Source organism: Haloparvum alkalitolerans, from assembly GCF_055381565.1.
In genome coordinates this window covers 772,978-827,963 of record NZ_AP043938.1, presented here as the reverse complement: position 1 = coordinate 827,963, position 54,986 = coordinate 772,978, and the positions used below count along the sequence as shown (strand labels likewise).

The 54,986-nt window shown below is 71.1% G+C and carries 55 protein-coding genes and 1 tRNA gene (1 of these 56 running past the window's edge); 30 read left to right on the top strand and 26 right to left on the bottom strand.

What is annotated here, in order from left to right; translation table 11 throughout:
* Positions 1 to 98, top strand: partial view of an NUDIX hydrolase gene (locus tag ACZ432_RS06590; protein ID WP_426963774.1) — the 3' end only. 511 nt of this gene lie to the left of the window's left edge; only the last 98 of its 609 coding nucleotides appear in the window; its start codon lies beyond the left edge, outside the window; its stop codon occupies positions 96 to 98.
* Between the two features lie 101 nt (positions 99 to 199).
* Complete coding sequence (locus ACZ432_RS06585; RefSeq protein ID WP_426963775.1) at positions 200 to 1,042, top strand: NAD+ synthase; 843 nt, start codon at positions 200 to 202, stop codon at positions 1,040 to 1,042.
* Positions 1,043 to 1,073: 31 nt separating this feature from the next.
* Here ACZ432_RS06585 and uppS read toward each other — a convergent pair whose 3' ends face one another.
* Entirely contained in the window at positions 1,074 to 2,012 is a 939-nt protein-coding gene (uppS, locus tag ACZ432_RS06580; RefSeq protein ID WP_426963776.1) for a polyprenyl diphosphate synthase, read from the bottom strand.
* Between the two features lie 112 nt (positions 2,013 to 2,124).
* Between uppS and ACZ432_RS06575 the strand changes: the two genes are divergently transcribed.
* The 3 genes from ACZ432_RS06575 to lwrS all read left to right on the top strand — a co-directional run bounded on the left by ACZ432_RS06575 (position 2,125) and on the right by lwrS (position 4,340).
* Positions 2,125 to 3,531, top strand: coding sequence for an APC family permease (locus ACZ432_RS06575; RefSeq protein WP_426963777.1), 1,407 nt, complete (start codon positions 2,125 to 2,127; stop codon positions 3,529 to 3,531).
* A 74-nt stretch (positions 3,532 to 3,605) separates the two neighbouring features.
* Complete coding sequence (locus ACZ432_RS06570) at positions 3,606 to 3,881, top strand: 4a-hydroxytetrahydrobiopterin dehydratase (RefSeq protein ID WP_426963778.1); 276 nt, start codon at positions 3,606 to 3,608, stop codon at positions 3,879 to 3,881.
* 24 nt (positions 3,882 to 3,905) lie between these two features.
* On the top strand, positions 3,906 to 4,340 hold the full coding sequence (gene lwrS / locus ACZ432_RS06565) for an LWR-salt protein (RefSeq protein WP_426963779.1): 435 nt from the start codon (positions 3,906 to 3,908) through the stop codon (positions 4,338 to 4,340).
* 23 nt (positions 4,341 to 4,363) lie between these two features.
* Here the strand turns inward: lwrS and ACZ432_RS06560 are convergent, their stop codons facing one another.
* Positions 4,364 to 5,629: an ornithine cyclodeaminase, nickel-pincer nucleotide-dependent gene (locus ACZ432_RS06560; protein ID WP_426963780.1), complete on the bottom strand. Its 1,266-nt coding sequence runs from the start codon at positions 5,627 to 5,629 to the stop codon at positions 4,364 to 4,366.
* A 157-nt stretch (positions 5,630 to 5,786) separates the two neighbouring features.
* Between ACZ432_RS06560 and ACZ432_RS06555 the strand changes: the two genes are divergently transcribed.
* Positions 5,787 to 6,875 carry a phosphoribosylaminoimidazolesuccinocarboxamide synthase gene (locus ACZ432_RS06555; protein WP_426963781.1) on the top strand — a complete coding sequence of 363 codons (1,089 nt, stop codon included), beginning with the start codon at positions 5,787 to 5,789 and terminating at the stop codon, positions 6,873 to 6,875.
* A gap of 33 nt (positions 6,876 to 6,908) precedes the next feature.
* On the opposite strand, the gene ACZ432_RS06550 is transcribed toward ACZ432_RS06555, so the two are convergent.
* Positions 6,909 to 7,304: a universal stress protein gene (locus tag ACZ432_RS06550; RefSeq protein ID WP_426963782.1), complete on the bottom strand. Its 396-nt coding sequence runs from the start codon at positions 7,302 to 7,304 to the stop codon at positions 6,909 to 6,911.
* A gap of 105 nt (positions 7,305 to 7,409) precedes the next feature.
* On the opposite strand from ACZ432_RS06550, the gene ACZ432_RS06545 reads away from it, so the two are divergent.
* From ACZ432_RS06545 to ACZ432_RS06535, 3 genes are all read left to right on the top strand, one after another.
* On the top strand, positions 7,410 to 8,438 hold the full coding sequence (locus ACZ432_RS06545; protein WP_426963783.1) for a DUF7490 domain-containing protein: 1,029 nt from the start codon (positions 7,410 to 7,412) through the stop codon (positions 8,436 to 8,438).
* A complete protein-coding gene (locus ACZ432_RS06540) occupies positions 8,435 to 8,806 on the top strand; it encodes a hypothetical protein (RefSeq protein ID WP_426963784.1) in 372 nt (123 codons plus the stop codon). The genes ACZ432_RS06545 and ACZ432_RS06540 overlap by 4 nt, the downstream gene beginning before the upstream one ends.
* A gap of 153 nt (positions 8,807 to 8,959) precedes the next feature.
* Complete coding sequence (locus tag ACZ432_RS06535) at positions 8,960 to 9,565, top strand: DUF7504 family protein (protein WP_426963785.1); 606 nt, start codon at positions 8,960 to 8,962, stop codon at positions 9,563 to 9,565.
* A 24-nt stretch (positions 9,566 to 9,589) separates the two neighbouring features.
* On the opposite strand, the gene ACZ432_RS06530 is transcribed toward ACZ432_RS06535, so the two are convergent.
* Together ACZ432_RS06530 and ACZ432_RS06525 are read right to left on the bottom strand one after the other, a co-directional pair.
* Entirely contained in the window at positions 9,590 to 9,910 is a 321-nt protein-coding gene (locus ACZ432_RS06530) for a hypothetical protein (protein WP_426963786.1), read from the bottom strand.
* A 126-nt stretch (positions 9,911 to 10,036) separates the two neighbouring features.
* Positions 10,037 to 10,873: a ubiquinol-cytochrome c reductase iron-sulfur subunit gene (locus ACZ432_RS06525; RefSeq protein ID WP_426963787.1), complete on the bottom strand. Its 837-nt coding sequence runs from the start codon at positions 10,871 to 10,873 to the stop codon at positions 10,037 to 10,039.
* A 195-nt stretch (positions 10,874 to 11,068) separates the two neighbouring features.
* On the opposite strand from ACZ432_RS06525, the gene ACZ432_RS06520 reads away from it, so the two are divergent.
* From ACZ432_RS06520 to ACZ432_RS06510, 3 genes are all read left to right on the top strand, one after another.
* On the top strand, positions 11,069 to 12,697 hold the full coding sequence (locus ACZ432_RS06520) for a hypothetical protein (protein WP_426963788.1): 1,629 nt from the start codon (positions 11,069 to 11,071) through the stop codon (positions 12,695 to 12,697).
* Positions 12,698 to 12,784: 87 nt separating this feature from the next.
* Positions 12,785 to 15,571, top strand: coding sequence for a phosphoenolpyruvate carboxylase (locus ACZ432_RS06515; RefSeq protein WP_426963789.1), 2,787 nt, complete (start codon positions 12,785 to 12,787; stop codon positions 15,569 to 15,571).
* 135 nt (positions 15,572 to 15,706) lie between these two features.
* Positions 15,707 to 16,024 carry an RPA12/RPB9/RPC11 RNA polymerase family protein gene (locus ACZ432_RS06510; protein WP_426963790.1) on the top strand — a complete coding sequence of 106 codons (318 nt, stop codon included), beginning with the start codon at positions 15,707 to 15,709 and terminating at the stop codon, positions 16,022 to 16,024.
* 72 nt (positions 16,025 to 16,096) lie between these two features.
* Here ACZ432_RS06510 and ACZ432_RS06505 read toward each other — a convergent pair whose 3' ends face one another.
* The 10 genes from ACZ432_RS06505 to ACZ432_RS06460 form a co-directional block, all read right to left on the bottom strand.
* Positions 16,097 to 17,515, bottom strand: coding sequence for an ABC transporter ATP-binding protein (locus tag ACZ432_RS06505; protein WP_426963791.1), 1,419 nt, complete (start codon positions 17,513 to 17,515; stop codon positions 16,097 to 16,099).
* Complete coding sequence (locus tag ACZ432_RS06500) at positions 17,508 to 18,782, bottom strand: ABC transporter ATP-binding protein (RefSeq protein WP_426963792.1); 1,275 nt, start codon at positions 18,780 to 18,782, stop codon at positions 17,508 to 17,510. Before ACZ432_RS06500 ends, ACZ432_RS06505 begins: the two co-directional genes overlap by 8 nt.
* A complete protein-coding gene (locus ACZ432_RS06495; protein ID WP_426963793.1) occupies positions 18,783 to 19,787 on the bottom strand; it encodes an ABC transporter permease in 1,005 nt (334 codons plus the stop codon). It lies immediately after the preceding gene.
* A gap of 64 nt (positions 19,788 to 19,851) precedes the next feature.
* Positions 19,852 to 20,841 (bottom strand): ABC transporter permease, encoded by a 990-nt coding sequence (locus ACZ432_RS06490; RefSeq protein WP_426963794.1) that lies wholly within the window; start codon positions 20,839 to 20,841, stop codon positions 19,852 to 19,854.
* A 19-nt stretch (positions 20,842 to 20,860) separates the two neighbouring features.
* Positions 20,861 to 22,492 (bottom strand): ABC transporter substrate-binding protein, encoded by a 1,632-nt coding sequence (locus ACZ432_RS06485; protein ID WP_426963795.1) that lies wholly within the window; start codon positions 22,490 to 22,492, stop codon positions 20,861 to 20,863.
* Between the two features lie 180 nt (positions 22,493 to 22,672).
* Positions 22,673 to 23,101 carry a type IV pilin domain-containing protein gene (locus ACZ432_RS06480; protein ID WP_426963796.1) on the bottom strand — a complete coding sequence of 143 codons (429 nt, stop codon included), beginning with the start codon at positions 23,099 to 23,101 and terminating at the stop codon, positions 22,673 to 22,675.
* A gap of 104 nt (positions 23,102 to 23,205) precedes the next feature.
* Positions 23,206 to 23,628: a type IV pilin domain-containing protein gene (locus ACZ432_RS06475; RefSeq protein WP_426963797.1), complete on the bottom strand. Its 423-nt coding sequence runs from the start codon at positions 23,626 to 23,628 to the stop codon at positions 23,206 to 23,208.
* A gap of 202 nt (positions 23,629 to 23,830) precedes the next feature.
* Positions 23,831 to 26,083: an NADP-dependent malic enzyme gene (locus ACZ432_RS06470; protein WP_426963798.1), complete on the bottom strand. Its 2,253-nt coding sequence runs from the start codon at positions 26,081 to 26,083 to the stop codon at positions 23,831 to 23,833.
* 71 nt (positions 26,084 to 26,154) lie between these two features.
* Positions 26,155 to 27,375: a M24 family metallopeptidase gene (locus ACZ432_RS06465; RefSeq protein ID WP_426963799.1), complete on the bottom strand. Its 1,221-nt coding sequence runs from the start codon at positions 27,373 to 27,375 to the stop codon at positions 26,155 to 26,157.
* A 79-nt stretch (positions 27,376 to 27,454) separates the two neighbouring features.
* Positions 27,455 to 28,888, bottom strand: coding sequence for a short-chain fatty acid transporter (locus ACZ432_RS06460; protein ID WP_426963801.1), 1,434 nt, complete (start codon positions 28,886 to 28,888; stop codon positions 27,455 to 27,457).
* A gap of 300 nt (positions 28,889 to 29,188) precedes the next feature.
* On the opposite strand from ACZ432_RS06460, the gene ACZ432_RS06455 reads away from it, so the two are divergent.
* The 3 genes from ACZ432_RS06455 to ACZ432_RS06445 all read left to right on the top strand — a co-directional run bounded on the left by ACZ432_RS06455 (position 29,189) and on the right by ACZ432_RS06445 (position 31,065).
* Positions 29,189 to 29,263, top strand: a tRNA-Val gene (locus ACZ432_RS06455).
* A gap of 106 nt (positions 29,264 to 29,369) precedes the next feature.
* Positions 29,370 to 29,807, top strand: a complete 438-nt coding sequence (locus ACZ432_RS06450) for a universal stress protein (protein ID WP_426963802.1) — start codon at positions 29,370 to 29,372, stop codon at positions 29,805 to 29,807.
* Between the two features lie 115 nt (positions 29,808 to 29,922).
* Positions 29,923 to 31,065, top strand: a complete 1,143-nt coding sequence (locus tag ACZ432_RS06445; RefSeq protein ID WP_426963803.1) for a CBS domain-containing protein — start codon at positions 29,923 to 29,925, stop codon at positions 31,063 to 31,065.
* 89 nt (positions 31,066 to 31,154) lie between these two features.
* Here the strand turns inward: ACZ432_RS06445 and radB are convergent, their stop codons facing one another.
* On the bottom strand, positions 31,155 to 31,853 hold the full coding sequence (gene radB, locus ACZ432_RS06440; protein WP_426963804.1) for a DNA repair and recombination protein RadB: 699 nt from the start codon (positions 31,851 to 31,853) through the stop codon (positions 31,155 to 31,157).
* A 142-nt stretch (positions 31,854 to 31,995) separates the two neighbouring features.
* Here radB and cmk point away from each other — a divergent pair, with 142 nt between their 5' ends.
* The 5 genes from cmk to ACZ432_RS06415 all read left to right on the top strand — a co-directional run bounded on the left by cmk (position 31,996) and on the right by ACZ432_RS06415 (position 36,492).
* Positions 31,996 to 32,574, top strand: a complete 579-nt coding sequence (cmk, locus tag ACZ432_RS06435; protein WP_426963805.1) for a (d)CMP kinase — start codon at positions 31,996 to 31,998, stop codon at positions 32,572 to 32,574.
* 30 nt (positions 32,575 to 32,604) lie between these two features.
* Positions 32,605 to 33,585, top strand: a complete 981-nt coding sequence (locus tag ACZ432_RS06430; RefSeq protein ID WP_426963806.1) for an RNA-guided pseudouridylation complex pseudouridine synthase subunit Cbf5 — start codon at positions 32,605 to 32,607, stop codon at positions 33,583 to 33,585.
* 96 nt (positions 33,586 to 33,681) lie between these two features.
* A complete protein-coding gene (locus ACZ432_RS06425; RefSeq protein ID WP_426963807.1) occupies positions 33,682 to 34,866 on the top strand; it encodes a succinylglutamate desuccinylase/aspartoacylase family protein in 1,185 nt (394 codons plus the stop codon).
* Positions 34,867 to 35,120: 254 nt separating this feature from the next.
* Entirely contained in the window at positions 35,121 to 35,750 is a 630-nt protein-coding gene (locus ACZ432_RS06420) for a rhomboid family intramembrane serine protease (RefSeq protein ID WP_426963808.1), read from the top strand.
* A 40-nt stretch (positions 35,751 to 35,790) separates the two neighbouring features.
* Positions 35,791 to 36,492: a DUF2391 domain-containing protein gene (locus tag ACZ432_RS06415; RefSeq protein WP_426963809.1), complete on the top strand. Its 702-nt coding sequence runs from the start codon at positions 35,791 to 35,793 to the stop codon at positions 36,490 to 36,492.
* A 119-nt stretch (positions 36,493 to 36,611) separates the two neighbouring features.
* Here the strand turns inward: ACZ432_RS06415 and ACZ432_RS06410 are convergent, their stop codons facing one another.
* From ACZ432_RS06410 to ACZ432_RS06385, 6 genes are all read right to left on the bottom strand, one after another.
* On the bottom strand, positions 36,612 to 36,770 hold the full coding sequence (locus tag ACZ432_RS06410) for a hypothetical protein (RefSeq protein ID WP_176696668.1): 159 nt from the start codon (positions 36,768 to 36,770) through the stop codon (positions 36,612 to 36,614).
* 175 nt (positions 36,771 to 36,945) lie between these two features.
* Entirely contained in the window at positions 36,946 to 37,314 is a 369-nt protein-coding gene (locus ACZ432_RS06405; protein ID WP_218055074.1) for a hypothetical protein, read from the bottom strand.
* 2 nt (positions 37,315 to 37,316) lie between these two features.
* A complete protein-coding gene (locus tag ACZ432_RS06400) occupies positions 37,317 to 37,580 on the bottom strand; it encodes a hypothetical protein (protein ID WP_426963810.1) in 264 nt (87 codons plus the stop codon).
* A gap of 91 nt (positions 37,581 to 37,671) precedes the next feature.
* Entirely contained in the window at positions 37,672 to 38,610 is a 939-nt protein-coding gene (locus ACZ432_RS06395; RefSeq protein ID WP_426963811.1) for a DUF7124 domain-containing protein, read from the bottom strand.
* Positions 38,607 to 40,496, bottom strand: coding sequence for an aldehyde ferredoxin oxidoreductase family protein (locus tag ACZ432_RS06390; protein ID WP_426963812.1), 1,890 nt, complete (start codon positions 40,494 to 40,496; stop codon positions 38,607 to 38,609). The genes ACZ432_RS06395 and ACZ432_RS06390 overlap by 4 nt, the downstream gene beginning before the upstream one ends.
* 86 nt (positions 40,497 to 40,582) lie before the next feature.
* A complete protein-coding gene (locus ACZ432_RS06385; RefSeq protein ID WP_426963814.1) occupies positions 40,583 to 41,155 on the bottom strand; it encodes a cysteine hydrolase family protein in 573 nt (190 codons plus the stop codon).
* A gap of 102 nt (positions 41,156 to 41,257) precedes the next feature.
* Between ACZ432_RS06385 and ACZ432_RS06380 the strand changes: the two genes are divergently transcribed.
* Together ACZ432_RS06380 and ACZ432_RS06375 are read left to right on the top strand one after the other, a co-directional pair.
* Positions 41,258 to 42,922 carry an Hvo_1808 family surface protein gene (locus ACZ432_RS06380; protein ID WP_426963816.1) on the top strand — a complete coding sequence of 555 codons (1,665 nt, stop codon included), beginning with the start codon at positions 41,258 to 41,260 and terminating at the stop codon, positions 42,920 to 42,922.
* A 95-nt stretch (positions 42,923 to 43,017) separates the two neighbouring features.
* The gene (locus tag ACZ432_RS06375) at positions 43,018 to 44,181 is read left to right on the top strand and encodes a nicotinate phosphoribosyltransferase (RefSeq protein WP_426963817.1); all 1,164 of its coding nucleotides are present in this window, start codon (positions 43,018 to 43,020) and stop codon (positions 44,179 to 44,181) included.
* A gap of 673 nt (positions 44,182 to 44,854) precedes the next feature.
* Here the strand turns inward: ACZ432_RS06375 and ACZ432_RS06370 are convergent.
* Together ACZ432_RS06370 and ACZ432_RS06365 are read right to left on the bottom strand one after the other, a co-directional pair.
* Entirely contained in the window at positions 44,855 to 45,400 is a 546-nt protein-coding gene (locus ACZ432_RS06370; RefSeq protein WP_426964143.1) for a hypothetical protein, read from the bottom strand.
* Complete coding sequence (locus ACZ432_RS06365; RefSeq protein WP_426964142.1) at positions 45,397 to 46,233, bottom strand: NAD(+)/NADH kinase; 837 nt, start codon at positions 46,231 to 46,233, stop codon at positions 45,397 to 45,399. Before ACZ432_RS06365 ends, ACZ432_RS06370 begins: the two co-directional genes overlap by 4 nt.
* Before the next feature lie 120 nt (positions 46,234 to 46,353).
* Here ACZ432_RS06365 and ACZ432_RS06360 point away from each other — a divergent pair, with 120 nt between their 5' ends.
* From ACZ432_RS06360 to ACZ432_RS06350, 3 genes are all read left to right on the top strand, one after another.
* Positions 46,354 to 47,640 carry a KaiC domain-containing protein gene (locus tag ACZ432_RS06360; RefSeq protein ID WP_426964141.1) on the top strand — a complete coding sequence of 429 codons (1,287 nt, stop codon included), beginning with the start codon at positions 46,354 to 46,356 and terminating at the stop codon, positions 47,638 to 47,640.
* Between the two features lie 78 nt (positions 47,641 to 47,718).
* On the top strand, positions 47,719 to 48,138 hold the full coding sequence (locus tag ACZ432_RS06355; protein WP_426964140.1) for a universal stress protein: 420 nt from the start codon (positions 47,719 to 47,721) through the stop codon (positions 48,136 to 48,138).
* A gap of 485 nt (positions 48,139 to 48,623) precedes the next feature.
* The gene (locus ACZ432_RS06350; protein ID WP_426964139.1) at positions 48,624 to 49,112 is read left to right on the top strand and encodes an NUDIX hydrolase; all 489 of its coding nucleotides are present in this window, start codon (positions 48,624 to 48,626) and stop codon (positions 49,110 to 49,112) included.
* A gap of 357 nt (positions 49,113 to 49,469) precedes the next feature.
* Here the strand turns inward: ACZ432_RS06350 and ACZ432_RS06345 are convergent, their stop codons facing one another.
* Entirely contained in the window at positions 49,470 to 51,344 is a 1,875-nt protein-coding gene (locus ACZ432_RS06345) for an ATP-binding protein (protein ID WP_426964138.1), read from the bottom strand.
* Positions 51,345 to 51,483: 139 nt separating this feature from the next.
* Here ACZ432_RS06345 and ACZ432_RS06340 point away from each other — a divergent pair, with 139 nt between their 5' ends.
* On the top strand, positions 51,484 to 51,819 hold the full coding sequence (locus ACZ432_RS06340) for a DUF7113 family protein (RefSeq protein ID WP_426964137.1): 336 nt from the start codon (positions 51,484 to 51,486) through the stop codon (positions 51,817 to 51,819).
* A gap of 22 nt (positions 51,820 to 51,841) precedes the next feature.
* Here the strand turns inward: ACZ432_RS06340 and ACZ432_RS06335 are convergent, their stop codons facing one another.
* Positions 51,842 to 52,240, bottom strand: a complete 399-nt coding sequence (locus ACZ432_RS06335; RefSeq protein ID WP_426964136.1) for a hypothetical protein — start codon at positions 52,238 to 52,240, stop codon at positions 51,842 to 51,844.
* Between the two features lie 311 nt (positions 52,241 to 52,551).
* Between ACZ432_RS06335 and ACZ432_RS06330 the strand changes: the two genes are divergently transcribed.
* From ACZ432_RS06330 to ACZ432_RS06315, 4 genes are all read left to right on the top strand, one after another.
* Positions 52,552 to 53,184 (top strand): hypothetical protein, encoded by a 633-nt coding sequence (locus tag ACZ432_RS06330; protein ID WP_426964134.1) that lies wholly within the window; start codon positions 52,552 to 52,554, stop codon positions 53,182 to 53,184.
* 48 nt (positions 53,185 to 53,232) lie between these two features.
* Positions 53,233 to 53,931 carry a DUF4382 domain-containing protein gene (locus ACZ432_RS06325; protein ID WP_426964133.1) on the top strand — a complete coding sequence of 233 codons (699 nt, stop codon included), beginning with the start codon at positions 53,233 to 53,235 and terminating at the stop codon, positions 53,929 to 53,931.
* A 267-nt stretch (positions 53,932 to 54,198) separates the two neighbouring features.
* The gene (locus tag ACZ432_RS06320) at positions 54,199 to 54,525 is read left to right on the top strand and encodes a cupin domain-containing protein (RefSeq protein ID WP_426964132.1); all 327 of its coding nucleotides are present in this window, start codon (positions 54,199 to 54,201) and stop codon (positions 54,523 to 54,525) included.
* Positions 54,525 to 54,932 carry a rhodanese-like domain-containing protein gene (locus tag ACZ432_RS06315; protein WP_426964131.1) on the top strand — a complete coding sequence of 136 codons (408 nt, stop codon included), beginning with the start codon at positions 54,525 to 54,527 and terminating at the stop codon, positions 54,930 to 54,932. The genes ACZ432_RS06320 and ACZ432_RS06315 overlap by 1 nt, the downstream gene beginning before the upstream one ends.
* Positions 54,933 to 54,986 lie beyond the last annotated feature (54 nt).

Sequence of the window (54,986 nt, the reverse complement as noted above, 5' to 3'; positions counted from 1 at the left end):
TGCCGGTCGAGGAGGCGGTCGAGGTCGCCCGCGAGCCGCCGACGAACGACGCCACCCTCGAGGGGCTGCTGTTGGCCGAACACGAGGGGCTGCTGTAGGCGCGTCGTGGCGCCACGAGAACCGCCCAGAACCGGACGTTCGTCCACGTCCGACCGGCCGGCGAGTGCTTATTAGTCGCCCCGCGCCGAACCGTCGCCCGATGACTCAGCGCTCGGACAAGTCGGTGCTGCTGTCGGCGGAGCCGCCGCTCGACCTGCGGCTCTCGGAGGAGGAACTGGCGGCGACCCGCGACCGGATCGTCTCGTTCATCGCGGAGACGGTCGACGCCGCGGGCGCCGAGGGCGCGGTGCTCGGGCTCTCGGGCGGGATCGACTCCACGCTCACCGCCTACCTCGCGGTCGAGGCGCTCGGCGAGGAGGCGCTCCACGGGATCACGATGCCCTCGGAGGTGAACGACCCGGACGTGATGAGCGACGCGGAGCGCGTCGCCGCGAACCTCGGCATCGAGTACGACGTGATCGAGATCGGTCCCATCGCGGACGGGTTCTTCGAGGCCGTCCCGGAGGCGGCCGCCGACCGCACCGCGAAGGGGAACGTCTTCGTCCGCACGCGGGCGGTGCTCAACTACTTCGTCGCCAACGCCGAGGACCGGATCGTCCTCGGCACGGGCAACCGCTCGGAGGCGATGACGGGCTACTTCACGAAGTACGGCGACCAGGCGGTCGACTGCAACCCCATCGGCAACCTCTACAAGATGCAGGTGCGCCAGCTGGCCGCCCACGTTGGCGTCCCCCACGACCTGGTGATGCAGACCCCGACCGCGGGGATGTGGACCGGCCAGACCGACGAGGCGGAGCTGGGGATCGACTACGACACGCTGGACGCGATCCTCGCGTGCCACGTCGACGGCCCGCTCTCGCGGGCGGCCACCGCCCGCGAACTCGGCGTCGAGCCGGCGCAGGTCGACGCGGTCGTCGAGCAGGTGCAGTCGACCGCCCACAAGCGCGCGATGCCGCCGGCTCCGGCGTCGACGCGGTTCTGAGGGCGACGACCGATCCTCGAAGGCGTGGGGGTCAGTCGACCGTCTCCTCGCTCGCGGCGTCGTGGCGCGCCACCTCGTCGGCCAGCCGGTCGGCCGCGCCGCTCGGGAGCTGCTCGCGGAGCCGCCCCGCGACCGACCGGGCCTCCGAGAGCTCCGCCTCCGCGACCGCGCGCACCAGCGCGACCGCCCGGTCCGTGCGCGCGCGCTGCCACGACTCCTCGCGCGACTCGTAGGTGCGGACCGCCCGCAGGAAGTCGATCCGCGAGAACTCCGGCCAGTAGGGGGCACAGAAGAACACCGCGGCCTCGTTGCCGTTGGCGTGCCACGGCAGGAAGTTGGAGGTGCGCTCGTCGCCGCCGGTCCGGACGATCAGGTCCACGTCCCGGACCGGGCGGCGGTAGAGCCGGTCCTCGACCTCCGCCAGGTCCACGGCCGCGGGGTCGAGGTCGCCCGCCGCCACGTCGCTCGCCACGTCCCGGGCGGCACACAGCAGCTCGTTCCGGCCGCCGTACGCGAGCGCGACGTTGAGCCGGAACTCGTCGTACCCCGCTGTTCGCTCCTCGGCGTACGCGACCGCCTCGCGCACGCGGTCGGGGAGTCGGTCCACGTCGCCGATGGCGCGGATGCAGACCTCCCGCTCGTGGACGCGGTCGGCGTCCGCGAACTCGCGGAGCTTGTCCTCCAGCAAGTCGAACAGCGGCTCCAGCTCCTCGTCAGGGCGGTCGAAGTTCTCCGTCGAGAAGGCGTACAGCGTCAGCTCGGCCACCTCGAGGTCGGCACACCAGTCCAGCACCTGCTCGGTGGTGGAGGCGCCGGCGCGGTGGCCCTCCGGCGCGTCCTCGCCCTGCTCGCGGGCGTACCGCCGGTTGCCGTCCTGGATGATCGCGACGTGCGTGGGAGTCTCGCCGATCTCTCGCCGCAGCAGCCGCTCGTAGGCGCGCTCGAAGCCGCCGCGGAGCCGGGAGAGCATACGTCCGCTCGAAGACGCGCGGTCAGGATAGGCCTTGTGTGTCACGCGGTCGCGTGTGCCGATGCCGGGCCGCCACCGGACTTTTGGCCGCCCGCGGCGACCCTGCGAACGCATGGGCGGCGACGATCTCGGGCTGACCGAGGCGGTGTCGATCGCGCTCGGCGGGATGATCGGCGGCGGCATCTACGCGGTCCTCGGCGTCGTCGCGGGGATCACGCGGGCGGCGTGGGTCGCGTTTCTCGCGGCCGGCGTCGTCTCGCTGTGTGCCGGCTACTCGTACACCCGCCTCAACGCGATGACGGACAACAGCGGCGGCTCGGTGACGTTCGTCCAGTGCTACCTCGGCAACTCCGACCTGGCGGGGATGCTCGGCTGGACGCTGCTGTTCGGCTACGTCGGGTCGATGGCGATGTACGCGTTCGCGTTCGGCGAGTTCGCGGTGTCGTTCGTGGGCGTCCCCGTCTCGGTCGGCGGCGTCCCCGCGCGCCCCGTCGTCTCCGTGCTCGCCGTTGCCGGATTCGTCGCGCTCAACCTCGCCGGCGCGCGCACGTCGGGGAGCGCGGAGAACCTCCTCGTGGCGGCGAAGGTGGCGATACTCCTCGCGTTCGGCGCCCTCGGCGTCGCCTACGCGCTCGGCGCCGCGCCGCGCACCGGGCTCGCCTTCGGGGTCGGCGAGCTCTCGAGCGTCGGTCCGGTGGTGGCGGCCGCGGTCTCGTTCGTCGCGTTCCAGGGGTGGCAGCTGCTGTTCTACGACCAGGAGTCGATCGCCGACGCGGAGCGGACCATCCGGCGGGCGGTGTTCGTCGCGATCCCCGCCGCGGTGCTCGTCTACGTCCTCGTCGCGGTCGTCACGGTGAGCCTCGCGCCGGGCGCGCTGGAGAGCCACCCGCACCTCGCGCTCAAGGACGCCGCGCGGACGATGCTGACCCCCTACGGCCTCGGCGCGCTCGGCGGGACGGTGCTGGCGCTGTCGGCGCTGTTCTCCACCGGCAGCGCGATCAACGCGACGATGTTCTCCTCGGCGCACCTCGCGAAGGGGATGCTCGACGACGACCTGCTGCCGGACCGCGTGGGCGACGGCGACGCGAACGGCGCGCCGGAGCGGACGCTGGCCCTCCTGGGCGCGGTGACCGCCGCGTTCACCGCGGTCGGCAGCCTCAACGCGATCACGTCGTTCGCGTCGCTGTCGTTCATCGTCGTGTTCGGCGCGATGAGCCTGCTCTGTCTCCGCGAGCGGGACCACGAGTCGGTCCACCCGGCCCCGCCCGCGGTCGGCGCGCTCGGCGCCGGGCTGTTCCTCCCGCTGATGGCGAACAACCTGCGGACCCGCGAGCCCGAGACGTTCTCGGCCGTCCTCGTGCTGGTCGTTCTCGTCGTCGGCGTGGAGCTGCTCTACTTCAAACACGAGGCGCTCGAGCGGCGGGTGGTTCCGATCGAGTCCGAGCGGATCGACGACGCCCTCGACGGCGCGCTCGACGACGCCATCGAGGAGTTCGCCGAGCGGTCCGACGAGGAGTAGCCCACCGAACCGGCCGGAGGGCCGACGAGGGGGGCGCCCGAACGCTTAACCCCTCCCGAGCGCACGCCACGCACATGGCCGAACGACTCGACGACGACGCGGTCGACCGGCGGCTCCCGGAGGGCTGGGAGCGGGACGGGGACGAGATCGTCCGCGTCTACGAGTTCGACGACTACCTCGACGGCGTCTCCTTCGCCGGGACCGTCGGCGAAGTGGCCGAGGAGGCGTTTCATCACCCGGAGATCGTCGTCCGGTACGGGGAGGTCGAGGTGCGCTTTACCACCCACGAGGCCGGCGGTATCACCGAGAAGGACCTCCGCCTCGCCGGCCTCTGTAACGACGAGTACTGATCGCCGCCCGGACGCGTCCCGACCATGAACGCCGCTTACGTCTTCACCGTCGAGTTCCGCCTGGAGCCGGACGGCGTCCGCGTGTCGCCGAACCGCTTCGAGACGACGATGGAGATCCCCGCGCCGACGCCGCCGACGGCCTCCGAATCCGGCCCCGAGTCGGGGGACGGTTCCGGCGGCGCGTCCGCGGGCGCCGACGCCGCGGCGTCCGACTGGCGGTTCTTCCGCGACCGGCTCTGGCGCGGCGAACTCGGCGCTCCGGAGCGGTTCCGGTCGGTCGCGAGCGACCGGCTCGGCGTCGAGGTGACCGCGGTCACGTTTCGAGAACTGCGCACCGACGAGGCGTACCTCGACGCGCTCCGCGAGTCGGTCGCCGCGAATCTCGAAGACTTCCGCGCCGAGAGCGTCGACGACGCCCTCCACAAGTACCTCGGCTCCTCGATCCACGTCCGGGACTGAGCCGGAACCGAGGTGGGCCCGATTCAGTCGTCGGCCACGCCGAGGTCCGTCTCCCCCTCGATCACGTACTCCGCCAGCGTGGGGACGAAGGTGCCGATGTCGGTGACCATGCCGACCGCCTGCGCGGAGCCCCGGTCGAGCAGCTGCGTCACCGTGGCGGGGTTGATGTCCACGCAGACCGTCTTCGTCGTGGAGGGGAGACAGTTGCCGACCGCGACCGAGTGCAGCAGCGTCGCGAGCATCAGGACGATGTCGGCCTCGCGGGCCTGTTCGCGGATGGCGTCCTGGGCCGCGACCGCGTCGGTGATCGTGTCCGGCAGCGGGCCGTCGTCGCGGATCGACCCCGCGACCACGTAGGGAACGTCCTGCTGGACGCACTGGTACATCACGCCCTCGGTGACGAGTCCCTCCTCCACGGCGGGCTCGATGCCCCCCGCGCGGATCACCTCGCTTATCGCCCAGATGTGGTGTTTGTGGCCCTTCCGGGGGTGTTCGAGCGTCTCGACGTTCATTCCGAGCGAGGTGCCGTAGATGGACCGCTCCATGTCGTGGGTGGCGAAGCCGTTGCCGACCGAGAGCGCGTCGACGTAGCCGGCCTCGACCAGTCGCGCGAGGTCGTCGCCGGCGCCGGAGTGGATCACCGCCGGGCCCGCGACGACGAGGACGTTGCCGTCGTCGGCTTTCACCTCGCGGATCTCCTCGGCCACTTCGCGGATGGTCGACTCGGAGGGGCGCTCCGCCGAGACGCCGCCCTGCATGAAGCCGAACGCGCCCTCGCCGCCGCGGGGGCGTTCGGGGGGGTTGACGCGGATCCCCGCCTCGTCCGTGGCGATCAGGTCCCCCTCCTCGACCGCGTTGAGCACCTTCGTGTACGCGCGCGGCCCGCCGTCGGGACCGCCCTCGGGGTCGACGACGAGCGCGCAGTCCATCTCGATGTGCTCGACCGGGAGCCACTCGCCCTCGTAGCGCACCTCCGTCGGGTGGTTCGTCGTGGAGTAGAAACTCGGCGGCACGACGCGGTCGTCGGGCGCCGCGACGAGCGTGGCGTCCGGCGGGTTCTCCAGTACCGCCCCGTTCTGGTGGAGCTCGTGGAGGATCTCCTTCAGCGTCGCCTCGTCGTCGGCCGACACCGCCATCCGGCAGTAGGACTCCTCGTCCTCGTGGCGTCCCACGTCGAACTGCTCCACGTCGAAGGAGCCGCCGAGATCCATCACCGCCGCGAACGCGCGCTGCATCGTCCCCGAGTCGATGATGTGGCCCTCAAGCTCGACCGTGCGCGTGACCGTCATACCCGTCACTCGGTCGCGGCCGGTATGTCGGTTTCCCTCCGGGCGAACTCTCGGCGACCACGGACTGATCCGCATTTATGGATATCTGGGCGGAGATTCATGGCCGGGTGACCACAGAAGTGAAAGATTCATGGGGCGGGCGCGCACGCTCTCGGGTATGACGAGCGTGAAGGAGTTCCGGGTCGCCGAGCCCGCGACCGCGACCGACCTGGGCCGCGGCCGGTTCGTGTTCACCGACGCCTACTCCGTCTTCGACTGGGGGCGGATGCCCGACGCCATCCCCGGCAAGGGCGCGAGCCTCTGTTCGATGGGCGCGTACAACTTCGAGCTACTGGAGGCGGCCGGGGTCCCGACCCACTACCGGGGCGTCGTGGACCCGGCCGCGGGGACCGACCCGGCGGCGGACGCGGTCCCCGAGTCGGCGGTCGTCCCGCTCGCCGAGGCCGACGGCGCGCCGACCGAGATGGCCATCGCGCTGACGCAGGTGCCGGACCTGCCGTACGTCGGCGGGAAGGGTGACCAAGCCGAGACCGACCCCTCCGGCTACGACTACGGCGCCTACCACGACGCGGCGGGTGAGAACTACCTCGTTCCCCTCGAAGTGGTCTTCCGCAACCGCGTGCCGGTCGGCTCGAGCCTCCGGGGGCGCCGCGATCCCCGCGAGGTGGGGCTCGACCGCGACGAGTGGCCCGAGGCGGTCGTCGACCTCCCGGAGCCGGTCGTGGAGTTCTCGACGAAGTACGAGGAACAGGACCGCTACCTCACGCAGGAGGAAGCGGACCGGATCGCGGGGGCGGCCGACGTCGACGCGCTCGCCGACCTCGCGCGCGAGGTGAACCGCGTCGTGACCGAGCGGGCCGAGGACGCGGGGTTCGTCCACGAGGACGGCAAGATCGAGTGTCTGTACCACGAGGGCGACCTGCTGGTCGCGGACGTGGTCGGTACGTTCGACGAGAACCGGTTCTCCTACGACGGCCAGCAGGTGTCCAAGGAGGTCGTCCGGCAGTGGTACAAGCGGGCGGATCCCGACTGGGTGGCCGCGGTCGCGGACGCGAAGGCCGAGGTCGCCGAGCGCGACGTGGCCGACTGGCGGACGCTGTGTGACGCCGAGCCGCGTCGGCTCCCCGAGGACGTGCTGGGCGCGGTCGCGGACCTGTACGCCGCCGGCGCGAACGCCTACACCGGAACCGACCGGTTCGACGCGCCGCCGGTCGAGGAGGCCGTGGCGGCCGTGCGAGACCTGTAGCCGGCACGCGTCGTGAGCCGGTGGCCGCGCCCGCTACTCCCGCGGCACCGAGACCACCGGCCGCTCCGCCTCCAGCAGGATCGTCTGCGCGACGCTACCGAACAGCGCCTTCCCCGCCGGGGTGCGGTGGCGGACGGCGATCAGCACCTCGTCGGCCTCGACCTCCTCGGCACACTCCAGCACGTCCGCGGCCGGGGCGTTTCCGCGGACGAACTGGTGCGTCTCCACGGTCGCCGCGGCGCCGAGGCGGGAGGCGACCACGTTGAGCGCGTCCTCGCCGAACCGGATCTCCTCGGCGGTGGTCTCGTCTCCGCCGCGCTTCGAGTTGACGGCGTGGACGGTGTCGTCCGCCGCGAGCCGCTCGTGCAGGTAATCGCAGATCCGGGCGCTGGCGTCGACGGAGTCGGTCGCGAGCACGTACGTCGTCATGGTGGGGGCGTCGGGCCGCGCCGGCGTAAAAGTATCCGCGCCGCCCCAACGTGTTGGCCCTGTGACGGGAGAAAGCACTTATCCGATGGGTCGGATCGTGAGCGCGTGAACCGAGAGTCCACGCTGGCGGTCGTCGCGGCCCTCCTCCTCGTCGGCGCCGCGGGGTTGGTGCTCGCCGCCCCGGACGCGCTCGACGACCCGCGGTCCGAGAACGCGCCCCCCGGGCACCTCGCCGTCGCGGAGACGGCGGTCGCCCCGGGCGAGATAACCGGCGAGACCGCCGCGCTGCGGATCGACACGGGGCTACGTCACCGCGGCGGCCCCCTCGAGAACGTCAGCGTCCGCTACCGCGCGGTCGACGCCGACTCCGGCCTGCTGGTCGACGAGCGGCGGGTCGGGCTCGGCGAGGTGACGGGCGACGGCGAGGTCTCGGCGACGGGGACGCTCGTCGTTCCGCGGGAGGGCGGCTATCGGATCGAGACGACGGTCTTCGCCGACGGCGAGCGCGTGGCGAGCGACAGCGGCACCGTCCGCGGCGTCGCGGCGCTGACGCCCGCCTACGCCGACCGCCGCGTCGGCTTCGCCGACCATCGCGTCTGGCCGACGCTCGCGGTCGCCGTCGACGAGGCGGACGGCGAGACGGCGACGCTCCGGATCACCGCGTCCGTGACGAACCGCGGCGACGACCCCTCCGAGGCCGTGGAGCTCGCGGTCCTGCTCAGACAGAGCGACTCGAACGTCGTCGCCGACCGCGCGACGGCGACCGTGGGTGAGATCCGCCCGGGGCGCACCGAGACGGTCGACGTGACCGTCACCGTGCCGGACGAGTACAACTACTACGTCGACGCGATGCTCCGCGCGGACGGCGTGGTCGTGGACGAGGCCGGCAGCGTCGCGAACCTGAACCCGCGGGAGACGATCAGCGCGAACCGGACCACGGAGTCCGTCGCGTTCAGCGCCGCGGACTTCGCCGAGGAGGAGTCCGAGCCCGAGCCGCGGCCCGAGGAGCGCGAGGAGGCGACCGGCGGCGAGACGCCCGGCTTCGGCGCGGTCGCGGCCGTCGTCGCGCTGCTGTCGTTCGTGCTGGCCGGCCGCCTGCGCCGCCGCGGAGCCGACCGAGGTGACTCCCGATGACAGACACTCCAGACGCCGACGCTGACGCATCGCCCCCGACCGACCCGGACGCGAGCTCGGACCACCGGCCGGACGCCGACGGAGCGCCGGCGGTCGACGCCGCCCCGGACGAGGACCCCGACCCGGGGAGAGAGGACGAGGGACGGACGCGGCGCCTCCGGAGCATCCTGGACAAGGCGGCGCTCGGCGCGTTCGTCTTCGTGGCGCTCGTGACCGCGATCGGCTTCTACCGGTACACGGGCGCGACCGTCCGGACGTGGGTCGACCCGGCCTACCAACCGATCGTCCTGGCGGCGTTCAACCTCGCGCTGCTGTTCGTCGCGGCCGCCGGCGTCTCGGTCCAGCTCCGCCGGCTCGGCGAGGACTGATCGTCTATCGGGATCGGTCCCGACGTGTCGGTGATCGATCGCGCGCGTCCGCCGACGATCAGTGCCCCGATCGCCGGCCATCGGGGCGTATCCCCAGAATATTCGACGGTCTCGTCCCAAAAACTAATGCCGTTTCGGCGAGACGAGACGCGTATGGAGTCCACGCGGCGCGACCGGGCACGGGTCCGTCAGCACTTGGCCCGGCTGAAACGGCGGGGCTGTAACCTCCTGGTCGTCGGCGCGACCGACGCCGCCACCCACCGGGCCGCGAGCCGCCGGCTGTTCGGGTCTCCGGACGCCGGTCGCGACCGCGTCCTGATCGCGGTCGGGGAGACCGATCCGGACCGCTGGCTGCCCGACGGCGGTCGGGTGATCGACGCCGCGGTGGACACGCGGTCGGCGGCCGCTCCGACCGCGCCGTCCGCGCCGTCGCCGTCCGTCCCGGCGGCGGTCGACGCCGCCGCCGGGGAGAGCGGCGACGAGCCAGGTCGATTCCGGCTCGGGGTCACCGCGCTGGCCCCGCTGCTCGAGTCGCCCGGCGGCGCGGAGACGGTCGCGTCGCTCCGCGAGACCGTCCGGGAGGCGAACGGGGTCGGTCACTACCACCTGTCGGCGCCGTTCGACGCGGACCGGACCCGCGCGGTCGCCGCCGACTTCGACGCCGTGATCGAACTCCGGCGCGCAGCGGCGGGCCCTCAGGAGCGGTGGCACGTCGAGGGGGCGGACCTCGTCACGCCGTGGCTGCCGCTCGAGGAGTGACGCCCTGCGCGACCGCGATCCGTCCTACTCGTCCGGGAGCGTCTCGGTCGACCCCGGGATCTCCTCGACGCGCTCGGCCAGCGAGGCGGCGTCGGCGGCCACCGTCGACGCGTCGACGCCCGCCTCGTCGGCGACGAGCCGGAGGTGGGCGGCCGCCAGCGCGAGCGCGCGCAGCCCCTCGCGCTCGGGGTCCGCGGTGCGCTGGGCGAACGTCGTGTCCACCTCGCCGTCGCGGACCACGCCGACGTAGGCCGCGTCGATCCCCTCGCCGTCGAGCAGGTCGCGAGCCGCCGCTATCTCCGCCTCGAAGTCGTCGTCGGAACCGCCGGCGTCGTCATCGGTCATGGGGACACGTGCGCGGTCGGTGACCAAAAACCGCCGGGTCGCGACCGGCGAACCGGCAGGTACGCGGTCGGGTGCGAGAAAAGCGAGGCGGTTCGGGGGACGCGACCCGATTCGGTGCGGTTCGCTCTAGTCCGTCCGGGGGCGCGCGACGAACAGCGTCTCGACGATGCTGAAGGGGTCGTACACCGACTGGTGGCACTGGCAGTAGACGCCGTTCGCGGCGTCGTAGCGGGCCGACTCCTCGTTTTTCTTGTAGCCCGGGATACAGCAGAAGTGGGTGCAGACGTTGACCCACGCCATGAAGCCGTCCTCCGTGGACGCCTGAAGCCACTCGTCGTCCTGGGCCGCCTCCTCGACGCGCGGGGAGCGCAGCACGACCGCGGTGATCGAACTGTCCGTGTCCTCGGAGCGCCAGGTGGCGAGGGCCGGCTTGCCGACGCCGTCGGCGCCGATGCCGTTGCCCCACTCGGTGTAGTCCTCGAAGTCGTCGCGGTGGATCGGGTCGCCGTTCTCGTAGGCGTTGCCCTGCCAGTCGTAGCCGCCGGCCGCGGACTTGAAGATGTTGTCCGACTCGAACTCGGGCTGGATCCCCTGGTAGCTCTCGATCCCGCAGTACTGGAACCACTCGCCGGAGTAGGTGACGCCGCCGGGCATCTCCTCTTTCGCGACGGTGATCTCCTGGCCCTCCTGGGTCTCCGTGGCGGTCTCGGGCCACTTGCCGCGGATGTACCCGTCGTCGGTTATCTCGACGGGGATCTGGGGCATCCCGCGCGGAGCGGGACCGCCGACGCGCTCGATGGCCATCGCGGTCGTCTGTCCCCCGCCGGTCCCGGAGGAGGTCGTCAGGGAGTTGATGGTCGCCGACCCGGTGGCGCCGACCCCCGCGAGCGCGCCGCCGCCGACGACGCCTTTCACGAACCGCCGCCGGCCGGACTCGGCCGGATACTTGTCGTCCTCGCTCATGGAGGAACCTTGGTCGGGCCGGTAAAAAGCATGACGAAGCCTCCGGCGACGTGGGAACGGTCCGGCGGGAACGGCCGTCGATCGTCGACGACGCCGGCAAGTCCGCCCCGTCGAGGGATCCGAGAGCGCGGGAAGACGCAAACGGCCGTTTGTGCCTCCTGAAGGCATTTATCGTGGGCGGCCGACCGTCCGTCCATGCAGCGTCGCCGACTCCTCGCCCTCCTCGCGGCCGGCACCGCCGGCCTGGCCGGCTGTAACGCGGCCGACGACCCGGCCGAGAACGACCCCGCTACCCGCACGACCGACCCCGCGACCGACGCAGTGACGGACCGCCCCCCGACCGACGGGGCGCCGAGCGTCGCGACGCCCCCGCCGGCCGGCGAGCAGCACGACCACCTCGACCTCCCCGATGGGGACGGGTTCGCGCAGTTCGAGCGACTGACCATGCCCGGAGCCGACCGCGCCGGGGCGCTGACCGGGGTCCGCTACCGGACCGACGAGGGCGTCGCGGTGCGGCTCCGCGTCCTCTCGTCGGCGAGCGCGGAGGGCCCGGCCCGGATCGCCGCCACGGCGACCAACGAGTCGCCGTTCGTGGAACACGTCCGATTTCTCGACATTCCGCCGTTCCACGCGCCGCTGCGGGCCGACGCGGCGGAGTACGCCGACGTGGAGCTACGGGACACGAGCTATCGCGGCGACCTTCAGCTGCTCCCGACCGCCGAGAGCGACCTGATCGAGACGGACCCGAGCGTCGAGCGCACCGACGCCGGCGTCTGGCGGCCCGCTGCGGGGGTCACGCACCCGGACCTGCCGGAGGTGCTCCGACTCGAACCGGGGGACACGCTGTACGGCGAGTACGTCGTCGTCGGCCACCGGGAGGGGGAGGGGAGCCTCCAGCCCGCGCGCTACCGGCAGTCCGCCCCGGAGGGCGGCTTCGCGATCACCCTGTGGGAGCGCGGCGCGCCCGGGCCGAGCGCCGACTCCCGGTTCGCCGACCGGACGGTGCCGGACCTCGCGGGCACCTGGGCGAGCGACGGGACGAGCGAGCGCTGGTTCCACGAGGCGGACGCGTCGACGCCGACGTACCTGTACCCGAGCGCCGAGCGCGTCGAGACGCCCGGCCGGATCCGGTTCACGTACGTCAACCACGGCGAGGAGATCGCGGGCGGGAACCCCTACGACTGGAGCCTCCACAAGTTGGTCGACGGCGAGTGGTTCCACATCGCCCCGCGGGGGATCAACCAGCCGATGGGCTTCGTGCAGCCCGGCGACACCGAGACGTGGGACCGAACGTTCTACGGCGGCGACGGGCTCGACACCGGGGAGACGGAGCGACGGGAAGCGCTGGTGTTCGGCGGCACCGACGGCGTCAGTCACCTCGGGGGCGGCACCTACGCGGCGCGCGTCGGGATCTCGGTCGACGACCGCGACCCGGCCGCGCTGTTCGAACTCGTCGGCGACGAGACGGTCGTCACCCCGACGACCGACGCCGAGACGGAGCGCCCCGGGGGGGAGCTGGTCGTTACGGACCAGACCCGCGCGGACGCGGAGCGCCCCCGGGACCTGGTCGCCGAGCGCGTCGCGGCGGACGCGACCGAGGCGGGGTTCGACCGCCGGCTCATCCCCGAGCAGGTGATGCAGCCGTGGTACGCCGGCTTCCGCAACACGCTCGCGTTCCGGTCGGAGCTACGAGAGGCCCTCGACCGGATCCGCCTCCGGACGAGCCGCAGCGTCGCGACGAACGCGGTCGGCTACGACCGGGAGGCGGTGACGGTCGCGTTCGACGGCGCGGCGTACCGGATCGAGAAACGCACGCCTGCGTGACGGTCGGTCCTTCATGATTAACTCATAGGCGAGGCAATTCTTCGCCTCATACGTGTTTTTAACCGGGCGGGCGTGATACTCCTTGCCATGGAGTTGCACAACAGGAGCGTGCGGCAGGACGTTCGGGAGCTGGGCGCCCTGCTCGGCGACGTGCTGTCGGAACAGACCTCGACCGAGGCCTTCGAGACCGTCGAGGACCTCCGGACCGCGGCGATCGCGTACCGAGAGGGGGACCTCGACTCCCGCGAGGCCCTTCGGGCGGAACTGGACGAGCTCTCGCCGGAGGAAGAGAGCATCGTCGCCCGCGCGTTCACGACGTACTTCGAGCTGATCAACCTTGCGGAGGAGCGCGAGCGCGTCCGCGCCGTGCGCAACGGCCGACAGGAGGACGCGCTACCGGACGCGCTCTCGCGGACGGCCGCCGACCTCGCCGAGGACGGGGTCGACGCCGCGGAGTTGCGCGACCTGCTCGACGACGTGCTCATCGAGCCGACGTTCACCGCCCACCCGACGGAGGCCCGTCGCGGCACCGTGAAAGCGAAGCTCCGGTCGATCGCGGGCCATCTGGAGGAGCTCGACGAGCGAAACCTCACCGACGGCGAGCGGGCCGACCTGTGGCGCCGCATCGACGCCGAGGTGACGAGCCTCTGGGGGACCAGGCAGGTCCGCGGACGCCGCCCGGAGCCGGAGGACGAGGCGCGCAACGTCCAGTGGTACCTCGAGAACACGCTCTACGACGTGGTCGGCACCATCTACGACGACGTGGCCGAGGCGCTGACCGCGGGGGACGGCGACGGCCTCCCCGACGCGGTCGCCTCCGCCGACGCGAATGGCGGGGCGACCGACGGCGGGACCGGCGGGGACGGGAGCGCCGGCTACGAGACCGACCTCGACGTGCCGAAGCTGTTCGAGTTCCGGTCGTGGGCCGGGTCGGACCGCGACGGCAACCCCTTCGTCACGCCGGACGTGACGACCGAGACGCTGGAGCGGCAGCGCGCGGTCGTCATCGAGCGCTACCGCGAGGAGCTGAAGCGGCTCTCGGCGGTGTTCAGCCAGGACGGCGACCGCTACGGGACGACCGCCGCCTTCGAGCGGTCGCTGACCGCGGACCGCGACCGCTTCCCGCGGATCACCGAGGAGGCCGTCGAGCGCTATCCCGACGAGCCGTACCGACAGAAGCTCCGGCTGATGCGCGAGCGCCTCGACCGCGTCGGCGACGTGCGCCCCGGCGGCTACGAGGGCCCCGACGAGCTTCTGGACGACGTGAACGCCGTCGCGGACAGCCTCTCGGCGGACCGCAACGCGGAACTCGTGGAGACGTATCTGGACCCGCTCCGCCGCCGGATCGACACGTTCGGTTTCTCGCTGGCCTCGCTGGACCTGCGCGACCACCGCGAGAACCACACCGAGGCGGTCGCGGAGGCCGCCGCGGAGGAAGGCATCGACTACGGCGAGATGGACGAGGACGAACGCGCCGAGTTCCTCACGGAGGCGATCCTCCAGGACGAGTCGGTCGTCGACCCCGCGGAGCCGGGCGCGGTGTCCGACACGGCCGCCCGCGTGCTGGAGCGGTTCACCGCGCTCGGCGAGTGGCAGTCGGAGTTCGGCGTCGAGGCCATCGACACTTACTGCATCTCGATGACCGAGGAGCCGAGCCACGTGTTGGAGGTGCTGTTCCTCGCCGACCAGGCCGGCGTCGTCTCCCTGCCGGACCACTGCGGGCTCGACGTGGTGCCCCTGCTTGAGACGGAGTCCGCGCTCAACGGCGCCGAGCGCATCATGGGGACGCTGTTCGAGAACGAGGCGTACGCGGAGGCGCTGGAAACCCGCGGCGGCGTCCAGGAGGTGATGCTCGGCTACTCCGACTCCAACAAGGAGAACGGCTTCCTCGCGGCCAACTGGGACCTGTTCAAGAACCAGCGTCGCCTCGCGCGCTTCTGCGAGGCCGAGGACGTGACCCTCCGCCTGTTCCACGGCCGCGGCGGCTCTATCTCCCGGGGCGGCGGGCCGATGAACGAGGCGCTGCTGGCGCTGCCCAACGAGACGGTCACCGGGCAGGTGAAGTTCACCGAGCAGGGCGAGGCCATCGCCGAGAAGTACGCCAACCCCCGCATCGCCGAGCGCGAACTGGAGCAGATGCTCGACGCGCAGATCCGCGCCCGCCACGAGGCGACCGAGGAACCCGAGGAGGCGATCCCCGACGCGTGGATCGACGCGATGGAGACGATGGCGCCGACCGCCCGCCAGACCTACCGGGACCTGCTGGAGTCGGACGGCTTCGTCTCCTACTTCGAGCAGGCGACGCCGATCACCGTCATCGAGGACCTCAACCTCGGCTCGCGGCCGGCCTCCCGCTCGGAGGACCGCAGCGTCGAGGACCTCCGCGCGATCCCGTGGGTGTTCTCGTGGACCCAGACCCGGTGTATCCTGCCGGGCTGGTACGCGCTCGCGACCGGCATCGACGCCTACCTCGACGACGGCGGCGACCTGGACACCCTCCGCGAGATGTACGACGAGTGGCCGTTCTTCCGCACGACGCTCGACAACGCCGCGATGGCGATGGCGCGCACCGACATGGAGATCGCCAGCGAGTACGCCGCCCTCGCGGACGAGGACCTCCGCGAGCGCTTCTTCCCGGAACTGAAGGGGGAGTACGAGCGTGGCGTCGAACTCGTCCGCGAGATCTCCGGGCGCGAGGAACTCGTCCGCCGCGAGTGGCTCGGCGAGAGCCTCGACCGCCGGAACCCCTACGTCGACCCCCTGAACGTGCTGCAGGCGCACCTGCTCGAACAGACCCACCGCACCGACGCGGAGGAGCGAACCCTCCGGCTGACCGTCAACGGCATCGCGGCCGGGATGAAGAACACCGGGTAGACGGTCCGTCACGGTGCGGGGCGGTACAAGGCGGTGTGGCGGTGCAGTGCGGGGCGACGCGGATCAGTGGGACTCCCTCCCGTTCCCGCGGCTTCGTTAACACATTTATCCGACACGCGCGTATCCGTCGTTCAGATGCGATTCTGTGACGACTGTGGTTCGCTGATGCACACGGAGGGCGACGCGTGGGTGTGTCGCTCCTGTGAGAACCAGGAGCCGCGGAACTCGCAAGCGGAGGCGGCGATGACGACGCAGGACGGGCAGCGGGACGACGGGGCACCGGACGTGGCCGACGCGGGCCACGACTCGACCGAGACGATGCGGGAGCCCTGTCCGGCGGACGACTGCGACGGCGACCGGGCCCGCTACGAGATGCTGCCGAAGCCGGGCGGCTCCTACGAGGTGCGGCTGTTCACCTGCGTCGAGTGCGGCCACAAGTGGCGCGAGTCCTGACGGCACACCCCGCGACGTCGCCGTTCACGGCGAAAAACGCTCCTCGAAAAACGATCGGACCGGTTCCGGCGATCAGTCCGCCGACGAGCCGGCGTCCTCGGCGGGCGCGCCGTCGCCGACCGCGCCGGCGGGCGCGTCGTCTCCCTCCGCCTCCCACGCCGCGACCGCCTCGCGCACGTCGGCGGGCTGGTCGCGCAGGTGACAGGCCGCGGGGTGAGCGCTGTCGGGCAGTTCGGGGTTCACCGCCTCGCAGACCGAGGCGTAGCGCTCGCGCAGGATCTCGGCGGCCGTCTCCTCTTCGTCCGCGGCCAGCGCCTCGAACGCCTCGTCGAGGACGGCCGCGTCCTCGCCCGTGACGTCCTCCTCGAACGACTCGAACAGCTCCTCGCGCATCGTCTCCTTGAACGCGGACACGTCCTCGCGGTCGGGGTCGCCCGCGAACTCCCAGACGAACTCCAAGTCGAGCCCCTCGCGCTCGATCCGGTTCCGGAGCGTCGTCACGTCGGTGTACGTCCGCTGCGGGAGGTCGACCTCCTCGGGCGGGATCACCTTCGGACAGCGCGTCCGGAACGAGCAGCCCGAGGGCGGGTTCCGCGGCGAGGGCACGTCGCCGCGCAGCGCCTGCACCTCGCGGTCGCGCTCGTCGGTGTCCGCGCGCGGCACGCTCTCCAGCAGCGCCTCGGTGTAGGGGTGGTCCGGGTCCTCGAAGATCTCGTCGACCGGCCCGATCTCGACGACCTCGCCGAGGTACATCACCGCGACGCGGTCGCAGATGTGGCGGACGACGGAGAGGTCGTGCGCGATGAACAGGTAGGTGAGGTCGAACTCCGCCTGCATGTCCGACAGCAGGTTGAGCACCTGCGCCTGCACGCTCACGTCGAGCGCGGAGACCGGCTCGTCGAGCACGATGAACTCCGGTTCGAGCGCGAGCGCGCGGGCGAACCCGATCCGCTGGCGCTGGCCGCCGGAGAACTCGTGGGGGTAGCGGTCGGTCTGGTCCGCCGAGAGGCCGACGCGCTCCAGGAGGTCGGCGGCGCGCTCGCGGCGCTCCTCGCGGGTGCCGACGCCGTGGATCTCCAGCGGCTCGCGGATTATCTGCCCGGCGGTCATCCGCGGGTCCAGGCTGGAGAAGGGGTCCTGGAACATCACCTGCGCGCGCTTCCGGAACTCGGAGAGCCGGTCGCCGTCCATCTCGAACACCTCCTCGCCGTCGAAGGTGACGGAGCCGCCGGTCGGCTCGCGCAGGCGCATCAGCGTCTCCGCGGTCGTCGACTTCCCGCAGCCGGACTCGCCGACCACGCCCAGCGTCTCGCCGGGATAGACGTCGAAGTCGACGCCGTCGACTGCCTTGATCGACACCGGGTCGTTGCGGAGCAGGCGGTCGATCAGCGTGTCCTGCTCGTAGTAGTACTTCTCCAGCCCCCGCACTGAGACGAGCGGCTCGTCGGTGCGGCGGGCGGCGTCGTCGTGTGGCTCGTCGTGGTCAGTCATCGCTCGTCGCCTCCTCGGCCGCGGCGTCCGCGGTCGATCCCTCGCCCGCCGCCGAGTCGCCGGCGGCCGGTCCCTCGAAGTAGCCGTCCGCGAGCGCCTCGCTCTCGTCGTACTCGCCGTCGACGAGGACGCAGCGGGCGGCGTGCTCACCGCCCACCTGTCGCTCGCCCGGCGGGTCCAGACAGCGCTCCATCGCCTTCGGACACCGGTCCGCGAAGTAGCACCGGTCGTCCATGTGCGAGTCGATCAGGTCGGGGACGTTCCCCTTGATGGGGTGGAGTCGATCGCCCGGTCTGTCGAGGTCGGGGACCGAGCCGAGCAGCCCCTGGGTGTACGGGTGGACCGGGTCGTCGAACACGTCCTCGAGCGTGCCGCGCTCGACGATCTCGCCGGCGTACATCACGCCGACGCGGTCGCACATCCGCGCGACGACGCCGAGGTTGTGCGTGATCAGGACGATGCTCATGTCCGTCTCGGCCTGCAGGTCCTTCAGCAGGTTGAGGATCTGCGCCTGGATGGTCACGTCGAGCGCGGTCGTCGGCTCGTCGGCGACCAGCACGTCCGGCTCGCCGGCGAGCGCCATCGCGATCATCGCGCGCTGGAGCATGCCGCCCGAGAACTGGCTCGGGTACTCGTCGGCGCGCTCGGCGGGGTCGGGGATGCCGACCTTCTCCAGCAGTTCGATCGCCTCCAGCTTGCTCTGTCGGTTGACGAAGTCGCGCTGGGGGAGCACGAGCCCCGAGAGGTAGCTCCCGAGCCCGTACCCCTGCGTCTTCGAGCGCACGGACCGGGGGTTCGCCTCGGCGCGGCGCTGCACCTCGACCGCTTCGGCGATCTGCTCGCCCACCGTGAGCGAGGGGTTGAACGCCGACATGGCGTCCTGGAAGATCATCGAGAAGGAGGGGCCGCGCAGCGCGCGACGCTCCCCCTCGGAGAGCTGGAGCACGTCCACGAACTCGCCGTCGACCGCCTCGGGCGTGCGCTCGCGATGCTCCTCGGCCAGGTCCGCGTTCCGGTACCAGATGTGGCCGCCGGTGATACGGCCGGGCGACTCCACGAGGTCCAGAAGCGACAGCGCGGTGACCGACTTGCCGGAGCCGGACTCGCCGACGATGCCGAACACGTCGCTTTCACGCACCGCGAAGGAGACGCCGTCGACGGCGTTGACCTGTCCCTCCTCGGTGAAGAAGCGCGTCTCGAGGTTCTCCACGCGGAGGAGGTCCTCCTCGGAGGTCGCCACCGTGTCGGGGATGTCGTCGTCGGCCATCTACATCCCCCCCGACTCGCCCTCGATGCCGGGGTCTAACGCGTCACGGAGCCAGTCGCCGATCAGGTTGATCCCGATGACGGCGGCGACGATGGCCAGCCCGGGGATGGAGGCGATCCACCACGAGGTCGCGAGGTAGTTGCGGCCCTGCGCGATGTCGAAGCCCCACGAGAGGTTCGTCCCCGAGAAGCCGAGGAACGACAGCGCCGACTCCAGCAGGATGATCGCGGCGACCTGAATGGTCGCCAACACGAGGATCGGCGTGAAGCTGTTGGGCAGGACGTGTCTGAGGATGATCCGCCCGTCGCTGGCGCCCATGCTGCGGGCGGCTTTCACGTACTCCTCCTGTCGAAGCGAGAGCGCCTCCCCGCGAGCGATCCGGGCGAACCACACCCAGTTCACCAGCGCGACGACGAGCGTCACGGTCACGGGGAAGACGAACGTCTCCGGCATCCCGTCCGCGAGCCCGGCGGTCACGAACGGGTCGGGTATCGGGAGCGTCAGCGGCCCCAACAGTCCGACGAGCGCGACCGCGAGCACGAGCGACGGGAACGCCAGCATCACGTCCGCGAAGCGCATCAGCCCGTCGTCGATCCGGCCGCCGTAGTAGCCCGCGGTGAGCCCCACCGTGACGCCGGTGATGGCGGCGACCGCCGAGCCGATCAGCCCGACCAGCAGCGACGTGCGGGCGCCGTAGAGGATCCGCGAGGCCATGTCGCGGCCGACCGCGTCGGTCCCCATCGGGTGCTCCAGCGACCCCTCGACCGAGCGGCTCACGGTCTGGACTTCGCCGTCGACGAACTCGCTGGTCTCCCGTTCGGACTCGAAGCCGAGCGGCGGGAGCTGTGCCTGCTCTGGGTTCGTCTGGGTCGGGTTGTGCGGCGCCAGAAGCGGCGCGAACGTCGCCGAGAGGACGACGAGCAGCATCAGAAACACGCCGACCTTCGCGAGCAGGCTGTTGCGGAACTCCTTTTTCAGGTTCCGCTTGAGTCGGTCGGAGATCACGGTACCACCACGTGGCGCGCGGGGGCGCCACAGCGCGCGTTCGTGTGTGCGGCGAGACGAGAGATCATTCGTAGACCACCTGCGGGTTGACGTACGCGTACAGTCCGTCGACGATCGTGTTGACGATCACGAAGCCGGCGCCGATGACGATCAGCGACCCCTGGATTATCGGCCAGTCGCGGGAGTTGATCGCGTCGATGACGAGCGTGCCGAGACCGGGCCAGGTGAACACCGCCTCGGTGATCACCGCGCCGCCGATGAGGGTCCCGAGCTGGAGGCCGAGGATCGTGATGATCGGGATCAGCGTGTTGCGGAGCGCGTGCTTGTAGCGCACGAGCGTCTCCGGGAGCCCCTTCGCGCGGGCCGCGCGGACGTACTCCTTGCCGAGCTCGTCGAGCATCCCCGACCGCGTGAGCCGCGTGATGAGCGCCGTGAAGTACGTTCCGAGCGTGATCGCCGGAAGGGTGATGTACCTGAGCCAGACGAGGATGCCGGCGAGAGTCCCCTCCTGCCAGATCAGCTGGACCGCCGGCCAGAGCCCGATGGCGCGCCGGCCGGTCGGGAACCAGCCGAGCTGGACCGACACGAGCAGCACCAGCATGATCCCGAGCCAGAAGTTCGGGGTCGAGATGCCGACCAGCGAGAAGCCGGTCGCGGCGTAGTCGGCCGGCTCGTGCCGGTTGGTCGCCGAGATGACGCCCAGCGGGATCGAGAAGACGACGGCGACGACCGTCGCCGCCACCGCCAGCTCGACGGTCGCCGGCAGGCGCGCGAACACCCGCGCCGCGGCGGGCGTACTCGAGATGTACGAGTACCCCATATCGAGCTGCAGCAGGCCCCAGAGGTAATCGAGGTACTGGACGTACATCGGCTGGTCGAGGCCCAGTTCGGCCGCGATGCGTGCACGGAGTTCGGGCGAGGCGTCGAGCGGCGCGACGAAGTCGACCGGGCTGCCGGGGGTGACGAACCGCAGCATGAAGACGGCGGTGACGACCCCCCAGATGACGAACAGCCCCTGGAGGCTGCGTCGAACGAGGAACTTTGCGAGAGACATCGAGTAGATGACCGTCGGGTCAGGCCCGTGTGAACTCCTCGACCGAGATCTGTTCGTCCTCGCGGGCGTTCCACTCGATGCGGTTGCTGATGCCGTAGACGCTGTACTGACGGTGCAGGAACGTCCACGCGGCCTCCTCGCTGACCGTCCGGTTCGAGTCGGCCATCAGCTCCGCGCGCGCCTCCTCGTCGGACTCGTTGCCCGCGTCCTCCATCCACCCGTCGACGTTCGACTGGTCCCAGTGGCTGATCGACCCGCCGCTCGTGAGCCACGGGAGGATCGTCTGGCTGGCGTCGAAGGTGGTGTTCCCCCAGCCGATGAGGAAGAAGGCGGGCGAGGTGTCGCGTGACCCGTCCAGGATCTCGCTGGCGAGCGAGCCGAAGTCGCGCTGCTCGACCGAGCAGGAGACGTTCGAGAGGTCGTCGATGTAGCCCGCGGCCGCCTGCGCGACGTTCACGTCGCCGAGGTAGCGCCCGACGGGCGTGTGGAGGGTGATCTCCTCGCCCGCGTAGCCGGACTCCTCGATCAGCGCCTCGGCCTCCGCGGCGTCGGTCGGGTACGGGTCCACGTCGTCCGCGTGGCCGACGTAGCCCGACAGGGTGGGCTGACCGGTCGGGTCGCCGAAGCCGTCGAGCACGTTCTCGATGATCGACTCCAGGTCGATGGCGTAGTTCATCGCCTGCCGGAACGCCGCGCTGTCGAACGGGGCCTTCGCCTGGTTGTGGACCAGGAAGAGCACGCGCGTGCTCGGGACCGCCTCGATGCTGCCGGCGTCGCCGTCCTGGATGGTCGGCGCGTCCTGCGGCGGCACGTTCACGATGAGGTCCGTCTCGCCGGCCTGCAGTTCGGAGACGCGCGCGCTCGACTCCTCGGCGGCCTGGAAGGTGACCGCGTCCACGTCGGGCGCCTCGCCCCACCAGTCCTCGTACCGCTCGTACTCGACGGAGACGTCCTCCTCGTAGTTGACGAGCCGGTACGGACCGGTGCCGTTGATGTTCTGGGCGATCTCGCCCTGCGAGCGCTCCTCGGCCCACGACTGCTGGAGGATCAGGCAGTAGGACGCCTGCAGCGAGAACACCATCGGGTTGAGGCCGTCGGAGTAGACGTGAACGGCGTGTTCCTCCTCGTCGGCCTCCGCGTCCACGATGCCCGCCAGCTGGTCGCGCTGGGGGCTCTCCAGCCCGGTCTCGGGGTCGACGACGCGCCGGATGGAGTAGGCGACGTCCTCGGGGGTGAGCTCGTCGCCGTTGTGGAAGGTGACGCCCTCGCGGAGCGTGTAGCGCACGTGGCCGTCCTCGACGCGCTCCCAGTCGGTGGCGAGGCGCTCGACGATGCGGCCCTCCGCGTCGCGGAAGAGCACGCGGTCGTACGCCTGCAGGAGCACGTTGTCGGTCGACGTCTCGCGGTGGTTGTGCGGGTCCAGCGTCGTCGCCATCTGGCCCTGGGTGACGGTGGCCTCGAACGGCTCGTCGGAGGTGTCCTCCGTCTCCGTCTCGGTGTCCTCGTCGCCCCCGCCCATCTCCGTCTCCGTGGGCGTGTCGATGTCCGCGCCGTCGCCGGCACAGCCGGCCAGCCCGACGCTCGCCGCGGCCGCCCCCGCGAACTTCAGGTAGCCTCTGCGTCCGATCTCGTCGTTGCTATTCGTCGGCATGGAGCAACCATGGGATGACCCGGATAAATAGGCGTCGCTCTCAGGACCTTTCTTTCCGGCTATCGGCGGTCGATCGATCGTGAGACGGCCGGGATCGCGGGGGACCTCCCGACCGCCGGAGCGACGTCGCTCCGCCGCGGAGCCGGTCCGATGCCGGGACCGCGGCGGTTCGCGCGCCGATCAGTTGGGCGCGGTCGAGCGACCGATCGTCTGGCTGGAGCTGCCGTCGTTGGCGGTCCAGATCACCCGCACGTCGGAGCCGGACCCGACGTTCGTGTGGGTGCTGCCGTCGCCGGCGGTGACGGGGCCGCTCCCCTGCCAGTCCTCGGTGACCGAGGCGCCGCTCGCGTTCGTGAAGGTGACCGACAGCTGGTCGATCGGGACGCTGTCCCCGCCCTCGTGGGTGACGGTGGCGTCGTAGTCGGTGCCGTTGTCGACGTAGTCGAAGCCGAAGCTCGCGCTCGGCGAACTCTGCTGGAGCGAGTCGCCCAGCCCCAGCACGAACGTCCCGATGACGGCCGCGAGGATCACCGTGATGGCGACCATCAGGATGACGCCGATGACCGGCGACACCGCCCGCTCCTCCGAGAATAGTTGCTTGATGTTCATGTCTTCAGTAGAGAAACGCGACGGGGACGGATAACCCTGCTTCGAGCCGTGAGCCCGTGGCTCACAGGAGCACTGAATTCAAAAACTGAAGGGAATCTTCGGGATCAGACCGTCGGCGCGTCGCGGCTGGCGATGGTCTGGCTCGAACTGCCGTCGTTGGAGGTCCAGATCACGCGGACCGTTTCACCGGACCAGTTAGCAGAATTATTCAACTCGACTGAAGTTCCCGCATTTACGGTTCCCGTTGTGTTCCAGTCATTGCCGGCCAGGGAACTCCCGTCTGCAGTCGTCGCGAGCTGTTCACCGGGGATCGAGTCCCCACCCTCGTGGCTGATCGTCACGTTCGTGTCGCTGTTGAAGTCGAAGCCGAAGCTCGCGCTCGGACTGCTCTGCTGCACGCTGTCACCCAGTCCCAGCACGAAAGTACCGATGACGGCCGCGAGGATCACCGTGATGGCGACCATCAGGATGACGCCGATGACCGGCGAGACTGCCCTGTCGTCCGTGAATAGCTGTTTGATGTTCATGGTTGGACGAACGCGCGCCCACACCGGCTCGCCGGCGTGACGCCCGTTTCTGGTCCTCCGTCCGTATCCGGGACGTATCAAGGCGTTGTCTAAATTCTCAGAACAGATAATTACGGTACGCGGCCGTTACCGCGCGCAGCCGGCCCCTACCGGTCGGATCGGCGGCCGATCCGGGACCGCGGCGTGGGGCGGTGCGGGGTCGTCAGTCCTGCGCGTCGACGACCGCGACGCCCGCGAGGTTGACGATGTCCTTCACCTCGTCGCCGCGCTGGAGGACGTGGACCGGCTTGTCCATGCCGACCAGCATCGGGCCGATGGCCTCCGCGCCGCCGAGGCGCTGGAGGAGCTTGTAGCCGATGTTGCCCGCCTCGAGGTTCGGGAAGATCAGGACGTTCGCGGGCTCCTCGAGGTCCGAGAACCCGTAGGTCCCCTCGAGGATGTCCTCGACGACCGCGGTGTCGGCCTGCATCTCCCCGTCGACCGGGAAGTCCACCTCGGGGTCGTCGTGGAGCCGGGCGACCGCCTCGCGGGGCTTGCGCGTGCCCTCGTTGTCGACGCTGCCGAAGTTGGAGTAGGAGAGGAGGGCCGCCCGCGGCTCGACGTTGAACCGCCGGGCCAGGTCAGCGGTGTGTTTGGTGACCTCCGCGAGCACCTCGTCGTCGGGCGCCTGGTTGACCGTCGTGTCGGCACAGAAGATCACCCGGTTCTTGAACGTCAGCATGTAGACGCCGGCGACGTGATCGGCGTCCTCGGCGGAGCCGACGACCTGCAGCGGCGGCCGGAGCGCCGAGGGGTAGTGGTGGGTGAGCCCGGTCAACATCGCGTCGGTGTCGTCCATCTCCACCATCACGCTGCCGAGGTAGTTGGTGTCGCGGCGGACCAGCTCGCCGGCCTCGCGGCGGGTGATCCCGTTGCGCTTCCGGAGCTCGTAGAGGCGGTCGGCGTACGGCTCCAGTTCGTGGGCGTCGGGGTCGACGATCTCCGGCTCGAACGAGAGCCCGAGCTCGTCCGCGGTCCGGCGGATGCTGTCGCCGTCGCCGAGCAGCACCGGCTCCGCGATGCCCTGCTCGGAGAGCTGGTAGGCCGCGCGGATCATCTTCTCGTCGGTCCCCTCCGCGAGCGCGATGCGCTTCGGCTCGCTTTTCGCCTTGTTGAGCACGACGCGCATCATCTCGCGGGACTTGCCGAGCCGCGCCTCGAGGCGCTCGCGGTACTCCTCGGGGTCGACCGCGGTCCGGGCCGCGCCGGAGTCCATCGCCGCCTGCGCGACCGCGGGCGCGACCTCGAAGAGGACGCGGGGGTCGAGCGGCTTCGGGATGACGTAGTCGGGGCCGAACTGGAGGGGGTCGTCGCCGTACGCCTTCACGACCGCGTCCGGCACGTCCTGTCGCGCGAGGTCCGCGAGCGCCTCCGCGGCGGCGCGTTTCATCTCCTCGTTGATCTCCGTCGCGCGCACGTCGAGCGCGCCGCGGAACAGGAACGGGAACCCGAGCACGTTGTTCACCATGTTCGGGTAGTCGGAGCGCCCCGTCGCCATGATGACGGTGTCGTCGCGGGCCGCCTTCGCGTCCTCGTAGGTGATCTCCGGGTCCGGGTTCGCCATCGCGAAGAGGATGGGGTCGTCGGCCATCGACTGCACCATCTCCTGCGAGACGATGCCGCCGACCGAGAGGCCGACGAACACGTCCGCGTCCTCCATCGCGGCCGCGAGGTCGCCGCCCGACACGTCGCGCGCGAACTCCCGCTTGTACTCGTTCACGTCGCCCGCGTCCGCGCGCTCCTGCGTGATGATCCCCGAGGAGTCGCACATGGTGATGTTCTCCTTCTCGGCGCCGAGCGAGACGTAGAACTTCGCGGTCGCGATCGCGGACGCCCCCGCGCCCGAGAAGACGATCTCGAGGTCCGAGAGGTCCTTATCGATGATGTCGGCGGCGTTCAGCAGCGCCGCGCCGGAGATGATCGCGGTGCCGTGCTGGTCGTCGTGGAAGACGGGGATGTCCATCCGCTCGCGGAGCTGGCGCTCGATCTCGAAGCACTCGGGGGCCTTGATGTCCTCCAGGTTGATCCCGCCGAACGTCGGCTCCATCGCGGCGACCGCCTCCACGAAGGGGTCGACCTCGGCGATGTCCAGCTCGACGTCGAACACGTCGATGTCGGCGAACCGCTTGAACAGGACGCCCTTCCCCTCCATCACCGGCTTGCTCGCCTGCGCGCCGATGTCGCCGAGCCCCAGCACCGCGGAGCCGTTGGAGACCACGCCGACGAGGTTCCCCTTCGCGGTGTACTCGAACGCCTTCTCGGGGTCCTCGTCGATGTCCAGACACGGCGCGGCCACGCCCGGCGAGTAGGCCAGGCTCAGGTCGCGCTGGGTGTTCGTCGGCTTCGTCGTCGCGATCTCGATCTTTCCGGGGGGGTCCTCGCGGTGGTACTCCCGCGCGTCGTCGTCCAGTCCCATACCGTCGCTTCCCCCGACCGAACCAAAAAGGTATCCGATGGCGTCGAGCCTCTCGTTCGACGCGCGTCGAACTACTCTCCGGTCCCGGACGCCGGTTCCGTGCCGTCTCCGGACGCGGGTCCCGTATCGTCCCCGGACGCCTCGTCCGCGTCGTCGACCTCGTCGTCGCCGGACAGCACGACGGGCGCGTGCCGCTCCAGCGTCAGGTCGGGGACGCCGTCGAGGTCGACCGCGTCGACCGCGATCGTCGGCCACCGACCGGTCTTAGTGAGGTTCTCGACGCGGTCGTCGGTGACGAGGTGGGTATCCTCGCTTTTCGCGCCCTGGACGGTCGGGTTCCAGGCGTAGCCCATCGGCGCCGTCACGGGGTCGTCGGCGTCCGGGGTCGCGATCCACTCCCGGCCCGCGAAGCCCGCCGCGCCGCCCTGGTGGTGGTGGCGCCACTCGCCCTCGAAGCCGACCGCCTCGTAGGCGTCCTGGACGACCGCGAACACGTCGCCGGCGGTATCCGGTTCGGGGCCGTCCGTGAGGTCGCCGCGCGCGGCCGCCTGCGTCGCGGCCAGCGCGGTGACCTCGACCCGGCTCGCGGCGTAGTGGCGCCCCTTGAGCCAGTCGGGGGCGTCGAAGACCACACAGCGGGTGAGCGACGCGTAGAGCCCGTCGCGCTCGGCGGTGACCGACACGAGCGCGTAGTCGCCGAGCTCGGCGTCGGTGGGCGTGTAGTGGCGGTACGACCGCGCGCGCTCGCTCCCGCCCACGAGCACGACCGGGGTGTTCACGCCGCGCGAGGCGAGCGCGATCTCGAGGCCGGCCGCGACCTCGTACTCGGGGTCGGTCGGCTCCAGCTGGCGACAGACTGTCTCCAGCGCCGCCGCGGCCTCCCGACCCAGCTCGCGGTACCGCTCCGCGTCCCCCTCGGTGAGGGGCTGTCGGAGCCGGCCGGCGTCGACGGCATCGAACCCCGGCACGTCGAAGTCCGCGGCCGCGGCCTCGGGCGAACGCGCGGCGACCGCCTCGGCCAGCGACCCCTCGTGCCAGGGGCGCTCCTCGACCGCGAACGCGTCCGGGAGTTCCTCGTCCCGGAGCCGGTCCGCCTCGATGTTGTCGGTCACGACGCGGAACGAGCCGTCGTAGCCCGCCGCGGCCACGCCGACGTCGGCGTCGCCGTCGACGACGTTCGAGCCGCCGGTGAGCCACGCGAAGCCGTTCGGTCGCGCGAACCAGACGACGTCGAGGTCCCGGTCGTCGAGGTACGCGTCGAGGCGCGCTGCGCGCGCGGAGAGGTCGACCATACCCGAGGGTGACCGTCGGCGAACTTGAAGAACCGGGGATCCGGCGCGCGGGCCGGGCGTCCGGGGTCCGCCGTCGCGCTCAGTACGGGATGACGGTGAGCGCGACCGCGAGGAACGGCACGAGCAGCAGCAGCATGGCGATGGCGTAGCCGAACATCTCGCGGGCCTTCACGCCGGTGATCGCCAGCAGCGGCAGCGCCCAGAAGGGGTTCAGCAGGTTGGTGTGGGCGTCGCCGACCGCGTACGCGATCGTCGCCTTCCCGACCGGAACGCCGAGGTTGTTCGCCGCCTCGATCACCGAGGGGCCGAGGACGATCCACTCGCCGCCGCCGGAGGGGACGAACACGTTGACCACGCTCCCCGTGATCCACGCGACGATCGGGAACGTCTGGGGCGTCGAGACCGCGAACAGCGCGTCCGCGAGCGTCTGCGAGAGGCCGGAGGCGTTCATCATCCCCTGGATGCCGGCGAAGAAGGGGAACAGCAGGATGATCCCCGCGGCGGCGCCCGCCGCCTCGCCGAACTTCTCCCGGTAGTGCTGGGGCCGCAGGTAGATCAGCAGGCCGCCGAACAGGAACATGAAGTTGACCAGGTTCAGCGTCCACGCGTCGAGTCCGCCGGCGAGCAGCTGGCTGACGACCATCAGCACGCCCGTCAGTCCGATGATGCCGCCGAGGATCCGGCTGTTGTTGAGCCGGTCCGCGATCGTGTCGCTCTCGACGATGTCGCTGACCTGCTCGTCGGGTTCGGCGGGCGCGGCGTCCGAACCGCCGTCCGCGGCCGCGTCGAACAGCTCGCTCTCGTCGACGTAGTGGGCGATCCCGCGCGCGCGGTCGCCCGTCGGCGCGAGCAGGTAGAGCATCGCCGCCCCGAACAGGGTCGAGGTGACCGTCAGAAGGAGCGCGTACGGCGAGAAGATGGTCATCGACGTGCCGACGACGCCGTCGAGGATACCCTGCTCGATGAAGGCGTTCCCGGGCGTGTTGATCTGCAGCGGCGCGGAGCCGGACAGTCCCCAGTGCCACGTCAGCCCGAGGCCCATGTAGCCGGCGACACAGAGGATCGGGTAGTGGACGTCGATGCCGCGCTCGTGGGCGGCCTTCCCCATCTCGCGGGCGAAGATGGCCCCGAGGATGAGGCTCAGCCCCCAGTGGAGCCACGCGATCGCCATCGCGAACGCGCCGACGAGCGCGGCCGCTCCCTTCCCCGAGTTGGGGACGGACGCGAGCTTCACGATCAGGTCGTTCACCCGCGGGTGGTACGCGATGACGAAGCCGGTCATCAGGATGAGCGTCATCTGCATCGCGAACGTCAGGAACGCCCAGAAGCCGTCGTACCAGAAGCCGACCATCTCGACCGGTCCGTTCCCCTCGACGAGGATCCCCGCGAGGAACACCAGGTACGAGAGGATGATCGCGAACAGGAACGGGCTCGGCATCACGTTCTCCACGATCGTCGCCATCCGGAGACCGAACCGCTCGATCGCCGACGGTTGTGTGTCGCTTACACCCATGGGAGAGCGAATCAGACTAAGGAGCCTTAAAGTATCGGTATTCATCTACAAATCGAACCGAGAATCCCGCGACAGCGTCGGCCTTTCTCGCCGGCCCCGGCACGGTGCGGACGCGTCACGGCGGGAGCACGCGGCGCGTCCGCGGCCGGCGGCGACCGACCGCGACCGACCGCGAACCCCCGCCGACGGCGGATCGTCGGGCGTATAAGTGGGTGACGGAACGCCGATCCGGGCCGGCGATTCGAAAGGTTCATTTATACTGGCCGGGTACGTCGAAACGCGTCAAGGAAGCCCCCGAGCGGGTTGGTGGTCTAGTCTGGTTATGACACCTCCTTGACATGGAGGAGGCCGGCGGTTCAAATCCGCCCCAACCCATTTCTCGTCGACTCAACACCGGAGAGCGCCGCCGCCGTTCGTCGATAGTTCTTCCTCCCGACCACCGTCACAAGCCCTTTTGACGCCCGCGAGCGACGTGTTCCCCATGACGCACTTCGTGCCGTTCGACGGTGGGGAGCTCTCCCGGATGGCGCTGCGGCGCGCCGCGACGCTGGGAGCGGCGACGGGGGAGCCGGTGCTGGCGTTCGCGGTGATCCCGAAGAACAACGAGGCGTACGCCCGCGACCGGTGGCTCGACGAGGACGAGGCGTACGACCGCGACCGGATCTTGGAGCGGCTCCGCGAGTCGGTCACGTCGATCGCGCCGAACGCGGCGTTCGACCACGAGGTCGTGGGCAAACACGCCCAGAGCGGCCGGATCGCCACCGCGATCCGCGAACGCGCCGAGGAGGCGGGTGCCTCGGTCGTGTTCATCGGCAGCGAGAACGCCGGCCACATCGTCTCCTCGGTCGCGGACGTGGGCCCGACCGTCGCCGCGGACGACACCTACGACGTCTACATCGCGCGGTCGACCGCGGAGTAGGCCGGCCCCGCGGCGCGAGCGTGAGTCGGCCCTCGCCGTGTCGAGGGCGGTCCGCGGAGCGACTCCGAATGCCCCCACTTTCAATACCTGTCCCGGCGTAGGTCCCGATTGGACCATGAACATTGCCGATATCGCAGTGCCGGAGTACGTCGAGGTCGAGGCCGACGAGCGGTTGGCCAAGGTCCGCTCCATCTTCGAGCGCGAGAACCCGAAGGGGATCATCGTGACCGAGGGCGGCGAGTACGCCGGCGTCGTCGGGGAAAAGCAGCTGATGCGGTCCCGGATGGAGGACGACACGAAGGTGTCGGCGGTGATGACCCCCGCGCCGGAGATCGACCGCCACGAGGACATCCGCGAGGCGGCGCGGCTCCTGCTGGAGGGGAACGTCAAGGCCGCGCCCGTCTACGAGGGGGAGAAGCTGTTCGGCATCGTCACCGTGGACGGGATCCTGGCGGCCGTCATCGACAGCTTCGACGCCAACACCGTCGAGCAGGTGTACACCGACGACGTGGTCACCATCGGCGAGAAGGAGCACGTCGGACAGGCGATCAACCGCCTCCGCAAACACAGCGTCTCGCGGCTCCCCGTCGTCGACGAGGACGACCAGCTGACCGGCGTCGTCACCACCAACGACATCGTCGACTTCGTCGTCCGCGACCAGGAGCGGCAGGGCAGCGGCGACCGCGCGGGAGACATCGACCGGATGCTCGACCTCCCGGTCTACGACGTGATGTCGAGCCCGGTCCTCACCGCCCAGCCCGGCGAGACGACGAAGGCGGCGCTGGAGCGCATGTTCGACAACGACGTCTCGGGGCTCGTCGTCACGCCGACCGCCTCCGAGGAGACCGTCTCGGGCGTCATCACCAAGACGGACATCCTCCGCTCGCTCACGTTCACGGAGGAGCAGTCGATGGACGTCCAGATCACGAACATCAACCTGCTCGACAACATCTCCCGCGAGCACGTCGTCGACGCCATCGAGCAGGTCGCCGACAAGTACGGCGCGATGCAGGTGTTCCACGCGCACGTCCGCCTCCACCAGCACAAGGAGAAACTCCGCGGCACGCCCCTGATCCAGTGTCAGATCCGGCTCCGCACCAGCGAGGGCCAGGTCGCCGGCACCGGTGAGGGGTACGGCGCCGAGCACGCGTTCCACGTCGCGCTCGACAAACTGGAGCGCAACGTCCTCGAGCTGAAGGGGATCAACGCCGACGAGCAGTACCGCGGCCAGCTGCTCCGCAAGCTGGGCGAGCTGTAGCGACGGATCGACTGCACGGCGCGGCGCGCTCGGCACGCGCGATACGGCTTTTTTGAACTGCGGTTCCGGTCGGCTCGCTCGACCGCGCCTCAGGCGGAGAACTCGTCGGTCCCTTCGACGCCCGCGTCCGTGATCCGGAACGCGGCCTTGTCGCCGGCCGCCTTCGAGCGGTGTTTCTCGAGCGTGGCGCGGCGATTGCCGCCGCGGAACCGGTCGATGCGGAGGATCGCGCCCGTCCAGTGTTCGAGCGTGTTGCCGCCGAGCGGCCGCGTGCGGTCCGAGTCCGGGTCCGAGAACACCTGGTTGGTGAGGACGACCGCGAGGTCGTGGCGGCGCGCCAGCGACAGCAGGTGCGTCACCTGTTTGGCCACCTGTCGGAGCGAGTCGCCGCCGTGCGCGTCGCCAGCGCGTTCGATGCGGTAGAAGCCTGTCGCGGAGTCGAGCACGATCAGGTCGACCTCCTCCGCGAACTCCGCGGCGTCGCGGACCGCCTCGGCCTGGTCCTCGAAGTCGTACGCCTCGGTGATGATCAGCCGCGAGGCGACCTCCTCGACCGGTTCCTCGCATCGGTGTTCGACCATCTGCCTGAAGCGGTCGATGGAGAGCCCCTCGGTGTCGATGTAGAGAACGCGCCCGCCGCCGGCCGCGACCTCCACCGCCGCCGCGAGCGCGAGGTTCGTCTTGCCGGCCGCCGGCGGGCCGTACAACTGGGTGACGACGCCGGGCTCGAAGCCGCCGCCGAGCAGGTCGTCGACGGGATCGCAGCCGGTGGTGACGGGGTCGGACACTGGCGACCGTTCGCGGTCGGCCGAGAAAAACGCGGTGGTCGCGGGGCGAGGTCGCCCCGCGGTCGCCGAAACCGCCACGTCACGGCCTCGCACCCGGCCCGTGAACGGCAACCGTTTTGAGTCGGACACGCGGAGTGAGGATATGTTGTTGACAGTCTCCGGCCCGCCGGGGAGCGGGAAGAGCACGAACGCGAAGGGGCTCGCGGACGCGCTCGGCCTCGACCACGTGAGCGGCGGCGACATCTTCCGCGAGATGGCCGCCGAGCACGACATGACGCCGGTCGAGTTCAACGAGCACGCCGAGGACGACCCCCAGATCGACCGCGACCTCGACCGCCGCCTGTACGAGGTCGCGACGGAGCGCGACGACGTGGTGCTGGAGTCGCGGCTCGCCGGCTGGCTCGCGGGCGACCACGCCGACCTCCGGATCTGGTTCGACGCCCCGGTGCAGGTGCGCGCCGAGCGCATCGCGGAGCGCGAGGGCAAAACCGTCGAGCAGGCCCTCGAGGAAACGCAGCGCCGGGAGGCCTCGGAGGCGAAGCGCTACCTGGAGTACTACAACATCCCCATCGAGGACCTCTCCATCTACGACTGCGTCTACAACACCGCGCGCTGGGGGCCGGAGCGGTTCCTCGACGCGCTCGTGGCGACCGTCGAGGCGTACGACCCCACCCACGACGAGGGGAAACACCCCGTCGAGGGCGTCGAGTACGACTTTTAACCCCAGCCGCCCCACTCCCCACAACCCACCGTGACGGACACAGACACCGACGACGTCGACGCCACTCCCGCGACCGGCGGCGCCGACGGCGATCCACTCCGCGCCGCGCCCGCGGAGCGCTCGCCGGCCGCGCTGTTGCGCTTCGGCGTCGTCAACCTCGACAAGCCCGCCGGCCCCTCCTCCCACCAGGTCTCCGCGTGGGTCAAGCGCCTGATCAACGAGGCGCTCGCGGACCTGGACCCCGAGGGTCCCCGGATCGACGGCGTCGCGCACTCGGGGACGCTCGACCCGAAGGTGACGGGCTGTCTGCCCACCCTCACGGGGACCGCGACCCGCGCCGCCCAGGTGTTTCTGGAGGGGACCAAGGAGTACGTCTCCGTGCTGGAACTGCACAAGCCGGCCCCCGCGGACCTGCGCTCGGTCGCCGCGGAGTTCGAGGGCGAGATCTACCAGAAGCCGCCCCGCAAGAGCGCGGTGACCCGCCGGCTCCGCACTCGGACGATCCACGACCTCAACGTGCTCGAGGTCGCGGAGCGGCAGGCGCTGATCCGGATCCGCTGTGAGTCGGGTACCTACGTCCGCAAACTCTGCCACGACCTCGGACTGGCGGCCGGGACCGGCGCGCACATGGGCCACCTCCGCCGGACCGCCACGGACCCCTTCGACGACCGCGACCTTCACACCCTCCAGGACCTGACGGACGCGCTGGCGTGGGCCCGCGAGGGCGACGCCGACTTCCTCCGCGAGGTCGTTCGCCCCGCGGAGGACGCGCTGACGCACCTGCCGCGCGTGGAGATCGCCGCCTCCGCGGCCCGCGAGGTGGCACACGGCGCGCCGGTGTACGCCCCCGGCGTGCTGGACGCGCCCGACGACCTCACCGCGAGCGCCGACGACGCCCCGCTCGTCGCCTGCTTCGCGCCGAACGGGAGCGCGGTCTGTCTCGGTCGGCTGGTCGGCGACCCCGACGCGGACTCGGGGACGGTCGTCGACCTCGAACGCGTCCTGCTGTAGGCGCGCCGTTCCGGGTCCGCGGTCGGCTCCCCCGCGGAACCCCCCGTCCCGCACCGCGAGGCTGACGCTTTTGTCCCGGCCGCGATACCGGCGCACATGCACCTCGGAACGGCGGAGGCGGCCCCGGGCGAACTCGCCCGCGGCTGGCTCGACGTGACGGACCTCCCGACCGGCGGCGCAGAGCGTCTCCCGATCCTGATCGCGAACGGCGTCGACGACGGCCCGACGCTGTGGCTCACCGGCGGCGTCCACGGTGACGAGGCGACCGGCGTCGCGGTCGCGCAGGACGCGATGCGTGAGGACCTGCCCGAGCGGCTCGCGGGCGCGGTCGTCTGCGTGCCGGTCGTCTCCCCGGCCGGCCTCCGGCGCAACGCCCGCCACACCTACTACGGCGACGACGACCCGAACAGACACTTCCCCGACGCGGAGCGGGACGCGAGCCGACCGCCGGAGGTCCAAGAGCGGATCGACCGCCGGCTCTACGAGGCCATCGTCGGCGAGCCCGCGCCGGGCGGGGACGACGGAGAGGCGGAGAACGACGACGAAGGAACGGAGACCGGCGACGACCTCGCGGTCGACGCCAGTCCCAAAGTCGCCGCGGATGCGCTGATCGACCTCCACACCGCGGGCGTCGGCTCGGTGCCGTTCACCATCCGCGACCGCGTCCTCTACGGCGAGCGCCGGACCGAGGCGGAGGCCGAGGCGCTCGCCGCCGACCTCGACCGCCTCGCGGACGCCTTCGGATTCCCGGTCCTGACCGAATATCCCGCCGAGGAGTACCTCGACCAGCGCCTCCAGCGCTCGACCGCCGGCGCGGCGCTCAACACCGGCGGCGTGCCCGCGATCACCGTCGAGCTGGGCGCCCACAGCGTCGTCGAGGAGGACACCCGCGCCGCGGGCGTCGCGGGTGTGTACGCCGTCGCGGCCGAGTTCGGCCTGCTGGACGCCGCGGACGTACCCGACGACCTCCCGGCGCCCGGCGAGGGGATCCCCGACGCGCCCGTCGACTTCCCCGTCCGGCGCTTCCGCGGCCCGCGCACCGAGACCGCGGGCCTGCTCCGTCACCGCGTCGCGGCCGGGGACGCGGTCGAAGCAGGCGATACGGTCGCCGACGTGGTCTCCCCCACTGGGGAGCCGCGCGCCGAGGCGACCGTCGACCGCGACGGCTACGTCCTCGGCCGCGCCGAGGGACTGGCCGCCTACGAGGGTGACGCGGTGGCGAGCCTCGCGGTCCGCGACGACGGCGACCTCGTCGTCCCGCGGGACGCGAACGAGGACTGAACCGGGCGACTACGGCCCGACACTGCCGGACGACACCGTGAGACACGGGGCGCGCGAAGCGAAGTTCTTAATTACGGGACTCTCGTTGCTTCGGGTGTAGTTCGGGACCGTGGGGTAGTGGTATCCTCTGCCGATGGGGTCGGTAGGACCTGAGTTCGACTCTCAGCGGTCCCACTCAATTTCTACAGCAGTCCATCCGCGTAGCGGCGCTACTACGGCGAGGGCTTTTCTCGTCGGCACCCCACCTCACCATCGTGACCGACGACCCACCGAGGAACTGGACCATAATCCCGAGCGACTTCCTGCTGCCGGTCGCGGTCGCGGCGCTGTACGGCGTCGTCTACCTCGCGCAGCTAACGACGGTGGTTCGCGTCGGGGGTGAGGCGCACGTCTTCTGGTTCCTCGCGACCGCCGACCCCTCGCCGGGGTGGCTGCTCGCGCCGTTCGCGCACGCGAGCCCCGGTCACGCCGCGACCAACGCGGCGCTGACGGCGCTGTTCGGCGGGCTGGTGGTCTCGCTTGCGGGGCGGCGGACGTTCCTCGTGCTGTTTGGGGCCGCGTCGTACCTCGCGATCGGGGGGTCGGTGGTGCTGTACAACCTCGGGCCGCTGGCGGGCGGGGCTGCGGGTGCGAGCGCGGCGGGGTTCGCGTTCGTCGGGTACGTCGCGGTCCGGTCGCGGGACCTGCTGTCGCCCGCCGCTGCGTCGGGGACCGACCGGCACCGGATCGCGGCGGCGGGGGCCGGCGCCGTGCTCGTCGCGGTCGTCGGCGTGCAGGTGGCGGCGGACCTCTCCGCGGTCCGCGGGCTGGAGGGCGTCGCGGCCGCGTACGGCCACCTCGTCGGCGCCGCGGTCGGCGTTGCGGCAGCGCGGCGGGACGAGTAGCGGAGCCAGCTATTTATCGCGACCTACCGACGGGGCAGGCATGAGCGACGACCGACCGTCGGCGGGCGGGGACGGGGGAAGCGATCCGACGTCCGCGAGCGGTGACCACGGTCCCGAGAACCCGGACGTCGACGACCTGCTGGCGAAACTCGACGCGCTGGAGGATGTCGTCGACGACCCGGACGAGCGCCGGAAGGTCCGACAGACCATCTCGCTGGTCGAGCGGATGCCCGGCAGCGCCGCGTTCACGGAGCGTATCAGCAAGTACACCACCCGCGACATGGCGGAGGCGTTCGTCGGTGCGGTGCTGTTCGCGCTCCCGCTGCTCGTGGAGGGGGGCGTCTTCGAGATCGCGGCGTGGTTCGCGAGCGTCCGGGTCGGCCCGGTGCCCGTGATGTTCCTCGGCAACGCCGTCTTCGTCGTCGCGATGACCGTCGGCCTGTTGTACGGCGCCGACTTCCGGCAGGTGCAGATCAACAACCCGATCCTCGGCGTGGTCCCCCGTCGGCTCGTGGGCGTGCTCGTCGTCTCCCTGATCGCGACGGTGCTGTTGATGGTGCTGTGGGGGCGGCTGTTCGAGGCGGGACCGACGCGCTTCGAGGCGGTCGCGCGGATCAGCGTCGTCTGGGCCGCGGCCGCGTTCGGCGCCGGACTGGGCGACATCCTCCCCGGCGAGTCCGTCGGCGACGACATCGCCGAGCACATCGACGACATCGGCGACCGGATCGGGTTCGACGACTGATGGCGTGCTCGCCGTCGAGCGGGAAGCGCGTCGCTCGAGGCGAGCGACGGTCCGTAACCGCATCGGCGGTCGCGGGAGGTGTCAGAAACGGCCGCAGCGAGTGGAAAACCGGTCGGGCGCTACTCGTCGTCCGCGTCGTCGTCGATCAGGTCGGAAAGGTCGAGGTCGCCCTCCACGTCCCCCTCGTTGATCTCGTGGGGCGCGGTGTGGGTCCACGTCTCGAACCCCTCGATCTCCTCGATGGCGGGACGCGGGCGCCAGTCGGTGTGGTTGCGCATACCTACACTGTCCACGTTCGAGGGTATAATTCTTTCCTGCGGCGTCACGCTCGCGGTGGGCCCGCAGTCAAGTGCTGACGTAAGAGTGGGTGCGAGCCGCCGCTACAGAAACGTCGCCACAGAAATGCTGCCGCAAAAAAGCCGCCACAGAAGTGCTGCCGCAAAAACGTCGCCGTCAGCGTCCGCCGGGGTTCGGGTTGGGGTCGAAGTCGGCGGTGACGCCCGGGTCGTCGGGGCCGGTGGAGTCCTCGGAGAGGAACGCCCCCGCGAACAGGTCGACGTGGAGCGCAAGCACCGTCTCGGGCTCGATCCCGGCGGTCTCGGCCTGCTCCTCGAGGAACGCCGCGAGGTCGTCGCTCGGCTCGTAGACGAGGACGCCGTCCTCGATCTCGAACTCCACCTCGTGGGCGCCCGTGACGAGGTGCTCGATCTCGAGGACCGCCTGCTCGGCCTTCGACTCCAGCGCGGCCGCCTCGGTCATCACGCGCTCGTCGGCCCACTGGGCCGCGGCCTCGTGGAACCGGTCGGTGAGTTCGACCCGCACGATTACTCGGACTCGGGGGGCCACTCCGCCGGCGCGGGCTCGGGCTCCGCGAGCGTGCCGTAGGCGGTGAGCGTGAACGCCAGGATGACGAGCAGGGCGGCGATACCCACGATGCCGCCGATGCCGTGCTGTCCGACCCAGTTGCTGGTCGAGATCGACCCCATGCTGTTGGCGACGTTGAGCAGCGTCAAAGCCGTCCAGCCGGCGAACAGCAGGGCCCCGACGAGGACGAACTTGTTCTGCTCGTAGGCGGTTCGCATCGACATGACGTGAACCACATGGGACAGCACCGTCTAAACAGTTTGGTTGGCGGGGGTCCCGCCGCGGCGGCCCGAACGAGCGAGCGACCGGGCGGGGCTACGTCTCGTGGTCCCAGCCGGCCTTCTCCGCGGCCGTCTCGAACGGCACGAACTCCCAGCCGGCCTCCTCGGCGATCCAGCGGTCCGCCTCGGTGCCGACCAGTACCATCCGCTTCGCGTAGAACATGGAGGTCTCGCCGACGTTCGCCAGCCGCTCGGCCGGCCCGGTCCCGGTGCCGTTGAAGAAGTCGGCGTCCACGCGGTGTTCGCGCTGGAACTTGTTGATCACGGGCGCCTCCACCTCGCCGACGATGCCGACCCAGTCGGCCCACTCGCGGGCCTTCGCGACGGTGAGCTGCGGGTCCGACAGCTGCGACATCGCGCGGAACGACAGCGCCATGGTCATGTCGTCGGCGCCGCCGCCGTGGGGACCCTTCGCCTCGGCCGCGCCGGCCGCGACCGCCTTCCGGGCGGCGTTCGTTCCCGCCTCGTGGTTCGGGCCGTCCGCGGGCGCGCTCCCGTCGCCGGATTCGGTGCTCTCGGTCGCCTCCGTGGCCTCGTCCGTCGACATCGCGGAGCCGGGACCGGCGCCGGCGCCCGCACCGCCGACGCCCGAGGGGACGCCGACCGGCTTGTCGGCGTTCTCCCTGGGGACGCGGGGGATCGCGGCCGCCTCGTCGGCGTCATCAGTAGCGCCCGAATCGGCGTCGTCACCAGCAGCGTCCGGGTCGGCATCGTCACCAGCAGCGCCCGGGTCGTCAGTATCCGGGTCGTCACCGTCCGCGTCGGGGTCCGTCGCCGGGGACTGCTCGGCTTCCGCTTCCTGTTCCATCAGCCGCGAGACGCCGGACTCGGCGGGGTCGCGCTCCGGCGCGTCCGGCTCCGCGTCGGGGTCGCCCTCGCCCTGCCAGAACCAGTCGCCCCGCCGGGCGTCGGGCTCGTCGTCGGTCGCGTCGTCGGTCAACTCGTCGAGGTCGATGCGGTCGGTGTCTGTCATGGCGTGTCCGGGTCGTCGGCGTCGTTCGTCGGTGCGGTCGCGTCAGCCGGCGGGCGTCCGTCTTCCTCCTCGCCCGCCGACGGCGTCGGCGGGTCGCGGCTCGCGGTCGGGGTCTCCGCGTCGCGGACGCCGGCCAGTTCGAGGCGGTCGAGCGTCTCGGCGGTCGGAACCCCGTCGGCGCCCCAGCCGCGGGCCGCGTAGTAGGCGTCGAGCAGGGCCGCGAACCCCTCCGGATCGATCCGGCTCCCGGCCGCGGGACCGTCCGCGATGGGCTCGCGCAGGGCGTCCGGCAGCGCGTCGTCGTCGCGGTCGGCGCCCTCTCGGACGTTGAACAGCCGGACCAGCGTCCAGATCCGCTCGCCCGTCCGCCGGATCGCGGTCGGGTCGGTCGGGTAGTCGATCCCGGTGTGGTCGGCCAGCGCGGCGAGGAACGGCGCGCCGCAGTCGCGCCACATCGTCTCGCCGGCGAAGTCGTCCGCGACGAGGCTCCACAAAAGCGACCGGGTGTCCTGTGCGGTGATCACGGCCGAGACGCGGTCCTCGCGGTCCCACGCGTCGAACACCTCCTCCTCGATGGGTCGGGCGCGACGGTGGCACCCGCCGCGGTCGCTGGTGGCGTACGCCAGCGCCATTCCCGCGGCCGCTCGCGGGTCGTACGCCGGCAGTTCCATCGACTTCACCGTCGGGATGTCGTCGGCGCCGAACCGCGCGGCTGCGGCGTCGACCCCCTGTGCGAGCGCCGCTGCGACGCCCGCCTCACAGGGGCCGTCCGCGCCGGTCGCGATCGCCTCGATCAGCGCCCGCGCGGCGTCCGGATCGCCGAAAGAGAGGTCCGCTTCGACGGCGCCGGACTCGGCCGCGCGCGCGGCCCACGCCACCGCGTTGCCCGCGGAGATCACGTCGACGCCGAGGCGGTCGCACAGTTCGCCCAGCGCCGCCACCGCGTCGAAGTCGTCGACGCCGAGGCCCGCGCCGAGCGTCATCGGCGCGGCGCCGCGCGGGACCGTCTCCCCCGCGTCGGTCTCGACCCGGAAGCCGCCGGGGACCGCGTCGTCGGGGTTCTCGCGACCGACGGCGGCGTCCTTGGCGGCCTCGATCCCCACGTCCTCCGTTCCCGCGAAGCGGCCCTTCTGCCACCCCTCCGTGGCGAGCGCGCCCACCTCGTTGGCGAAGTCGACCGATTCGAGCGTCTCGCCGGCCGCCTGCCAGCGCCCCGTCTCCTCGTCGGCGAAGCGCTCGCCGTACTCGTCGCGGAGGGCGGCGAGCGGCTCGGGCGGTTCCGGCGGACCGTCCAGCGCCAACACCGCCTTCAGCCCCTTGGCGCCCATCACGGCCCCCGCGCCGCCGCGACCGGCGTGGTGGTCGCCGGCGTCGGAGGCGATCGTCGCGTACGCGACCCCGCGCTCGCCCGCGGGGCCGACGCACGCGACCGCCGCGTCGGGGTGTGCCTCCGCGGTCGCGACCGTGTCTTCCCCCCACGTCTCGGCCGGCCGAATGTCGGCCTCGCCGCCCTCGATCTCGATCCGGACCGGCTCGTCGCTCTCCCCGGTCACCAGCAGCGCGAGGCAGTCGTCGAGCGAGCCGGCCAGTCGGGCCGCGAACTCCCCGCCGGCGTAGGAGTCGAGGAACAGCCCCGTCAGCGGCGACTTCGTCACCGCTGCGTAGCGCGGTTCGCCGGGCAGCGCCCCGGAGAGCGGACCGACGCAGAAGGCGAGCAGATTCTCGGAGCCGAGCGGCGCCGCGCCCGCATCGAGCTCCTCGTAGAGGTAGCGCGCGCCGAGCCCCTTCCCGCCGAGGAACCGGCGGTGCCACTCTTCGGGCACGCGTTCGCGCTCGACGGTGCCCGCCGAGAGGTCGGCTCTGAGGACGTGCGTGCGCCCGGCCATCGTTGCGTCACCGGTTGCCGCTCGGCGCGTATATGCTGTTGGGTCCGGGCCGGCTTCGGGGGGTAGCCGGGAGGTGGCGCCACTCCTCAGTCGAACGCCACGTCCGCGAGCGCGGTCGTCTCGCCGAACAGCCAGTCGGCGTGGTCGACCGCGTACGCCTTGTGGTCCGGCTCGATGTAGCCAAGCGCGTCCGTCACCAGCACCGGGCGGTAGTCGCGCAGCCCCGCGCTGCCCGCGGTGTGGAGCACGCAAACGTTCGCGAGCGTGCCGCAGATCAGCAGGTCGTTCACGCCGTGGGCGTCGAGCCACCCCGCCAGCTGGGTCTCGTGGAACGCGTCGTAGGTGTGTTTCTCGACCACCAGGTCCGACTCCCGCACGTCGAGGTCGTCGTGCAGTTCCGCGCCCCACGTCCCCTCGACGACGTGTTCGCCCCAGCGGTCGAACTCGTCGTAGTAGTGGTTCCCGTCGAACTGCTCGGGGGGATGCACGTCGCGCGTGTAGACGACGCGTGCGCCGGCCGCGCGCGCCCGATCGACCAGGTCCGTTACCGGTCCGATCGCGGACTCGCTGGGCGGCGCGAAGAGGTTCCCGTCGGGGTGACAGAAGCCGTTCTGCATGTCGACGACGACGACCGCCGTCTCGCTCGGGTCGTAGCCCATGGGTGCGGGTTCCGCGGCCGCCGACAAAAACCGTTCGCGGCCCGCACCCGGCGGAGGGCGGGTTTCGCCAAGGTACTTACCCCGGTGGCCGTTAGGAGGGGTATGCGACGGGTTCTCACTGCCCTGGTCGCCGCCCTGTTGGTGACGGCGCTGGTCGCGCCGGCCGCGGTCGCCGCGTCCGGACCGAGCGCGAACGGCGCTGGGACGCTTTCCCCCTCCGAAACGCCCGCAAGCACCGGCCTCGAGGACGCACCGCGGAGCGTACAGGCCACCGACCCGGCCGCCTGCGAGGACGAGAGCGACAACGACCTGATCGGGTGCTGGAACGGCGTTCACTACAGCGAGGACCCCGACGTCGACCGGAGCGACGGCTTCAACGAAACCGAACTCGACCGGTTCGCGGACCTCCAGATGGCCCGCGTCGAGCACCTCCGCAACCGGACCTTCCGGGAGGACGTGCCGGTCGAGACGATCAGCCGGACGGAGTACGCGGAGTCGGTCGGAAACGGCTCGTCGAACGCGACCTACGAGCGCTGGAACGACCAGGTGTGGAAGGGGCTGTTCATAATCGGCGAGGACGGCTCCTCCGGCGAGGAGATCGACTCCACGCTCTCGGGGTCGGTCGCCGGGTTCTACTCCCCCGCACAGGACCGTATCGTGATCGTCGTCCCCGACGGCGAGGAGGTGCAGGTCTCGCCGGCGACGCTGCTGCACGAGCTCGCACACGGCATGCAGGACCAGTACCACGACCTCACCGCCCCCCGATACGCCGGCGCCACGCAGGACGCCGACCTCGGCATCGACGGCATCGTCGAGGGCGAGGCGGCGTACCTGGAGGCCCGGTACGCGGAGCGGTGCGACGACGAGTGGACGTGCCTCGACGAGCCGTCGAGCGGTGACGGCGGCGACGGGAGCGCGAGCCAGCCCAACCTCGGGATCCTGTTGGTCCTGCTCCAGCCGTACTCCGACGGGCCGGCGTACGTCGACGAACTGGTGGCCGAGGAGGGATGGAGCGCGGTCGCGGAGCTGATGGCCGCGCCGCCCAACGCCTCAGCGGAGACGATCCGCCGCGAGCCGGTCGCCCCGACGCCGATCGACTTCGAGGACACCGCCGAGGGCGGCTGGGAGACGTACGAGGGACAGGGCGTCGACGGCGCGGACACGGTCGGCGAGGCGTCGATCTTCGCGATGTTCTGGTACCAGCAGGAGCGCTACGACGCCGACACGATCGACCGGAGCCTGCTGTTCGACACCTCCCACCCGTACCAGGACTACAGCTACGTCTCCCCGCCCTCCGACGGCTGGGCCAACGACGAGCTCTACCCCTACCGCGACGACACGGGCGAGGAGCCGCGGGACGGCTACGTCTGGGTGACGGAGTGGGAGTCCGCCGAGGACGCCGCGCAGTTCCACGAGGCGTACCTCGCGATGCTCGCGGCACACGACGCGACCCACCGCGAGAACGGCGTTCGGGAGGTCACCGACGGCCCCTTCCGCGGCGCCTACGGCATCGACCGCGACGGGACCACCGTGACGATCGCTCACGGACCCGACCCCGACGCGGTCTTCGAGCTTCGCCCGGACATCGACCTCGCGGAGCCGGAGCCGACGGAGACGGGAACCGACGAGCCGCCGGCGGACGGCGAGGGGGACGGAACGACGGAACCGACGAGTAGCGAGACGACCAGCGACGACGCGCCCGGGTTCGGCGCGCTCGCCGCCGCGATCGCGGTCGTGGCGGCCACGCTGGTTGCGCGGCGGACGTAGAACGGCGCCGACCGCGAACCGGCGCCGACCGACGAACAAACGGCGGCGCCCGCGACCCGGGTGGCTTTTTGCGCCCGCCGGGCGAAGCGCGACGCATGACCGAGTTCGACATCGTCGGCGCCGACGCCATCGCGTCGGGGCGGGCGACGGACGCCTACTTCGAGCGGACCGAGGCGGTGCTGGAGGCGGCGGGGCGGAACCCGGAGGTGGTCGCGGAGGTGACCGCCGACCAGTTCCCGACGGGCGACTTCGAGCTGCTCGCCGGGGTGAAAGACGCCGCCGCGCTGCTTTCGGGCCACGACGTTGACGTGGACGCGATCCCCGAGGGACGACTGTTCGACGGCGGTCCAGTCCTGCGGATCCGCGGGAACTACCTGACGTTCGCGCGGCTGGAGACCTCGCTTCTGGGCTTCCTCTCGCACGCCTCCGGGATGGCGACGGCGGCGCTCGACTGCCGCGTCGCCGCGCCCGACTCGACGGTGCTGTCGTTCGGCGCCAGACACGTCCATCCCGCGATGACCGTCGCCGTCGAGCGCTCGGCGCTGGTCGCGGGCCTCGACGGCTTCTCGCACGTCGCGGCGGGCGACCTGCTCGGCCGCGAGGCCGGCGGGACGATGCCGCACGCGCTCATGATCTGCTTCGGCCGCGGGAACCAGGAGGCGGCGTGGGCCGCCTTCGACGAGACGGTCGAGGAAGGGGCCCCCCGGATCGCGCTGTGTGACACCTTCTCGGACGAGAAGGACGAGGTGCTGCGCGCGGTCGAGACGCTCGGCGACCGCCTCGACGGCGTCCGACTCGACACCACCGGCTCCCGACGCGGCGACTTCCGACACATCCTCCGCGAAGTCGCGTGGGAGCTCGACGTCCGCGGGCACGAGGACGTGGACCTCTACGTCTCCGGCGGTCTCGGGCCCGCGGACCTCCGACGCCTCCGAGACGTCGCCGACGGGTTCGGCGTCGGCGGGACCGTCTCGAACGCCGACCCGGTCGACTTCGCGCTCGACATCGTGGAAGTCGACGGCGAGCCGGTCTCCAAGCGCGGGAAGCTCTCCGGCGTCAAGCAGGTCTACCGCACGCCCGACGGCGGCCACGGCGTCGGGCTCGCCGACCGCGAGGGGCCCGCGGACGCGGAACCGCTGCTGGAGCCACTCATCCGGGACGGCGAGCTGGTCGACGGCCGGGAGTTCGACGTCGACGCGGCCGCCGAGCGCGCCCTCGCGGACGCGGGCCGAGTCGGCTACGGCGACGAAGCGCCCTGACGGTCCGCGCCCATCCCCGACTGCACTCACGGCGGGGATCGCTCGGCATCGCTGAAAAGCGTCCGGGGGAGGACGGTGTAGTGGCGGTGGTGGTACGGTGGTGGTACGATGGTGGTGCGGTGGTGGTGCGGTGGTGGTGCGGTGCTGCGGTGGTGGTGATGCGGTGCTGTGCTGCCGGCGCGCGCCGCGGCGACCCTGTGTCGCCGCGACCGCGCGAGGGAGGGCTGGACGCGGCCGCGATGCGGTGCGGTTCCGCGGCCGCGTCCAGCCCGAGGCTGGGGAGGCGTGAGGCTGCGGGGCGGTGGCGGGGCGGTTGCGGTGCTGTGCGGGGCGGGACTGAAAGGGGCAGCCGGCTCGATCCGGCCCCGGCGCCTCAAGCACCGCAGCGGGCGTTGTCTCCAGCGCGCTACTGCACGCTGGAGGCCAGCGGGACGCGGTTTGTCCCGCGCGGCGGGGAGCGAGGAGCGCAGCGCGTGCCGCGGCTGGTCGAGCCGGCTGGGGCTTTCTGGGTGTTGCTGTTCCACGCAGCCGAAAGGACAGCAAAAACAAAAAACGCCGACGTGGCAGGGGAGTCGGCTGGGACTTTCCGAGTGTCGCAGTGCCGGTCCGCGGGATCTACGCCAGAGACAAGACCGGACCTACCTCGCGCTCTCCCGACGTCTTCTGGCCTTCCTCACTCCGCGTCAAGGTCGGACGCCTCGACGAACGCGTCGTAGAACTCCTCGCGGAGGTGCTCGCGCTGCCAGGCGTCGATCTCCGCGTCGCTCAGGGTCGCCCCCCACGCGGACAGCAGCGCGAGGAACGTCACGGCGCCGGGGACGAGCAGCGCGGCCGCGTCGAGCAGGAGGTCCGGCCGGAACAGGAAGAAGCCGACGCGCTCGCGGAGGCCGGCCCAGTCCGGACCGAACAGCGCCCAGCGGAGCGCGAACGGGGCGAGAACCGCGGTCGCGACCGGATAGGCGACGGCGTTCAGGACCGGTCCGCCCTTCGCGCGGGTGAACGCGACCGCGAAGTAGCTCCAGCAGAGCACCGACCCGCCGGCGCCCGCGAGCCGGCGGGCGGCCCTGTCGCCGCCGTGGTCGAGGACGCCGACGCCGCCGAGTAGGAGGGCCGTGGCGAGGTAGCCGGCCGCGAAGGCGGCGACGCCGCCCGCGGCCACGAGTCCGCAGTCGAGTCGCGACTCGCCCGCGAACGGGGCGAGTCCGAGGGGGCGGTTCACGAGAGCTTTCCGAGCGCCTCGAAGTAGTCCGCGCTCGGGCCGGCGATCCGCATCGGCGGATCGGTGCGCTCGACGGTGACGGAGACGGGAGCGTCGACCTCCTTCGGGTTGCGGCCGTCGCTGATGACGACGCCTGTGGCTCCTTCGCCCGTCAGCGTCACGGTGACGGTGCTGTCCGCCTCGACCGCCAGCGGCGGCATTCCCTCGGCGGCGCACATCTCGTTGACGACGAGCGTGTCGACGCTCGGGTGGACGAGCGGCCCGTCCTCGGAGAGGTTGTACGCGCTCGAGCCGGTCGGCGTGGCGATCAGGACGCCGTCGGCGTGGCCGCCGGAGTAGAGCGAGCCGTCGACTCGGACCTCGTAGTCGGTGCCGCCGCCGTGGCCCCGTCGCGGCCCCTGCACGACGATCTCGTTGGCCGCCGGGTCGGAGTTCCATCCCTCGCGCTCGACGCGCGCCGCGATGCGGGGGACCTCTCGGGGGTTCATCCCGTCGCCGCGATAGGCGTCCACCTCGCGGAGCACCGTCTCCCGAGCGTCGTCCGGCGGGACCGCGTTGAGGAAGCCGACCTCGCCGAGGTTCACGCCGAGGATCGGCGTCCCGCCGGCGTGGCGCCCCGCGAACAGGAACGTCCCGTCGCCGCCGACGGCGACGACGAGGTCGGCCCCGTCGAACGCGTCCATCGGACGGCCGGCCTCCGGCGCGTCGAGCGCCGCCGCGGTGGCCTCGTCGAACCACACCCCTACCTCCCGCTCGCGGAGCGCGCTCCGGAGGTCGTCCGCGAGGCTGGCGGCGCGGGGGTTCTCGCGCTGCGCCACGATCCCGACCTGCATGACCGGGCCTTGGCCACCCCGCGACTAAAGCGGACCGGGTACGGGTCGGCGGGCAACCTTCAAGCCGACGGCCGCCGTCCGGGGAACAAGGACGCCGCGGCGACGCGGCACGCCGCTCCCATGAGCGAGGACGACGACTGGTTCGAACGCGCGCTGCGCGAGATCGAGGGCGAGAGCGGCGCGGCCGACGACGAACCCGACTCGAGCGAAAGCGAGGGCGACACCGCCGACACCGCCGATAGCGCTGACACCGCTGATACCGCCGACACCGCTGATACCGCCGATACCGACGGCTCGACCGAGAGCGACGGCCTCGACCGCGACCGGGAGGAGTCCGCGGAGGGATTCCCCGGCACCGAGGAAACCGCGGAGGGGTTCGGCGATCCCGGGGAGTCGGCAGGAGACCAGGGGGGAGGGTTCGGTGGTTCCGAAGGCTCCCCCGCCGGCGGAGGCGACGAGTTCGGGTTCGCGGACTTCGGCGGCGACGACGGCCCGGACGCCGGCGGAACCGCACCCGAAACCGGGGGTGGAGGCGACGAGTTCGGGTTCGCGGAGTTCGGTGACGGCGAGGACGGCGGAGGCGCGGGCGGCGGTTTCGGTGGCGGTGGGGGCGGCGGCTTCGGTGGCGGTGGGGGCGGCGGCTTCGGTGGCGGTGGGGGCGGCGGCTTCGGTGGGGGGACCGACTTCGACGAGGCGGAGTTCGAGTCGGACATCGAGCGCATCAACATCGGCATCGAGGGGCTCGACGACATGATCCTGGGCGGCGTCCCGCGGCGCTCGCTGATCGCCTCCATCGGCTCGGCGGGGACCGGCAAGACGACGTTCGCGCTGCAGTTCCTCCACGAGGCGCTCCGGAACGGGGACAAGGCGGTCTACATCACGCTGGAGGAGAGCCGGGAGGCGATCCTCTCGACCGCCGAGGAGAAGGGCTGGCCCTTCCGCGAGTACGAGGACGAGGGGCTGCTCGCGGTCGTCGCGCTCGACCCCATCGAGATGGCGAACTCGCTGGCGTCGATCCGGAACGACCTCTCCCGCCTCATCTCCGAGTTCGGCGCCGAACGGCTGGTGCTCGACTCCGTCTCGCTGCTGGAGATGATGTACGACCACCCCGCCAAGCGCCGCTCGGAGGTGTTCGACTTCACCCGGTCGCTGAAGGAGGCGGGCGTGACGACGATGCTCACCTCCGAGGCCAGCGAGGAGAACGCCTACGCCTCCAGACACGGCATCGTGGAGTACCTCACCGACGCGGTGTTCGTCCTCCAGTACGTCCGCCCCTCCGACTTCCGGGAGACGCGGCTCGCGGTCGAGATACAGAAGATCCGCGACGCCAACCACTCCCGCGAGACGAAGCCGTACGAGATCACGGACAACGGCATCTCCGTCTACCAGCAGGCGAACATCTTCTGAACGGCACGCGTCGCTCCCGACCGGCGACAGCTCGCCGCATGCCGGCCTTTTTTGACGCCGCCGAGCGATCCCCCGGCCATGAGCAAACGGATCCTCGTTCCGGTCGACGGGTCGGACAAGTCCGCCGAGGCGCTGCGGTTCGCGGCCGACGAGTGGCCCGACGCGGAGCTGACGCTGCTCCACGTGATCAACCCGGCGGAGGCCGCCTCGACCCCGGAGGGGACGTTCCCCGGGGCCGTCGAGCAGTGGTACGAGGCCGCCCGCGAGCGCGGCGAGACGATCGTCTCGAACGCGGCGGAGAGCGTCGACCGCGCGGTCGAGACTCGCGTCGAGGTGGGTCGTCCCGCGCACACGATCGTCGAGGTCGCCGACGACATCGACGCCCACGGCATCGTCATCGGGAGCCACGGCCGCTCCGGCGTCTCGCGCGTCCTGCTCGGGAGCGTCGCCGAGTCCGTGATGCGCAACGCCGACCGCCCCGTGACGGTCGTCAGGTAGCACCCCGACCTTTTTCTGCGTCGGGTTCGCGCGCCGCAGGCGGCGCGCTTACCCGTCCTTGAAAAATGTCGATCAAAAAGGGGCCGCGGGCGGCGCTGCGGGCGCTTCGCGCCCTCGCGCCGCCGCGGTTCCACGACCTCGACAGGAAACCGCGACCACGTCAGCGCCGCAACCGCGACCGCACCACAGCAACACCGCGACCGCATCAGCACCGCACTGCGACCACATCAGCACCGCACCGCGACCACATCAGCACCGCACTGCGACCACATCAGCACCGCACCGCGACCACATCAGCACCGCACCGCGACCACATCAGCACCGCACCGCGACTGCACCACAGCAACACCGCGACCGCACCAGAACCGAATGCGGACGATCTCGGGCTACGAGTGCCGAGAAAATTCGCGGTTACGCCGATCCTTTGGGTTCCTTATACGCTACCGCAGAGGGGATTTATGAGTTTGATCGTGATTCGTGTGAACATGAACCAAAAAGATCCGACGTACGTCGGGAAGGCCTGCGCGTACGTGACGCGCTCGACCGGCGAGGTGCTGGTCTTCGAGGGGCCGGGTCACGACGGCCTCCAGATCCCGAAGGGGACGCTTGAACCGGGCGAGCGACCGGGCGAGGCTCTGTTTCGCGAGGTTCGCGAGGAGACGGGACTGGCGACGCTCGCGGACGTCTCGCACCTCGTGAGCGACGTGTGGACGCGGCGGCGCGACCCGCCGAGGCGGTACGTCCGCCACTTCTTCCACGCGACGGTCCACGAACCGCGCGACGCGTGGACCCACGTCGTCCGTGACGGCGGTGCCGAACACGGGTCGGAGTTCGACCTCCGCTGGGTCGACCCGGCGACCGACGAGCGGTTCGCGCTGGACCTGGACGACTACCTGCACGCGCTCCCGATCGCGGGCCCGGAAGCGATTGAAGCCGACGCGACCGCGGTCTCGACGCCGGTGGCCACCGACTAACCCGGCCCCACAAACGCAACGCGTTGGAGTACAGTGCTCCTGCGGTCGCAGTGCGGTGCTGAGGCGTCGCGGTTGCGGTGCTGAGGCGTCGCGGTTGCGGTGCTGAGGTGTCGCGGTTGCGGTGCTGAGGTGTCGCGGTTGCGGTGCTGAGGCGTCGCGGTTGCGGTGCTGAGGCGTCGCGGTTGCGGTGCTGAGGCGTCGCGGTTGCGGTGTTCTGTCGAGTTCGTGGTACCGCGGTGGCGCGAGGGCGCGCAGCGCCCGCAGCGCCGACCGCGGCCCCTTTTTGATCGACATTTTTCAAGGACGGGTGAGCGCGCCGCCCGCGGCGCGCGAACCCGACGCAGAAAAAGGTCGGAGTTAGTCGTGCCGCGTCACGCACTTCGAAAGACCGGTCAACTCGACGGGTTCGGAGTTGTCGGGGGAGTAAACGACCATCTGGCCCTTCTCCATGTACGGGACCTTGCCGGCGAGGTTCGAGGGGATGTTGACGCTGGAGATAGCGTCCTCGTCGCCGAGGTTCAAGACGATCTTCGTGTTGATCTGCTTGAAGACGGGTTCGGCCACGTCCTGCGGGTCCTGCGTGATCAGGAACAGGCCGAGTCGCTCCTTACGGCCCTGCTTTGCGGCCTCGGTGAACTTCTCGATCACCTTTCGCGACTGGACGTTGTCGCCCTCCGCGAGGAAGTTGTGGGCCTCGTCCATCCCGACCAGCAGGGGCGTCTCCTTGATCCGGTCGCTGTCGGGGTCGTTCGAGAGCTTGTCGTCGATGAGGAACGCGGACACCGCGAGGACGTACATCTCCTTCTGTCGGGACGTGGGCAGGTGGTAGGTCGGCACCACCGTCAGCCCGCCCGGACGAACGAGCGTGTGGTCGAGCTCGGTGATGGGCTTGGCGTCGCCGTCGAAGACGCCGCCGGGGACGCCGCGGACGCGGCGCTTGACCGCGTCGAAGGTCGCCTCGTGGACGCGGCCGGACTCGTGGAGCTCCTCCTGGAGCGCGGGGTCGTCGAGATACGAGAGGAACTGCTCGTAGGTGCCCGAATCGCCGTAGTCGCGGAAGAAGCGGTTGATCAGCGTCAACAGCGCGGGGTACTGGTTGTCGTTGAGGCTGGAGCCGGCAACGAGCCACGGCATGTCGGACACGAGCGAGAACGGGATGGTGAACGGCACCTGCTCGGCGCGGTGGCCCTCGCCGGGGTAGTTGGCGTTCCGGGAGGTCGGGATCAGCGCGACGGTGTCGTCGTGGCCGCCGTACGCGACCCCCTCGCGCTCCAGCCGGCGCGCGAACGCGTCGCCGAGATCGGGATTGTCGTCGTGCATCTGCGCGTACTCGTCCTGCGGGTCGAACTGCACGACGGCCATCCGCGCCTCCCGACCGTCGTCCATGGGATAGGTCCGCTCCGCGTCGAGGTACTGCCGGAGGACGTTCTTCGAGCCGTGGGTCTTGCCCGACCCCGTCCCGCCCGCGACGAGGGTGTGTCTGAACACGAGGGGGTCGCCGTCCGCGTAGTCGTCCTTCACGCGGTAGTCGACGGTCGGGGGGCTCGCCGCGGTCCGGATCTTCTCGCCGCCGACCGAGAGATGGCCGAGGAAGACCCCGTCTTCCGGGATCTTCAGCCCGGTCTTGATCTCGGCGGCGTCGGCGGCCTCCTGCACGAGTGCGCCGGGCTTCGGGACGCGGTCGGTCATCCGGCGCGAGAGGTCCTCGCCCGACCCGGAGACGACCGCGACCGGCTCCAGCTCCGCGACGAACTTGTAGTCGCGCTCGGAGAACTCCTCACGGCGCATCTGCCGGCGCGCGTGGATCTCGGTGGCGTCGTCCGACTGGAACTCCTGTGCGTACTCCAGTCCCGTGATCCGACAGAAGAGGCGCTCGCCGTCCGGATAGGGGACGAGCAGGTACTTCCCGAGGCGCACGGACTCGCGGTTCCCCGCGGTGACGAACGCGCGGAGGACGGTCTCCTCGGCGTCCTCCGCGACGCGGAGCCCCTGCGAGACGGAGACGACGCCCAGGCCGGCGTCCTCGCCCGCGGGGTCGGCGTCGTAGCGCTCGAAGCCGTCGTCCGCGGTGGCGCCCGCGTCCGCGGCGGCCGGGTCCGCTCCCCCCCCGCCCGCTCCGGCCTCGGCGTCGCCCCCGGCGCCGTCTCCGGATCCGGTCGCCGCGCCGGCGCCGTCCGCGTCGGCGCCGTCGTCCCCGTCGCCGGAGAACTCCTCGAAGTCCTCTAAGGTCATGCCCGTCACACGACCGCCCACGGGCAAATCGCTTTCCCCGCGCCTCGCCGGTCCCCGCGTCCCGCCGGTCTCGCACCTCCGACCCCGGTGCCGCGGCCGCAACCGACGCCTTTTGCTCCCGCGGTGCGTAGTTTCGGCCATGATACTCGTGCGCGGTCGCGGCGGCGGCACCGAGCTGACCGGGACGGTGTTCGAGCGCGGCGAGGAGCCGCCGACGTACGCCGGCGCGCCGGACGAGGACGCCCCCTACGTCTGGGTCTGCGACTCCTTCTACGAGGTCGAGAGCGGCGGCTCCCCGCTGCTCGTCGACGGCGACCAGATCCGAGTCGCGTTCGAGGAGCCGTCGCCGCGCGGGTTCGACACCCGGGAGGCGGCGCTGGCGGCCGCGAAGGAACACGTCCGCACGCAGTTCGCGCGCATCGGCGTCGACTCGGCGGACGTGGCGATCGAGGTCGAGCGAGCGGACGAGGCCTGAGGCTGTCCGTTTCGTGGACCGCTCACTCGGCGAGGCGGTCGGCTTCCCGCTCCGCCCGTTCGCTCGCGTGTGCGATGGCGGCCGCGTCGTCGCCCGTGTCGGGAACGGCCTCCTCGTACGCCTCGGCGAACGCGACCGCGACGTGGTAGGCGTCCCCGCGTCCGTGGACCCGCGCGATCGGCTCGGCGTCGACGAAGTTCTCCGCGTCCCCCCGGACCAGCCCGACGACCCACTCGCGGCGGTCGGCGTGGGGGAGGTCCGGCTCGTCCGGGCGGATGTGGACCGCGCGCTCGCGGTCGGCGCGTTCGAACAGCGCCGGCTCCCGCGGGCTGTACTTCGACACGATGTGGTCGGGCGACTCGACCTCGGTCCAGGGATCCGGGAGGGGTCGGTCCCGGGACTCCGCTTCGTCGCTCGTCATGGACGCCGCATGGGTCGCCCGTCGCGTAAGCGTGGTGGCTACGGTGGTGCTCCTACCGGGCGCTCCCGCCGGGGCTCCTACCGGGCGCTCCTTCGGTGGTGCTCCGATCGGCGGCGGTCGCCCGAGGCCCGACCGGCGCGCGCGCCGACCGGGCGGTCACCGACCCGGGCCGCTGAGACCGGCCGCCGAAACGCGGACGGGGGAACCGCGTTTAATCGGGCTTAAATGGGCTTCAGACGGGCTCAAACTGCCGAAACCCGACTTCGGCGCTTACCCCCTTCAAGTACCTCCCGCAGCGAGGGGAGAGTGCGATGAACGCGAAAAAGCTCACAGTCGTCGCGGTGGTCGCGATGGTCGCCCTCGCCGGTATCGGCGCGGCGGCCGGCGCCGCGATGCCCGCGGACGCATCGAACGCGAACGATAGTGCGAACGAGAACGCCGGCGACGCGCCGGGCAGCTCCGGCGCGGCCGACGACGCTGGCGCTGCTGACGACGCGGCCGACGAGGAGAACGACGCCGACGCGAACGAGAGCGCGAACGAAAGCGCGAACGGGACCGACCGCGGCCCGAACGCCTCCGAGCGCCCCGGGAACGCGGGCCCGCCGAGCGACATGCCCGAGCAGGTCCCGGACCACGTGAGCCAGATCCACGACACGATCCACGCCTTCCTCGACGGCGAGATCGACAACCTCGGCACGGCGCTGAGCGACGTGACCCCGTCCGAGGACGAGGAGGCTGACGAGGAAGACGCTGACGACGCGGATGAGGAAGACGCTGACGACGCGGATGAGGAAGACGCGGACGACGCGGATGAGGAAGACGCGGACGACGCTGACGAGGAGACCGAAGAGACTGACGACGACAGCGACGAGTCGGACGACGAGGAAACCGAGGACGAGGAGACCGAGGACGCTGACGACGACGAGACGGACGGCGACGCGTAAGCCGCCGTCGGCCGACAACCATTTGCTTTCAGTCATCCATATTCAGACATGAACCGAAACACACCCACACTTGACAGGCGGAGCTACCTGCGCGCGACCGGCGCCGCGGCGCTCGGCACGACCGCCCTCGCGGGCTGTATCGGCACCGCGACCGGGACGCTCGCGACGCGCGTCACCGACCAGCCCGGCGACATCGGCGACTTCGAGTCGCTGGTCGTCACGGTCGAAGGCATCTGGCTCGGTCCGCAGGGGGCCGACGCCGGGGACGACGACAGCGACGGCGAGACGGACGAGGAGTCGACCGCCGAGGACGCGGACGGCGAGTCGACGGCGACCGAGACGGAGGACGGCGAGGACGACGATGACGAGGACTCGTCCGGCCGCGAGTACCACGAGTTCGACGAGCCGCAGGAGGCGGACCTCGTCCAGCTCCAGAACGGCGAGACGCAGCTCGTCGGCGAGCACGAGCTGGAGGTCGCCGAGTACGCCTTCCTCCAGCTCGACGTGGCCGACGAGATCGACGCCACGCTCGCGGACGGCGGCGACGCGACCGTCGAGACGCCGGGCGAGGCGCCGCTGACGTTCAACGAGTCGTTCGAGGTCCGCGAGAACACCCGGACCGTCTTCACCGCCGACTTCACGCCGGTCAAGCGGGGCCAGACGGGGACGTACATCCTCCAGCCGGTGCCGGACGGCATCGAGGTCACCTACGAGGGGACCGAGGGCGGGACCGCGACCGCGGAATAGCACTCCCCGCATCGACGGACGCCTCGCCTCACCACGATGGCATGAGGTTCCCTCCGCCGCGACTCTCCCGTTGGAACGGCACGACCCGGTCGGCGACCGACCGGCTTGTGCCGCTCCGGGGTTAGGGATCCGGGCGAATCGGGATTCGGAGAGCCGCGGGCACCGAGGCACACGACCGTCGCCGCCGCTCCGAGCGAGCCGCGGCGGCGGGCCCGCCGACTGGAACGCCCCCGACACCTTTTCACTGCGCGCCGGCAACCGGGAGCCATGACGCTCGACCGCTACGCCGACGCTGTCGCCGACCTCGACCCCGCGGACGGGGAGGTCGAGACGGCCGAACTGTTCGTCTCGGACGACGTGCTGGTGAAGCTGTTCGCGCTCGGCCCGGGCGCCGAACTCGATCCCCACGAGCACGCCGACTCGACCAACGTCTTCCACGTGCTGGAGGGCGAGCCGACCGTAATTCAGGGGGACCACGAGGCCGCGCTTTCGGCGCCCGCGGTCGTCCCCCACGAGCGCGGCGCGGTCCACGGCGCCCGCAACGACACCGACGAGCGCGCCGTCTTCACGGCGAGCCTCTGCCCGCTCCCCTGATGGACGGCGAGATCGACCCCGACGAGCTGGCCGCCCTGCTCGACGCTTCCGCCGAGGGGAACTCGAGCGACGCCGATCCGACTCCGGACGGCCTCCGCATCGTCGACATCCGCCAGCCGCGGTCCTTCGAACGCGGGCACATCCCGGGGAGCGAGAACCTGCCGTTCACGGAGCTCTCCGCGCGGGTCGAGGCGCTCTCGGGCGCCGACCGCGTCGTCACGGTCTGCCCCCACGGCGTCTCCAGCAAGCAGGCGGCGCGGCTGATCGGCTCGTACGCCGGCACCGCGGACGCGCGCGTCGAGAGCCTCCGCGGCGGACTGGAGGCGTACGAGCGCGAGTACGGGCTCGAAACCCCCGACACGGACCCGGCCGCGGAGCCGGACGAGGGGCCGGAGGCGCCCTTCTGAGCCGGACTTTCTGACTCGCGCGCGACGGGCCGTGGCGCCATTTATGTCGTCCTC

Bases quoted from the DNA above. Each gene is read 5' to 3' on its own strand.
- ACZ432_RS06585 (WP_426963775.1), top strand. From the start codon at position 200: ATGACTCAGCGCTCGGACAAGTCGGTGCTGCTGTCGGCGGAGCCGCCG.
- uppS (WP_426963776.1), bottom strand. From the start codon at position 2,012: ATGCTCTCCCGGCTCCGCGGCGGCTTCGAGCGCGCCTACGAGCGGCTG.
- ACZ432_RS06575 (WP_426963777.1), top strand. From the start codon at position 2,125: ATGGGCGGCGACGATCTCGGGCTGACCGAGGCGGTGTCGATCGCGCTC.
- ACZ432_RS06570 (WP_426963778.1), top strand. From the start codon at position 3,606: ATGGCCGAACGACTCGACGACGACGCGGTCGACCGGCGGCTCCCGGAG.
- lwrS (WP_426963779.1), top strand. From the start codon at position 3,906: ATGAACGCCGCTTACGTCTTCACCGTCGAGTTCCGCCTGGAGCCGGAC.
- ACZ432_RS06560 (WP_426963780.1), bottom strand. From the start codon at position 5,629: ATGACGGTCACGCGCACGGTCGAGCTTGAGGGCCACATCATCGACTCG.
- ACZ432_RS06555 (WP_426963781.1), top strand. From the start codon at position 5,787: ATGACGAGCGTGAAGGAGTTCCGGGTCGCCGAGCCCGCGACCGCGACC.
- ACZ432_RS06550 (WP_426963782.1), bottom strand. From the start codon at position 7,304: ATGACGACGTACGTGCTCGCGACCGACTCCGTCGACGCCAGCGCCCGG.
- ACZ432_RS06540 (WP_426963784.1), top strand. From the start codon at position 8,435: ATGACAGACACTCCAGACGCCGACGCTGACGCATCGCCCCCGACCGAC.
- ACZ432_RS06535 (WP_426963785.1), top strand. From the start codon at position 8,960: ATGGAGTCCACGCGGCGCGACCGGGCACGGGTCCGTCAGCACTTGGCC.
- ACZ432_RS06530 (WP_426963786.1), bottom strand. From the start codon at position 9,910: ATGACCGATGACGACGCCGGCGGTTCCGACGACGACTTCGAGGCGGAG.
- ACZ432_RS06525 (WP_426963787.1), bottom strand. From the start codon at position 10,873: ATGAGCGAGGACGACAAGTATCCGGCCGAGTCCGGCCGGCGGCGGTTC.
- ACZ432_RS06520 (WP_426963788.1), top strand. From the start codon at position 11,069: ATGCAGCGTCGCCGACTCCTCGCCCTCCTCGCGGCCGGCACCGCCGGC.
- ACZ432_RS06515 (WP_426963789.1), top strand. From the start codon at position 12,785: ATGGAGTTGCACAACAGGAGCGTGCGGCAGGACGTTCGGGAGCTGGGC.
- ACZ432_RS06510 (WP_426963790.1), top strand. From the start codon at position 15,707: ATGCGATTCTGTGACGACTGTGGTTCGCTGATGCACACGGAGGGCGAC.
- ACZ432_RS06505 (WP_426963791.1), bottom strand. From the start codon at position 17,515: ATGACTGACCACGACGAGCCACACGACGACGCCGCCCGCCGCACCGAC.
- ACZ432_RS06500 (WP_426963792.1), bottom strand. From the start codon at position 18,782: ATGGCCGACGACGACATCCCCGACACGGTGGCGACCTCCGAGGAGGAC.
- ACZ432_RS06490 (WP_426963794.1), bottom strand. From the start codon at position 20,841: ATGTCTCTCGCAAAGTTCCTCGTTCGACGCAGCCTCCAGGGGCTGTTC.
- ACZ432_RS06485 (WP_426963795.1), bottom strand. From the start codon at position 22,492: ATGCCGACGAATAGCAACGACGAGATCGGACGCAGAGGCTACCTGAAG.
- ACZ432_RS06480 (WP_426963796.1), bottom strand. From the start codon at position 23,101: ATGAACATCAAGCAACTATTCTCGGAGGAGCGGGCGGTGTCGCCGGTC.
- ACZ432_RS06475 (WP_426963797.1), bottom strand. From the start codon at position 23,628: ATGAACATCAAACAGCTATTCACGGACGACAGGGCAGTCTCGCCGGTC.
- ACZ432_RS06470 (WP_426963798.1), bottom strand. From the start codon at position 26,083: ATGGGACTGGACGACGACGCGCGGGAGTACCACCGCGAGGACCCCCCC.
- ACZ432_RS06465 (WP_426963799.1), bottom strand. From the start codon at position 27,375: ATGGTCGACCTCTCCGCGCGCGCAGCGCGCCTCGACGCGTACCTCGAC.
- ACZ432_RS06460 (WP_426963801.1), bottom strand. From the start codon at position 28,888: ATGGGTGTAAGCGACACACAACCGTCGGCGATCGAGCGGTTCGGTCTC.
- ACZ432_RS06450 (WP_426963802.1), top strand. From the start codon at position 29,370: ATGACGCACTTCGTGCCGTTCGACGGTGGGGAGCTCTCCCGGATGGCG.
- ACZ432_RS06445 (WP_426963803.1), top strand. From the start codon at position 29,923: ATGAACATTGCCGATATCGCAGTGCCGGAGTACGTCGAGGTCGAGGCC.
- cmk (WP_426963805.1), top strand. From the start codon at position 31,996: ATGTTGTTGACAGTCTCCGGCCCGCCGGGGAGCGGGAAGAGCACGAAC.
- ACZ432_RS06425 (WP_426963807.1), top strand. From the start codon at position 33,682: ATGCACCTCGGAACGGCGGAGGCGGCCCCGGGCGAACTCGCCCGCGGC.
- ACZ432_RS06415 (WP_426963809.1), top strand. From the start codon at position 35,791: ATGAGCGACGACCGACCGTCGGCGGGCGGGGACGGGGGAAGCGATCCG.
- ACZ432_RS06410 (WP_176696668.1), bottom strand. From the start codon at position 36,770: ATGCGCAACCACACCGACTGGCGCCCGCGTCCCGCCATCGAGGAGATC.
- ACZ432_RS06400 (WP_426963810.1), bottom strand. From the start codon at position 37,580: ATGTCGATGCGAACCGCCTACGAGCAGAACAAGTTCGTCCTCGTCGGG.
- ACZ432_RS06395 (WP_426963811.1), bottom strand. From the start codon at position 38,610: ATGACAGACACCGACCGCATCGACCTCGACGAGTTGACCGACGACGCG.
- ACZ432_RS06390 (WP_426963812.1), bottom strand. From the start codon at position 40,496: ATGGCCGGGCGCACGCACGTCCTCAGAGCCGACCTCTCGGCGGGCACC.
- ACZ432_RS06385 (WP_426963814.1), bottom strand. From the start codon at position 41,155: ATGGGCTACGACCCGAGCGAGACGGCGGTCGTCGTCGTCGACATGCAG.
- ACZ432_RS06380 (WP_426963816.1), top strand. From the start codon at position 41,258: ATGCGACGGGTTCTCACTGCCCTGGTCGCCGCCCTGTTGGTGACGGCG.
- ACZ432_RS06375 (WP_426963817.1), top strand. From the start codon at position 43,018: ATGACCGAGTTCGACATCGTCGGCGCCGACGCCATCGCGTCGGGGCGG.
- ACZ432_RS06365 (WP_426964142.1), bottom strand. From the start codon at position 46,233: ATGCAGGTCGGGATCGTGGCGCAGCGCGAGAACCCCCGCGCCGCCAGC.
- ACZ432_RS06360 (WP_426964141.1), top strand. From the start codon at position 46,354: ATGAGCGAGGACGACGACTGGTTCGAACGCGCGCTGCGCGAGATCGAG.
- ACZ432_RS06355 (WP_426964140.1), top strand. From the start codon at position 47,719: ATGAGCAAACGGATCCTCGTTCCGGTCGACGGGTCGGACAAGTCCGCC.
- ACZ432_RS06350 (WP_426964139.1), top strand. From the start codon at position 48,624: ATGAACCAAAAAGATCCGACGTACGTCGGGAAGGCCTGCGCGTACGTG.
- ACZ432_RS06345 (WP_426964138.1), bottom strand. From the start codon at position 51,344: ATGACCTTAGAGGACTTCGAGGAGTTCTCCGGCGACGGGGACGACGGC.
- ACZ432_RS06340 (WP_426964137.1), top strand. From the start codon at position 51,484: ATGATACTCGTGCGCGGTCGCGGCGGCGGCACCGAGCTGACCGGGACG.
- ACZ432_RS06335 (WP_426964136.1), bottom strand. From the start codon at position 52,240: ATGACGAGCGACGAAGCGGAGTCCCGGGACCGACCCCTCCCGGATCCC.
- ACZ432_RS06330 (WP_426964134.1), top strand. From the start codon at position 52,552: ATGAACGCGAAAAAGCTCACAGTCGTCGCGGTGGTCGCGATGGTCGCC.
- ACZ432_RS06325 (WP_426964133.1), top strand. From the start codon at position 53,233: ATGAACCGAAACACACCCACACTTGACAGGCGGAGCTACCTGCGCGCG.
- ACZ432_RS06320 (WP_426964132.1), top strand. From the start codon at position 54,199: ATGACGCTCGACCGCTACGCCGACGCTGTCGCCGACCTCGACCCCGCG.
- ACZ432_RS06315 (WP_426964131.1), top strand. From the start codon at position 54,525: ATGGACGGCGAGATCGACCCCGACGAGCTGGCCGCCCTGCTCGACGCT.